The organism is Pseudomonas sp. SWI44, from assembly GCF_002947915.1.
GTDB classification, from domain to species: Bacteria; Pseudomonadota; Gammaproteobacteria; order Pseudomonadales; family Pseudomonadaceae; genus Aquipseudomonas; species Aquipseudomonas taiwanensis.
Genome location: NZ_CP026674.1, coordinates 1,575,291 through 1,630,414, shown reverse-complemented (window position 1 = coordinate 1,630,414; position 55,124 = coordinate 1,575,291). Strand labels below are relative to the sequence as shown.

The 55,124-nt window shown below is 62.5% G+C and carries 55 protein-coding genes (2 of these 55 cut by a window edge); 29 read left to right on the top strand and 26 right to left on the bottom strand.

All coding sequences use genetic code 11. The annotated features are described in order from the left end of the window. Together C4Q26_RS07840 and C4Q26_RS07835 are read right to left on the bottom strand one after the other, a co-directional pair. On the bottom strand, window positions 1–1,877 hold the 5' portion of the coding sequence (locus tag C4Q26_RS07840; RefSeq protein ID WP_104882951.1) for a methyl-accepting chemotaxis protein. Its footprint begins 43 nt before the window's first position; only the first 1,877 of its 1,920 coding nucleotides appear in the window; the start codon lies at window positions 1,875–1,877; its stop codon lies beyond the left edge, outside the window. 192 nt (window positions 1,878–2,069) lie between these two features. Further along, window positions 2,070–2,954: a neutral zinc metallopeptidase gene (locus C4Q26_RS07835; protein ID WP_023378691.1), complete on the bottom strand. Its 885-nt coding sequence runs from the start codon at window positions 2,952–2,954 to the stop codon at window positions 2,070–2,072. Between the two features lie 201 nt (window positions 2,955–3,155). Between C4Q26_RS07835 and pcaH the strand changes: the two genes are divergently transcribed. Next, on the top strand, window positions 3,156–3,875 hold the full coding sequence (gene pcaH / locus C4Q26_RS07830) for a protocatechuate 3,4-dioxygenase subunit beta (protein ID WP_023378692.1): 720 nt from the start codon (window positions 3,156–3,158) through the stop codon (window positions 3,873–3,875). A 10-nt stretch (window positions 3,876–3,885) separates the two neighbouring features. Further along, a complete protein-coding gene (pcaG, locus tag C4Q26_RS07825) occupies window positions 3,886–4,491 on the top strand; it encodes a protocatechuate 3,4-dioxygenase subunit alpha (protein WP_023378693.1) in 606 nt (201 codons plus the stop codon). A 102-nt stretch (window positions 4,492–4,593) separates the two neighbouring features. Here the strand turns inward: pcaG and trmA are convergent, their stop codons facing one another. The 3 genes from trmA to C4Q26_RS07810 form a co-directional block, all read right to left on the bottom strand. Then, entirely contained in the window at window positions 4,594–5,679 is a 1,086-nt protein-coding gene (trmA, locus tag C4Q26_RS07820; protein ID WP_104882950.1) for a tRNA (uridine(54)-C5)-methyltransferase TrmA, read from the bottom strand. Next, window positions 5,676–6,971 carry an NCS2 family permease gene (locus C4Q26_RS07815; protein ID WP_104882949.1) on the bottom strand — a complete coding sequence of 432 codons (1,296 nt, stop codon included), beginning with the start codon at window positions 6,969–6,971 and terminating at the stop codon, window positions 5,676–5,678. The genes trmA and C4Q26_RS07815 overlap by 4 nt, the downstream gene beginning before the upstream one ends. A gap of 213 nt (window positions 6,972–7,184) precedes the next feature. After that, a complete protein-coding gene (locus tag C4Q26_RS07810) occupies window positions 7,185–8,405 on the bottom strand; it encodes an MFS transporter (RefSeq protein ID WP_023378696.1) in 1,221 nt (406 codons plus the stop codon). 358 nt (window positions 8,406–8,763) lie between these two features. Here C4Q26_RS07810 and C4Q26_RS07805 point away from each other — a divergent pair, with 358 nt between their 5' ends. The 3 genes from C4Q26_RS07805 to C4Q26_RS07795 are packed head-to-tail and all read left to right on the top strand — an operon-like array spanning window position 8,764 to window position 11,376. Continuing rightward, window positions 8,764–10,200 (top strand): cytochrome ubiquinol oxidase subunit I, encoded by a 1,437-nt coding sequence (locus C4Q26_RS07805; RefSeq protein ID WP_023378697.1) that lies wholly within the window; start codon window positions 8,764–8,766, stop codon window positions 10,198–10,200. A gap of 3 nt (window positions 10,201–10,203) precedes the next feature. Next, window positions 10,204–11,211 carry a cytochrome d ubiquinol oxidase subunit II gene (cydB, locus tag C4Q26_RS07800; protein ID WP_023378698.1) on the top strand — a complete coding sequence of 336 codons (1,008 nt, stop codon included), beginning with the start codon at window positions 10,204–10,206 and terminating at the stop codon, window positions 11,209–11,211. Window positions 11,212–11,223: 12 nt separating this feature from the next. Further along, window positions 11,224–11,376, top strand: coding sequence for a DUF2474 domain-containing protein (locus C4Q26_RS07795; protein ID WP_023378699.1), 153 nt, complete (start codon window positions 11,224–11,226; stop codon window positions 11,374–11,376). Between the two features lie 62 nt (window positions 11,377–11,438). On the opposite strand, the gene C4Q26_RS07790 is transcribed toward C4Q26_RS07795, so the two are convergent. Continuing rightward, window positions 11,439–12,563, bottom strand: coding sequence for a methyltransferase (locus C4Q26_RS07790; RefSeq protein ID WP_023378700.1), 1,125 nt, complete (start codon window positions 12,561–12,563; stop codon window positions 11,439–11,441). A gap of 95 nt (window positions 12,564–12,658) precedes the next feature. Next, entirely contained in the window at window positions 12,659–13,366 is a 708-nt protein-coding gene (locus C4Q26_RS07785; protein ID WP_023378701.1) for an autoinducer binding domain-containing protein, read from the bottom strand. A 220-nt stretch (window positions 13,367–13,586) separates the two neighbouring features. On the opposite strand from C4Q26_RS07785, the gene C4Q26_RS07780 reads away from it, so the two are divergent. Beyond that, window positions 13,587–14,363 (top strand): ferredoxin--NADP reductase, encoded by a 777-nt coding sequence (locus tag C4Q26_RS07780; protein ID WP_104882948.1) that lies wholly within the window; start codon window positions 13,587–13,589, stop codon window positions 14,361–14,363. A 73-nt stretch (window positions 14,364–14,436) separates the two neighbouring features. On the opposite strand, the gene mscL is transcribed toward C4Q26_RS07780, so the two are convergent. Then, window positions 14,437–14,856: a large-conductance mechanosensitive channel protein MscL gene (mscL, locus tag C4Q26_RS07775; protein ID WP_023378703.1), complete on the bottom strand. Its 420-nt coding sequence runs from the start codon at window positions 14,854–14,856 to the stop codon at window positions 14,437–14,439. 176 nt (window positions 14,857–15,032) lie between these two features. Here mscL and radA point away from each other — a divergent pair, with 176 nt between their 5' ends. Beyond that, complete coding sequence (gene radA / locus C4Q26_RS07770; protein ID WP_023378705.1) at window positions 15,033–16,400, top strand: DNA repair protein RadA; 1,368 nt, start codon at window positions 15,033–15,035, stop codon at window positions 16,398–16,400. A gap of 131 nt (window positions 16,401–16,531) precedes the next feature. On the opposite strand, the gene C4Q26_RS07765 is transcribed toward radA, so the two are convergent. Both C4Q26_RS07765 and C4Q26_RS07760 read right to left on the bottom strand, forming a co-directional pair. Next, window positions 16,532–18,052: a nucleobase:cation symporter-2 family protein gene (locus tag C4Q26_RS07765; protein WP_023378707.1), complete on the bottom strand. Its 1,521-nt coding sequence runs from the start codon at window positions 18,050–18,052 to the stop codon at window positions 16,532–16,534. A 260-nt stretch (window positions 18,053–18,312) separates the two neighbouring features. Next, on the bottom strand, window positions 18,313–18,678 hold the full coding sequence (locus tag C4Q26_RS07760) for a PilZ domain-containing protein (protein ID WP_023378708.1): 366 nt from the start codon (window positions 18,676–18,678) through the stop codon (window positions 18,313–18,315). Window positions 18,679–18,844: 166 nt separating this feature from the next. Between C4Q26_RS07760 and C4Q26_RS07755 the strand changes: the two genes are divergently transcribed. From C4Q26_RS07755 to yjiA, 3 genes are all read left to right on the top strand, one after another. Further along, window positions 18,845–20,911, top strand: coding sequence for a carbon starvation CstA family protein (locus C4Q26_RS07755; protein WP_023378709.1), 2,067 nt, complete (start codon window positions 18,845–18,847; stop codon window positions 20,909–20,911). Between the two features lie 18 nt (window positions 20,912–20,929). Then, complete coding sequence (locus C4Q26_RS07750; protein WP_013974210.1) at window positions 20,930–21,127, top strand: YbdD/YjiX family protein; 198 nt, start codon at window positions 20,930–20,932, stop codon at window positions 21,125–21,127. 149 nt (window positions 21,128–21,276) lie between these two features. Further along, a complete protein-coding gene (gene yjiA, locus C4Q26_RS07745) occupies window positions 21,277–22,254 on the top strand; it encodes a GTPase (RefSeq protein WP_104882947.1) in 978 nt (325 codons plus the stop codon). Here the strand turns inward: yjiA and C4Q26_RS07740 are convergent. Next, window positions 22,214–23,701: a methylenetetrahydrofolate reductase C-terminal domain-containing protein gene (locus C4Q26_RS07740; protein WP_104882946.1), complete on the bottom strand. Its 1,488-nt coding sequence runs from the start codon at window positions 23,699–23,701 to the stop codon at window positions 22,214–22,216. The genes yjiA and C4Q26_RS07740 overlap by 41 nt on opposite strands. Window positions 23,702–23,956: 255 nt before the next feature. Between C4Q26_RS07740 and metE the strand changes: the two genes are divergently transcribed. After that, window positions 23,957–26,245, top strand: coding sequence for a 5-methyltetrahydropteroyltriglutamate--homocysteine S-methyltransferase (metE, locus tag C4Q26_RS07735; RefSeq protein ID WP_023378712.1), 2,289 nt, complete (start codon window positions 23,957–23,959; stop codon window positions 26,243–26,245). 73 nt (window positions 26,246–26,318) lie between these two features. Here the strand turns inward: metE and C4Q26_RS07730 are convergent, their stop codons facing one another. Continuing rightward, window positions 26,319–27,497 carry an acetyl-CoA C-acetyltransferase gene (locus C4Q26_RS07730; RefSeq protein WP_104882945.1) on the bottom strand — a complete coding sequence of 393 codons (1,179 nt, stop codon included), beginning with the start codon at window positions 27,495–27,497 and terminating at the stop codon, window positions 26,319–26,321. A gap of 314 nt (window positions 27,498–27,811) precedes the next feature. Here C4Q26_RS07730 and fabV point away from each other — a divergent pair, with 314 nt between their 5' ends. Both fabV and C4Q26_RS07720 read left to right on the top strand, forming a co-directional pair. After that, window positions 27,812–29,023 carry an enoyl-ACP reductase FabV gene (fabV, locus tag C4Q26_RS07725; RefSeq protein WP_023378714.1) on the top strand — a complete coding sequence of 404 codons (1,212 nt, stop codon included), beginning with the start codon at window positions 27,812–27,814 and terminating at the stop codon, window positions 29,021–29,023. A gap of 139 nt (window positions 29,024–29,162) precedes the next feature. Continuing rightward, window positions 29,163–30,074, top strand: coding sequence for an alpha/beta fold hydrolase (locus C4Q26_RS07720; RefSeq protein WP_023378715.1), 912 nt, complete (start codon window positions 29,163–29,165; stop codon window positions 30,072–30,074). Window positions 30,075–30,142: 68 nt separating this feature from the next. Here C4Q26_RS07720 and C4Q26_RS07715 read toward each other — a convergent pair whose 3' ends face one another. The 4 genes from C4Q26_RS07715 to C4Q26_RS07700 all read right to left on the bottom strand — a co-directional run bounded on the left by C4Q26_RS07715 (window position 30,143) and on the right by C4Q26_RS07700 (window position 32,113). Further along, window positions 30,143–30,484 carry a HopJ type III effector protein gene (locus C4Q26_RS07715; RefSeq protein WP_027908042.1) on the bottom strand — a complete coding sequence of 114 codons (342 nt, stop codon included), beginning with the start codon at window positions 30,482–30,484 and terminating at the stop codon, window positions 30,143–30,145. Beyond that, the gene (locus C4Q26_RS07710; RefSeq protein WP_023378717.1) at window positions 30,477–30,773 is read right to left on the bottom strand and encodes a DUF1244 domain-containing protein; all 297 of its coding nucleotides are present in this window, start codon (window positions 30,771–30,773) and stop codon (window positions 30,477–30,479) included. Before C4Q26_RS07710 ends, C4Q26_RS07715 begins: the two co-directional genes overlap by 8 nt. A gap of 9 nt (window positions 30,774–30,782) precedes the next feature. Beyond that, entirely contained in the window at window positions 30,783–31,475 is a 693-nt protein-coding gene (gene folM, locus C4Q26_RS07705; RefSeq protein WP_023378718.1) for a dihydromonapterin reductase, read from the bottom strand. 77 nt (window positions 31,476–31,552) lie between these two features. Then, window positions 31,553–32,113 carry a hypothetical protein gene (locus tag C4Q26_RS07700; protein ID WP_023378719.1) on the bottom strand — a complete coding sequence of 187 codons (561 nt, stop codon included), beginning with the start codon at window positions 32,111–32,113 and terminating at the stop codon, window positions 31,553–31,555. 218 nt (window positions 32,114–32,331) lie between these two features. Here C4Q26_RS07700 and C4Q26_RS07695 point away from each other — a divergent pair, with 218 nt between their 5' ends. Further along, entirely contained in the window at window positions 32,332–33,261 is a 930-nt protein-coding gene (locus tag C4Q26_RS07695) for a MerR family transcriptional regulator (RefSeq protein WP_104882943.1), read from the top strand. Here the strand turns inward: C4Q26_RS07695 and C4Q26_RS07690 are convergent. Both C4Q26_RS07690 and C4Q26_RS07685 read right to left on the bottom strand, forming a co-directional pair. Then, window positions 33,246–33,863, bottom strand: coding sequence for a hypothetical protein (locus C4Q26_RS07690; RefSeq protein WP_023378721.1), 618 nt, complete (start codon window positions 33,861–33,863; stop codon window positions 33,246–33,248). The two genes, C4Q26_RS07695 and C4Q26_RS07690, sit on opposite strands and share 16 nt — an antisense overlap. A gap of 56 nt (window positions 33,864–33,919) precedes the next feature. After that, a complete protein-coding gene (locus tag C4Q26_RS07685) occupies window positions 33,920–34,348 on the bottom strand; it encodes a PAS domain S-box protein (protein ID WP_023378722.1) in 429 nt (142 codons plus the stop codon). 105 nt (window positions 34,349–34,453) lie between these two features. Here C4Q26_RS07685 and C4Q26_RS07680 point away from each other — a divergent pair, with 105 nt between their 5' ends. Then, window positions 34,454–34,909 (top strand): flavodoxin, encoded by a 456-nt coding sequence (locus tag C4Q26_RS07680; protein ID WP_027908045.1) that lies wholly within the window; start codon window positions 34,454–34,456, stop codon window positions 34,907–34,909. Between the two features lie 75 nt (window positions 34,910–34,984). On the opposite strand, the gene C4Q26_RS07675 is transcribed toward C4Q26_RS07680, so the two are convergent. Further along, window positions 34,985–35,863, bottom strand: a complete 879-nt coding sequence (locus tag C4Q26_RS07675; protein ID WP_104882942.1) for a LysR family transcriptional regulator — start codon at window positions 35,861–35,863, stop codon at window positions 34,985–34,987. A gap of 96 nt (window positions 35,864–35,959) precedes the next feature. On the opposite strand from C4Q26_RS07675, the gene C4Q26_RS07670 reads away from it, so the two are divergent. The 4 genes from C4Q26_RS07670 to C4Q26_RS07655 all read left to right on the top strand — a co-directional run bounded on the left by C4Q26_RS07670 (window position 35,960) and on the right by C4Q26_RS07655 (window position 39,134). After that, a complete protein-coding gene (locus tag C4Q26_RS07670) occupies window positions 35,960–36,346 on the top strand; it encodes a CidA/LrgA family protein (protein ID WP_104882941.1) in 387 nt (128 codons plus the stop codon). Next, window positions 36,336–37,022, top strand: a complete 687-nt coding sequence (locus C4Q26_RS07665) for an LrgB family protein (RefSeq protein ID WP_027908047.1) — start codon at window positions 36,336–36,338, stop codon at window positions 37,020–37,022. Before C4Q26_RS07670 ends, C4Q26_RS07665 begins: the two co-directional genes overlap by 11 nt. A gap of 176 nt (window positions 37,023–37,198) precedes the next feature. After that, window positions 37,199–38,104 carry an alpha/beta fold hydrolase gene (locus tag C4Q26_RS07660; protein ID WP_104882940.1) on the top strand — a complete coding sequence of 302 codons (906 nt, stop codon included), beginning with the start codon at window positions 37,199–37,201 and terminating at the stop codon, window positions 38,102–38,104. 115 nt (window positions 38,105–38,219) lie between these two features. Further along, a complete protein-coding gene (locus C4Q26_RS07655; protein WP_104882159.1) occupies window positions 38,220–39,134 on the top strand; it encodes an SDR family oxidoreductase in 915 nt (304 codons plus the stop codon). Window positions 39,135–39,398: 264 nt separating this feature from the next. On the opposite strand, the gene C4Q26_RS07650 is transcribed toward C4Q26_RS07655, so the two are convergent. Beyond that, window positions 39,399–40,184, bottom strand: a complete 786-nt coding sequence (locus C4Q26_RS07650; RefSeq protein ID WP_104882939.1) for an IclR family transcriptional regulator — start codon at window positions 40,182–40,184, stop codon at window positions 39,399–39,401. Between the two features lie 165 nt (window positions 40,185–40,349). On the opposite strand from C4Q26_RS07650, the gene hmgA reads away from it, so the two are divergent. The 3 genes from hmgA to maiA are packed head-to-tail and all read left to right on the top strand — an operon-like array spanning window position 40,350 to window position 43,594. After that, complete coding sequence (gene hmgA / locus C4Q26_RS07645) at window positions 40,350–41,651, top strand: homogentisate 1,2-dioxygenase (protein ID WP_104882938.1); 1,302 nt, start codon at window positions 40,350–40,352, stop codon at window positions 41,649–41,651. A gap of 3 nt (window positions 41,652–41,654) precedes the next feature. Further along, window positions 41,655–42,947 carry a fumarylacetoacetase gene (gene fahA, locus C4Q26_RS07640; protein WP_104882937.1) on the top strand — a complete coding sequence of 431 codons (1,293 nt, stop codon included), beginning with the start codon at window positions 41,655–41,657 and terminating at the stop codon, window positions 42,945–42,947. A gap of 14 nt (window positions 42,948–42,961) precedes the next feature. Then, a complete protein-coding gene (maiA, locus tag C4Q26_RS07635) occupies window positions 42,962–43,594 on the top strand; it encodes a maleylacetoacetate isomerase (protein WP_104882936.1) in 633 nt (210 codons plus the stop codon). On the opposite strand, the gene C4Q26_RS07630 is transcribed toward maiA, so the two are convergent. Beyond that, window positions 43,588–44,394, bottom strand: coding sequence for a SirB1 family protein (locus C4Q26_RS07630; RefSeq protein ID WP_104882935.1), 807 nt, complete (start codon window positions 44,392–44,394; stop codon window positions 43,588–43,590). The genes maiA and C4Q26_RS07630 overlap by 7 nt on opposite strands. A gap of 124 nt (window positions 44,395–44,518) precedes the next feature. On the opposite strand from C4Q26_RS07630, the gene C4Q26_RS07625 reads away from it, so the two are divergent. After that, window positions 44,519–45,538: a Glu/Leu/Phe/Val dehydrogenase dimerization domain-containing protein gene (locus C4Q26_RS07625; RefSeq protein WP_023378735.1), complete on the top strand. Its 1,020-nt coding sequence runs from the start codon at window positions 44,519–44,521 to the stop codon at window positions 45,536–45,538. A gap of 42 nt (window positions 45,539–45,580) precedes the next feature. Here the strand turns inward: C4Q26_RS07625 and C4Q26_RS07620 are convergent, their stop codons facing one another. Continuing rightward, on the bottom strand, window positions 45,581–45,838 hold the full coding sequence (locus tag C4Q26_RS07620) for a YebG family protein (protein WP_023378736.1): 258 nt from the start codon (window positions 45,836–45,838) through the stop codon (window positions 45,581–45,583). 257 nt (window positions 45,839–46,095) lie between these two features. Between C4Q26_RS07620 and C4Q26_RS07615 the strand changes: the two genes are divergently transcribed. Together C4Q26_RS07615 and C4Q26_RS07610 are read left to right on the top strand one after the other, a co-directional pair. Beyond that, window positions 46,096–46,566, top strand: a complete 471-nt coding sequence (locus C4Q26_RS07615) for a phosphate-starvation-inducible protein PsiE (RefSeq protein WP_023378737.1) — start codon at window positions 46,096–46,098, stop codon at window positions 46,564–46,566. 114 nt (window positions 46,567–46,680) lie between these two features. Further along, window positions 46,681–46,983: a hypothetical protein gene (locus tag C4Q26_RS07610; protein WP_027908053.1), complete on the top strand. Its 303-nt coding sequence runs from the start codon at window positions 46,681–46,683 to the stop codon at window positions 46,981–46,983. 15 nt (window positions 46,984–46,998) lie between these two features. Here the strand turns inward: C4Q26_RS07610 and C4Q26_RS07605 are convergent, their stop codons facing one another. Then, window positions 46,999–47,301, bottom strand: a complete 303-nt coding sequence (locus C4Q26_RS07605) for a DUF3509 domain-containing protein (RefSeq protein ID WP_027908054.1) — start codon at window positions 47,299–47,301, stop codon at window positions 46,999–47,001. Window positions 47,302–47,426: 125 nt separating this feature from the next. Continuing rightward, a complete protein-coding gene (locus C4Q26_RS07600; RefSeq protein ID WP_023378740.1) occupies window positions 47,427–47,774 on the bottom strand; it encodes an HPF/RaiA family ribosome-associated protein in 348 nt (115 codons plus the stop codon). 335 nt (window positions 47,775–48,109) lie between these two features. Here C4Q26_RS07600 and C4Q26_RS07595 point away from each other — a divergent pair, with 335 nt between their 5' ends. The 3 genes from C4Q26_RS07595 (at window position 48,110) to C4Q26_RS07585 (ending at window position 52,195) form a co-directional block, all read left to right on the top strand. Beyond that, the gene (locus C4Q26_RS07595) at window positions 48,110–48,667 is read left to right on the top strand and encodes an RNA polymerase sigma factor (protein WP_023378741.1); all 558 of its coding nucleotides are present in this window, start codon (window positions 48,110–48,112) and stop codon (window positions 48,665–48,667) included. Beyond that, window positions 48,664–49,650, top strand: coding sequence for a FecR domain-containing protein (locus tag C4Q26_RS07590; protein ID WP_104882934.1), 987 nt, complete (start codon window positions 48,664–48,666; stop codon window positions 49,648–49,650). Before C4Q26_RS07595 ends, C4Q26_RS07590 begins: the two co-directional genes overlap by 4 nt. A 154-nt stretch (window positions 49,651–49,804) precedes the next feature. After that, the gene (locus C4Q26_RS07585; RefSeq protein ID WP_023378743.1) at window positions 49,805–52,195 is read left to right on the top strand and encodes a TonB-dependent siderophore receptor; all 2,391 of its coding nucleotides are present in this window, start codon (window positions 49,805–49,807) and stop codon (window positions 52,193–52,195) included. A 29-nt stretch (window positions 52,196–52,224) separates the two neighbouring features. On the opposite strand, the gene C4Q26_RS07580 is transcribed toward C4Q26_RS07585, so the two are convergent. Then, window positions 52,225–53,100 carry an AraC family transcriptional regulator gene (locus C4Q26_RS07580; RefSeq protein ID WP_027908057.1) on the bottom strand — a complete coding sequence of 292 codons (876 nt, stop codon included), beginning with the start codon at window positions 53,098–53,100 and terminating at the stop codon, window positions 52,225–52,227. A gap of 214 nt (window positions 53,101–53,314) precedes the next feature. On the opposite strand from C4Q26_RS07580, the gene C4Q26_RS07575 reads away from it, so the two are divergent. Next, a complete protein-coding gene (locus C4Q26_RS07575; RefSeq protein ID WP_023378745.1) occupies window positions 53,315–54,217 on the top strand; it encodes a DMT family transporter in 903 nt (300 codons plus the stop codon). Between the two features lie 92 nt (window positions 54,218–54,309). Here C4Q26_RS07575 and C4Q26_RS07570 read toward each other — a convergent pair whose 3' ends face one another. Next, window positions 54,310–55,124 carry the 3' portion of a D-glycerate dehydrogenase gene (locus C4Q26_RS07570; protein WP_023378746.1) on the bottom strand. It continues 160 nt past the right edge of the window, so only the last 815 of its 975 coding nucleotides appear in the window; its start codon lies beyond the right edge, outside the window; its stop codon occupies window positions 54,310–54,312.

The window sequence follows — 55,124 nt, the reverse complement described above, 5'->3', positions numbered from 1 at the left end:
AGGCGAGCCAGCTCCACGCTGGAGGCCGCCGTCTCGTCACTGGCCGCCGCGGTCTGCTCCGACACATCCCGGACATTGAGGATGCTACGGCTGATTTCCTCGGCCACGGCGCTCTGCTGCTCGGCCGCTGCCGCGATCTGCTGGTTCATCGACTGGATGTTCGACACCGTACTGGTGATGCTTTCCAGCGATGCACCGGCCTTGCGCGCCAGCTCGACGCTGCTGTCGGTCAGGGTGCGGCTACCTTGCATGGCGTTGGCCACCTGCTGGGTGCCACTTTGCAGGCTGGCCACCAGCTCTTCGATCTCTTCGGTGGATTTCTGCGTACGCTGGGCCAAACCGCGCACCTCGTCGGCGACCACCGCGAAACCACGGCCGGCCTCGCCAGCACGGGCCGCTTCGATGGCGGCGTTCAGGGCCAGCAGGTTGGTCTGCTCGGCGACCGACTTGATCACGTCCATGACGCTGCCTATCTTCTGGCTCTCCTGCTGCAGCAGGTTCATGGCCTCGGTAGAACGGTGTACTTCCTCGGCCAGGCGCTCGATCTGGCTGATCGCTTCACCGACCACGCGATCACCGTCCCGGGCTTCGCCGTCGGCACCGGTGGCGGCATGGGAAGCGTGTTCGGCATTGCGCGCCACTTCCTGAACCGTGGCGGCCATTTCATGCATGGCCGTGGCGACCTGGTCGGTTTCGACTTTCTGGCTGTTGGCGCCGGCGCTGGTCTGCTCGGTGACGGCCGAAAGCTCCTCGGCGGCGCTGGCGATTTGGGTAACCCCGTCGCGAATGCCGGAGATCAGTTCGCGCAGGGTGGTGCCCATGCGGGCGATGCCCTGCTGCAGCACACCGATTTCGTCGCGGCGGGTCACCCGCAGATCGTGGGTGAGGTCGCCGCCAGCGATCCGTTCCACCGCGTGCAAGGTTTCGCGCAGCGGGCGGGTGATCTGGCGGGTGATGATGACCGCCGCCAGCACACCTACCAGCAGTGCCAGCAGGGTGGCGATGGTCTGCAGGCTGCGGGCCTGGGTGCTTTCCGCGTCACGACGCTCAAGTTGGATCTTGTACAGCGCATCGCTGCGCTTGACGATGTCCGCGCCCTGTACGGTCATTTCCGCGCGTGCAGTGGTGATACCGGCGACGGCATCGCGGAACTGACGCACGGCATCCCGGTAGGCCTGCACCGACTGCTCGAACTGCTGCAGGCGGTTGGCGTCGCCAGGCAGTTGGCGCTTGAGGGTTTCGACTTCAGCCAGCGCCGCGTCGAGCTGGCGCAATGCGGCCTGTTCGTTGGCAGCAGTGTTGTCGGCAATGTAGCCGCGTACATCGATGCGCACCTGCAGCAATTGCTGGCGGGTCTTGCTGATCAGTTGGTACTGGGCCAGACGCACGCTGTCGGTCTCTGGGCGGGCCATGACCTCCTCGCTGAGGGTGTCCATGGCTTGGTCAGCCTTGATGGCCGAGCTGTTCATGGCTTCGCGGGCCGCCAGGGAGTTCTTGTAACCGGCGCGCATCTTGTTCAGCGACACCTTGTACTCGCTGATGGTCTGGCCCAGTTCATTGAGCAGCTTGACGTTCTCTGGGCTCTTGAAGGTATTGGCCAGGTATTGCTGCTGCTTGCTGAAGGCATCGAGCTTGGCCTGGGTATTGGCTGCCGCTGCGTCATCGCCGTTGGCGATCATGTATTGCAGGCGCGCGACTCGAAGGTCGGTCAGGTCTTTGTTGAGCTGACCGATGTCGCCCATCCAATTGCTACGGTCGATCAGGCTGCCCAGACTGGTCCAGCCAGTCAGGGCCAGCAGGCCGGTCAGGACAAGGACCAGGCCAAAGCCCAGGCCCAGCTTGAGGTTTACGCTGATGTTGGCGAACCAGGTGTTCATGCACGCTCTCCAGAAAAATGATTTCGCTCGCTTGATCTTCGATCGCTAGGCGTTGTTCTTCTGGGTGCCTGCTGATTCGTGCAGCAGTTATCGGCAAGAAAAACGGAAGCTGAAACGCTTTTTCAGCTGATTTGTAACCTTATGAAAACGTTTGCGTTTTCATAAGGCCGTGGGTGGACTTACCCGTGAATCTCAAAGATTCCGCGCACTGAAGGTATCGCAGCTGTTCACATCCCCCTGGGCGAAACCGGTCTTGAACCAACGCACCCGTTGTTGCGAAGTGCCATGGGTGAACGAATCGGGCACCACGCGCCCTTGGCCCTGCTGTTGCAGGCGGTCGTCACCGATGGCATTGGCGGCATTGAGCGCTTCTTCGACATCACCCGGCTCAAGCCAGTTGAGCCGCTGCTGCGCCTGATAAGCCCAGACGCCGGCCAGGCAGTCGGCCTGCAGTTCCTGGCGTACCAGCAGGCCATTGTCGCCCTCCATGCGCTGGCCGTTGCGCCGCGCGGCATCGACCTTGGCCGACACGCCGAGCAGGGTCTGCACGTGGTGACCGATCTCATGGGCGATGACATAGGCTTGGGCGAAGTCGCCTGCGGCAGCGAAACGGGTTTCCATTTCACGGAAGAAGGTCATGTCCAGGTACACCCGTTGGTCCGCCGGGCAGTAGAACGGGCCCACCGCCGCCGAGGCAAAGCCGCAGGCCGAGTTGACCTGGCCGCTGAACAGCACGAGCTTGGGGTCGCGGTATTGCTTGCCGGCCTGGGAGAACAGAGCCTTCCAGGTATCTTCGGTGTCGCCGAGGATCGAGGCGACGAACTCGGCCTGCTCGTCGTTGGCCGGCGGCGCCTTGCCGCCAGCCCCACTGGGGACTTGTTGCTGCTGTTCCATCTGCCCGGCGAGCTGGCCAAGGATCTGCAGAGGGTCCTGTCCGGTGAGCCAGCCAATGCCGACGATCAGTAGGATTGCACCCAGCCCCAGCCCCTTGCCGCCGCCAAAGCGCATGCCGCCGCCACCACCTTCGCCTCGGGCATCGACCACATTGTCGCTGCGTCGGCCTTTTCGCCATTCCATGAAGTGCGCTCCAGAGCGTGAAACATGAAGACATAGGTTAGTTCAGTGCAGCGCAACCTGTTAGCCCTGGGTAGAGATGCATAACCATTTGGTTATGTAATTGGCGCGTGTTTTCAATATTCATCCCGCGCGACTTATCTGAAACTGCAAGTCCGCCTGTCATCCACAGGCGTTCTGATAATTCCAAGAGAGGAAATCGGCATGCCCGCTCAGGACAACAGCCGCTTCGTGATCCGTGATCGCAACTGGCACCCCAAGGCCCTCACGCCCGACTACAAGACGTCCGTTGCCCGCTCTCCGCGCCAGGCTCTGGTCAGTATTCCGCAGTCGATCAGCGAAACCACCGGTCCGGACTTTTCCCACCTGGGCTTTGGCCCGCACGACCATGACCTGCTGCTGAACTTCAACAATGGTGGCCTGCCGATCGGCGAGCGCATCATCGTGTCCGGCCGCGTCGTCGACCAGTACGGCAAGCCTGTGCCGAACACCCTGGTCGAGATGTGGCAAGCCAACGCCGGTGGTCGCTACCGGCACAAGAACGACCGTTACCTGGCGCCGCTGGACCCGAACTTCGGTGGTGTCGGCCGCTGCCTGACCGACCGTGACGGCTACTACAGCTTCCGCACCATCAAGCCCGGTCCGTACCCATGGCGCAACGGCCCGAACGACTGGCGTCCGGCGCACATCCACTTCTCCATCAGCGGCCCGTCGATTGCCACCAAACTGATCACCCAGCTGTACTTCGAAGGTGATCCGTTGATTCCGATGTGCCCGATCGTCAAGTCGATCGCCAACCCCGAAGCCGTGCAGCAGTTGATCGCCAAGCTCGACATGAGCAACGCCAACCCCATGGACTGCCTGGCGTACCGCTTCGACATCGTGCTGCGTGGCCAGCGCAAGACCCACTTCGAGAACTGCTGAGGACCCCGACATGCCCATCGAACTGCTGCCGGAAACCCCTTCGCAAACCGCCGGCCCATACGTGCACATCGGCCTGGCCCTGGAAGCGGCCGGCAACCCGACCCGTGCTCAGGAAATCTGGAACTGCCTGGCCAAGCCAGACGCCCCAGGCGAACACATCCTGTTGATCGGCCATGTATATGACGGCAACGGCCACCTGGTGCGGGATTCGTTCCTGGAAGTGTGGCAGGCGGATGCCAACGGCCAGTACCAGGATGCCTTCAACCTGGAAAATGCCTTCAACAGCTTCGGTCGCACCGCCACCACCTTCGATGCGGGTGAGTGGACCTTGCAGACGGTCAAGCCGGGTGTCGTGAAGAACGCTGCGGGCGTGCCCATGGCGCCGCACATCAACATCAGCCTGTTTGCCCGAGGCATCAACATTCATCTGCACACGCGGGTGTATTTCGATGACGAGGCAGATGCCAACGCCAAGTGCCCGGTGCTCAACCTGATCGAGCAGCCGCAGCGCCGCGAGACGCTGATTGCCAAGCGTTGCGAGGTGGATGGGAAGACGGCGTACCGTTTCGATATCCGTATTCAGGGGGAAGGGGAGACAGTCTTCTTCGACTTCTGATTCAAGCCTGGGGCTGCCTTGCAGCCCCTTCGCGACCCAAGGCCGCTGCCACGGATATTGCGATAGCGCGATATTCGTGGCAGCGGCTTCGTCGTTGAGCCGTCAGCGCCGGACCAGCAACACCCCACTCTCCATGTGGTGGGTATAGGGGAACTGGTCGAACAACGCACAGCGCTCGATCTGGTGCGTGTCCTGCAACTGGGCAATGTTGGCCGCCAATGTTTCCGGATTGCACGAGATGTACAGGATCCGCTCGAAACGCCGGGTCAGCTCGCAGGTGTCCGGGTCCATGCCGGCCCGTGGCGGGTCGACGAACACCGTGCCGAACTCATAGCGCTTGAGGTCGATGCCTTCCAGGCGGCGGAACGGGCGAACGTCGTTCAAGGCCTGGGTCAGTTCCTCGGCCGACAGGCGCACCAAGCGCACGTTATCCACCGCGTTCTCGTCGAGGTTGCTCAGTGCGGCATTGACCGAGGTCTTGCTGATCTCGGTGGCCAGCACCTTATGCACGCGGGTGGCCAGCGGCAGGGTGAAGTTGCCGTTGCCGCAATACAGCTCCAGCAGGTCGTCGTCGCGCTCGCCAATGGCGTCGTAGGCCCAGTTCAGCATCTTCTGGTTCACCGCGCCATTGGGCTGGGTGAACGCACCTTCCGGCTGGCGGTAGCTGAACACGCGGCCCGCCACGTCGAGCTTTTCCACTGCATAGTCACGCCCGACCACCAGCCGCTTGCCCTTGGAACGACCGATGACGCTCACCCCAAGGTCGCTGGCCAGTTGGCGCGCAGCCACTTCCCACGCCTCGTCCAGCGGGCGGTGGTAGCACATCGTGACCATCGCATCGCCGGCCAGGGTGGTGAGGAACTCCACCTGGAACAGGCGGTTTCCCAGTGCCTCGCTGGCCTGCCAGGCCGCTTTCAGGCGCGGCATCAGCGCGTTGATGCGCTCGCTGGCGATGGGGAAATCGTCGATCAGGATCGCCTTGTGTTTCTCCCCGGGGGCGAACATCGCATAGTGACGCTGGCCGTCCTCGCGCCACAGGCGGAACTCGGCCCGCAGGCGGTAGTGTTCGCGGGGCGACTCGAAAACAACCGGCTCCGGCGCGCCGAAGGGCGCCAGCAGCTCTCGCAGCCGGGCTACCTTGGCGTCCAGCTGCGTGGCGTAGGAGGAGGGGTCGAAGACAGCACTCATGCGTTGAACCAGCCCAACTTGATGACGAACAGGATGGAGAGGATCACCAGTGCCGGGTTCAGGTCGCGGTGGCGGCCGGAGATCAGCTTGACGGCGGTCCAGGCGATGAAGCCGAAGGCAATGCCGTTGGCGATCGAGTAGGTCAGCGGCATGGCCAGGGCAGTGACCACCACGGGGGCCGCTTCGGTGACATCGTCCCAGTTTATTTCCGCCAGGCCCGAGGCCATCAGCACCGCGACGAACAGCAGCGCCGGGGCAGTGGCGAAGGCCGGTACGCTACCGGCCAGCGGGGCGAAGAACAGCGCCAGCAGGAACAGCACGGCAACCACGATGGCGGTCAGGCCTGTGCGGCCACCGGCACTCACGCCCGCAGCCGATTCGATGTAGCTGGTGGTGGTCGAGGTGCCCAACAGCGAGCCGGCCATGGCCGCGGTGCTGTCGGCGATCAGGGCGCGGCCCATCTTCGGCATGTGGCCGTCCTTGCCCATCAGGCCGGCGCGCTTGGCCACACCGATCAGGGTACCGGAGTTGTCGAACAGGTCGACGAACAGGAAGGCGAAGATCACGCTGACCAGGCCAATGTCCAGGGCGCCTTTGATGTCCAGCTGCAGGAAGGTCGGTGCCAGCGATGGCGGCATCGAGACCACACCACCGAACGGGGTCACACCCATCAGGATCGAGGCAAGCGTGACCGCCAGGATACCGATCAGGACCGCACCGCGGACCTTGAGCGACTCAAGGCCAACGATCAGGAAGAAGCCCAGAGTGGCGAGAATCGGAGCGGGTTGCTTTAGGTCCCCCAAACCCACCAGGGTGGCAGGGTTATCGACGACGATGCCGGCATTGTGCAAGGCGATCAGCGCCAGGAACAGGCCGATGCCGGCGGCGATCGCCGAGCGCAGCGGCAGCGGGATGCTGTTCACGATCCATTCGCGGATGCGGAAGATCGACAGCAGGAAGAAGCACACCGCCGAGATGAACACTGCACCCAGCGCCACCTGCCAGGTGTGCCCCATATGCAGGACCACGGTGTAGGTGAAGAACGCGTTCAGGCCCATGCCCGGTGCCAGGGCGATCGGGTAGTTGGCGACCAGGCCCATGGTCGTCGAGCCGATGGCCGCGGCCAGGCAGGTGGCGACGAAGATCGCCCCTTTGTCCATGCCGGTCTCGCCGAGGATACTCGGGTTGACGAACAGGATGTAGGCCATGGCCAGGAAGGTGGTGACGCCCGCGAGAATCTCGGTGCGCACATTGGTGTTGTGTGCTCTTAGTTGAAACAGCCTTTCCAGCATGCCCGCTCCCCAAGGCGCCCCCGGCGCCGTGAATGTATCGACCCCATCAGCAAAGCACACGTCGTGGCGAACGGTGGTTTATGTGGGGCGGAAAAAAGCCGCGCATCATACCAGCATGGGGGGCCGGGGAGTATGGCCGTCGGGAGGGCTGTTCGGCCCTATCGCCGGCCAAAGGTACCTCGGCGACGTGCAGGCACCGGTGCAGGCCACGCTTCAGCTGTTGTGAAGCCGATCCCGCTTGGCCAACGTCGGGAACAGTTTTATCCACACCCCAGTCACCACCAGCGTCCCCACGCCACCCAGCACGACCGCCGGCACCGTGCCGAACCAGTGCGCCGTGACTCCGGATTCGAACTCTCCGAGTTGGTTCGAGGCACCGATGAACAACCCGTTCACCGCGCTCACCCGCCCGCGCATTTCGTCCGGTGTCTCCAGCTGTACGAAGGCACCACGGATCACCATGCTGATCATGTCGGCCGCGCCCAGCACCACCAGTACCGCCAGCGAGAACCAGAAAGAGGTGGACAAGCCAAAGGCGATGGTCGCCACGCCGAACACGCCGACAGCGGTGAACATGGTCCGGCCCACTTTGCGCTCCACCGGGAAGCGTGCAAGCCATAGCGACATGAGCAGCGCTCCCACTGCAGGCGCCGAGCGCAGCAGACCAAGGCCCCAGGGGCCGGTGAGCAGGATGTCCTTGGCGAACACTGGCAGCAGCGCGGTGGCTCCGCCCAGCAGCACCGCGAACAAGTCGAGCGATATCGCCCCGAGAATATCGGGGCGGCTGCGGATGAAGCGGATCCCAGCCATCAGCGATTCCAGGCTGGCGCGGCCACGCTGAGTCACCTGCTGGCGGGATTCGAGGCTGAGCATTAGCAGGCAGGCGGTGGCATACAGGGCCACGGTTGGGCCGTATACCCAGATGCTGCCGAAGGCGTACAGGAACCCCCCCACGGCTGGAGCGATGATGGTCGCCGCCTGAGTCGCCGAGGCCGAGGCCGCCACCGCCCGCGGGAACAGTCCAGGCGGCACGACATTGGGCAGCAGGGCCTGGGTGGCCGGCATCTCGAACGAGCGGGTCGCCCCCAGGAGGAAGGCCAGCGCGAAGATCAGCTCGCGGGTGACGTTGTCGGTCAGGCTGCCCACGGCCAAGGCCAGTGCGATCAGCCCCTGGAGGCTTTGGCAGAGCGCGGCGACCTTGCGCCGGTCATAGCGGTCGGCGACATGCCCGGTGTGCAGCATGAACAGCACGCGGGGAGCGAACTCCACCAGACCGACCAGGCCCAGGTCGAGGACATTTCCGGTGAGCTGGTAGAGGTGCCAGCCGATGGCCACGGTGAGCATCTGGAAGCCGCTGGCGGTGAACACCCGGGCGAGCCAGAAGGCCAGGAACGGACGGTGGTGACGCAACAACTGCGGTGCGGAATCGGACATCGGAAACCTGTGGGCCTCGGCGCAGTAGAGGGGGCGGCAGGTTACCATCTGTTTGTAACAAGCGGTTACTGTTTGCCCAAATCGGCACTTTTTCACACCCTGGTAAAGTGGGTGGGGCAACCGGTCACGCGGCAATCCACCACACCGCCCAACGGTCCAATCGGGACTATGCTTCCAGAAAATTGTTGACTTGGATCAATCGTTGCGGTTGCAACGATACCGTCAGCGATTTTGGCCTTTTGGCCGGATTCCCTGCAGTCGAACAGAACAATTCCAACGCGCCGCACTCGACTACCGTGGGGGCAGTGGGTGATTGGGCCACACGCCCGGTCGCCGGATTATCTGAAGAGGAAGCACCATGTTCGGCTTAGAAGCCCTTGAGCTCGCCCGAATCCAGTTTGCCTTTACCGTGTCCTTTCACATCTTGTTCCCAGCCATCACCATCGGGCTGGCGAGCTACCTCGCGGTCCTCGAAGGCCTTTGGCTCAAGACCCACAACGATGTCTACCGCGACCTCTACCACTTCTGGTCGAAGATCTTCGCCGTCAACTTCGGCATGGGTGTGGTGTCCGGCCTGGTCATGGCCTATCAGTTCGGCACCAACTGGAGTCGATTCTCCGATTTTGCCGGTGCCGTTACCGGGCCATTGCTGACCTACGAGGTGCTCACGGCGTTCTTCCTCGAAGCCGGTTTCCTGGGTGTCATGCTGTTTGGCTGGAACCGTGTCGGTCGCGGCCTGCACTTCTTCGCCACGGTCATGGTGGCGCTCGGGACCCTGGTCTCGACCTTCTGGATCCTGGCGTCCAACAGCTGGATGCAAACACCCCAGGGCCACGAAATCATCGATGGCCGGGTGGTACCGGTGGACTGGCTGGCGGTGGTGTTCAACCCATCGTTCCCCTACCGCCTGATGCACATGGCCACCGCCGCCTTCGTCGCCACCGCCTTCTTCGTTGGCGCCTCGGCGGCCTGGCACCTGCTGCGCGGCCGGGATAACCCGGCGGTGCGCAAGATGCTGTCGATGGCCATGTGGATGGCCTTGATCGTGGCACCGGTGCAGGCAGTGATCGGTGACTTCCACGGCCTGAACACCCTCAAGCACCAGCCAGTGAAGATCGCCGCCATCGAAGGGCATTGGGAGAATGTGCCCGGCGAGCCGACCCCGCTGATTCTGTTCGGCATCCCTGACATGAAAGCCGAGACCACCCGCTTCAAGATCGAGATTCCCGCACTCGGCAGCCTGATCCTGACCCATAGCCTGGACAAGCAGGTTCCGGCGATGAAAGAGTTCCCGCCTGAGGACCGCCCCAACTCGACCATCGTGTTCTGGTCGTTCCGGGTCATGGTGGGCCTGGGCTTGCTGATGATCTTCGTCGGCCTGTGGAGCCTGTGGCTGCGCAAGCGCGGCACGCTGTACAGCAACCGCCCCTTCCTTTACCTCACCTTGTGGATGGGGCCATCCGGGCTGATCGCCATCCTTGCCGGTTGGTTCACCACTGAAATCGGCCGTCAGCCGTGGGTGGTGTATGGCTTGATGCGCACCTCCGAAGGGGTTTCCAACCATAGCTACTCCCAGCTTGGCTTCACCCTGGTGGCGTTCGTGGTGGTGTACTTCGCCCTGTTCGGTACCGGTCTTGGCTACATGATGCGCCTGGTACGCAAAGGGCCTAAGACAGGTGAGGGCGACGAGCACACGCCCGGGGGGCCTGGCCAGAAACGCACACCGGCGCGGCCGTTGTCCGCCGCCGATGATGGCAAAGAAGCCAACACCGTCAGCCTGAGCAAGGGGAACTGAGCCATGGGTATCGACCTTCCGCTGATCTGGGCGGTGATCATCATCTTCGGCGTCATGATGTATGTCGTGATGGATGGTTTCGACCTGGGAATCGGCATGCTCTTCCCCTTCGTCAAGGGCGAGCGTGACCGCGATGTGATGATGAATACCGTTGCGCCCGTATGGGACGGCAACGAGACTTGGCTGGTCCTGGGCGGGGCAGGACTGTTCGGTGCCTTCCCGATGGCCTATTCGGTGGTGCTCGAAGCGCTGTACCTGCCGCTGATCCTCATGCTGATCGGCCTGATCTTCCGGGGTGTGGCGTTCGAGTTTCGCTTCAAGGCCAAGGCCGACAAGCGCCACATCTGGGACAAGGCCTTCATCTGGGGTTCGCTGGTCGCGACGTTCTTCCAGGGCGTTGCGTTGGGCGCTTTCATCGAGGGCTTCAAGGTCGTCGATCGGCATTTTGCCGGTGGCACCCTCGACTGGTTGACCCCGTTCAGCCTGTTCAGCGGTCTGGGCCTGATCGTCGCCTACACACTGCTCGGCTGCACGTGGTTGATCATGAAGACCGAAGGGGCGCTGCAGCAGCAGATGCATGACCTGGCCAAGCCCTTGGCGCTGGTGCTGCTGGTGGTGATCGGTATCGTCAGCCTGTGGACGCCGATTGCCTATCCGCAAATCGCCGACCGCTGGTTCAGCATGCCCAACCTGGTCTGGTTCATGCCGGTGCCGATCCTGGTGCTGGTGACCTTCTACGGGTTGCTCAAGGCGGTGGCGCGCAATGCCCACTACACCCCTTTCCTGTTGACCCTGGTGCTGATTTTCCTCGGCTACAGCGGATTGGGTATCAGCCTGTGGCCGAACATCATCCCGCCGTCGATCTCGATCTGGGATGCCGCGGCACCGCCGCAGAGCCAGGGCTTCATGCTGGTGGGCACCTTGTTCATCCTGCCGTTCATCCTGGGGTATACCTTCTGGAGCTACTACGTGTTCCGCGGCAAGGTGACCCCTGACGACGGCTATCACTAGGAGGGCCGCACGATGACCGGTAAACATGGCCTGGAAGAGAAAAAGCCACTGTGGCAGCGACTGGGTTGGCTGGTGTTGATCTGGGCGTTGAGTGTCGCGGCACTGGGCGTGGCGGCTTACGTGATGCGCCTGTTCATGGGGGCGGCGGGTTTGACCACCCACTGAGCCTTTTGGCCTGATCGCCGGCAAGCCGGCTTGCCGGCGATCAAGCCCTGGACCTTAGCGACTCACTTGCGGGCTTTGAGAATCACGAACTTCGGTGTCGCCGCCACTTGCTCCACACCCCGGAACAGCCGCGACAGCTTGCTGTGGTAACCCAGGTGCCGGTTACCGACGATGTACAGCGCGCCGCCCACCACCAATGCCTCACGGGCCTGCTGGAACATGCGCCAGGCAAGAAAGTCGCCTACCACTTGCTGTTGGTGGAACGGCGGGTTGCACAGCACGACGTCCAGCGATTGTCTTTCCTGTCCTGCCAGCCCGTCGCCCGGCATGACGGTCACCGCGCGGTCGCCCAGCGCGGCTTGCCAGTTTTCCCGGGCCGATTGCACGGCCATGTACGATTCATCGACCAGCGTGTAAAGGGCGTCCGGGTTTTCCAGAGCGCTGGCGATCGCCAGCACGCCATTGCCGCAACCCAGGTCCGCCACGCGGGCCTGGCCCAGATGACGCGGCAGATGTGGGAGGAAGGCGCGGGTGCCGATATCCAGCCCTTCGCGGCAGAACACGTTGGCATGGTTGACCAGTTCGAGCGTCGGGGAGTCCAGGCGGTAGCGTGTCGGGTAGGGCGAGGTGGCGACTGTGCGCTCGGCGACCGTGGCCGTCAGCAGCCGTGCTTTTTTCTGAGCCAGTGACGCCTGTACCGGGCCGATGTACTTTTCCATCAGGTCGCCCGCAGCGCGCGGCAGGTGCTTGATCATGGCGCCGGCAATCACCTGGGCCCCGGGCGTCAGGTGACCTTGCAGACGGATCAGCTGCTCTTCGAGCAGGGCCAGGGTCTTGGGTACGCGCACCAGCACACGGTCGAAGGGGCCTTGCCAGTGTTCGCTGGCCGGGACGAAGGGCACGCTGTCATAGGCCTGGCCATTACGCGCAAGGTTCTTTTCCAGGGCCAGGCGGGCCAGGTGCGAGTCGCCGCTGCTGACCACCTGGAAGTGGCCGGCCAGACTGACGGCCAGGGCGCCGAAACTGTCATTGAGCACCAGTACCCGGCAGCCTGCGTCGTTCGCCTGAGCGTGCAAGTGCTCGAGCAGATACTCATCGGCGGCATCGAAAGCCTGCAGCGGGTCGTTGGCCTGCTCCGGCTGGCGGATCAGGTCGAGTTCGGCGTAGGGGGTGTTCAACAGGGGCATGGCGTCTGGCTCGGGTACGGATCTGCCCAAGGCGGATCGCCTCGGACTTTGCTGCGGATTCTACAGGGCTTTGCCGAAGGTCGCAGGAAAGGCTGTCAGATCCACCCGCGCAATGCGGCAATGGCAATGGCGCCTGCCTTGTTGGCGGCATTGGTCTTGGTGATGACGCTGCGGATGTGAAAGTTCACCGTGCTTTGCGACAGGGACAGGATGCAGGCAACGTCGGCGGCGGTCTTGCCGGCGGCCGACCACTTCAGCACTTCCAGTTCTCGCTCGCTCATCTTCGGTTGCGGGGGGCACAGTTCACTCAGGTGGTATTCGCCAATCACCGCGTGCAACGTTTGGCACAGCCACAGGACGCTCGCGCCTTTCTCATAGAGCTCTTGAATACCTATCGGGTTGCACGGTCTGGACACACTCAACTGGCTTTCGTTGTGCTGTAAATCGTGCACCGATTGGGTCCAGCCGTGACGCAGGCCGTGCAGGCAGGCGGCTTCACGAAACTGCGGCGCTTCACGATACAGCTCGTCCGACCAGAGCACCGGCATGGTTGAGTGGTGACTCATTTGCGCGGCCGCGTCTTGCTTGTGAAAGTCATCGCACTGACAGCGTGTGATCCATTCGTTCGGGTAGTTGCTATAGAGATAAAGCTTGGGCGTCTGCGTGGCGATCTGGATGCGAAGCTTCAGGCCGACGTATTCCATGCCGAGGTCCTGGGCCAGATGCACCGCCAGGTCGAACAAGCGAGAGGGGTCGCGCTCGGTGGCAAGCTCATGAAGATGCTCGGGCTTCCAGTGAAGCATCGGGTCACACTCCCTTAAGGCTCTTGAAGAATCCAATTCATTTGCACACAGCGATTGATTGTAGGAAAAGTCCGACTATTAAGTTGGGATTTTTTTGTTATAGCGATCAAGTTTTTCTGTGAATTTGACGTGATAATCCGACTTTGGCCCTACAATCCGACGGTTTTTATCCAGGCTGCTTTGCGCGACACTGGGGGCACGCCCACCATGGAAGCCCGTCATGACCGCCAGCGCCGAGAAGTTCACCCGTCAGACCCTGCTCGATGTTCAGCCGCTGACCCCCAGCCTGTTCAGCTTGCGCGTCACCCGTGACCCGGGCTTCCGTTTCCGCGCGGGTCAGTTCGCGCGGCTGGGCGTGACCAAGGCTGATGGCAGTGTGGTATGGCGTGCCTACTCCATGGTCAGCGCACCCCATGACGAATTTCTCGACTTCTTCTCCATCGTGGTAGCCGGCGGCGAATTCACCAGTGAGCTGAGCCGGCTGAAAGAGGGCGATTCACTGCTGATCGATCGCCAGGCTTTCGGCTATCTGACCCTGGACCGCTTCGTCGGTGGGCGTGATCTGTGGCTGTTGGCAACCGGCACAGGTATCGCGCCATTCATGTCGATCTTGCAGGACTTCGAGGCCTGGGAGCGCTTCGACAACATCAAGCTGGTGTATTCCGTGCGCGAGGCCAGGGAGCTGGCGTATGTGGATGAGATCGCCGGGTTGGAGCTGCGTGACTACCTGGCGGAGTACGCGGGCAAATTGCAGTTCATGCCAGTGGTCACCCGCGAAAGGCACCCAGGCGCGTTGAATGCGCGTATCACCACGCTGATCGAAAACGGCGAGCTGGAAAAAGCGGCGGGGCTGGAACTGTCGCCTGAACATTCGCGGATCATGCTGTGCGGTAACCCGCAAATGATCGACGAGACACGCAAGGTGCTCAAGGCACGGGATCTGCACTTGAGCCTGAGTAAGCGCCCGGGCCAGGTGGCGGTGGAAAACTACTGGTAAGCGTCTGAAACGGTGCCGGTTCCGTAGCGGCCGGCTGGTCGGCGATGGGGGGCGCAAGGCGCCCCCAGCCATGTCACGGCAAGCGATTCTGGTTCTGCGTCTTGAGTAGATCGCGAATCTCGGTGAGCAGCGTTTCCTCGGCGCTCGGCACTGGTGGAGCGGAGGGCGCCACGGCTTCTTCACGCTTCAGGCGGTTGATCGCCTTCACGCCCATGAAGATGGCGAAGGCAACGATCAGGAAGTCGATGACGGTCTGGATGAACTTGCCGTAGGCCAGCACCACCGCCGGGACATCGCCCTCTGCGGCCTTCAGGGTCACGGCGAGGTCGCTGAAGTCGACACCACCGATGATAAGGCCCAGTGGCGGCATGATCACATCGCCCACGAAGGACGAGACGATCTTGCCGAAGGCGGCGCCGATGATGATACCTACCGCCATATCGACGACATTTCCCTTGACCGCGAAGGCCTTGAACTCACTGAGCATGCCCATGCTGGACTCCTTGTAACAAATGGTTAGGTAAACGCAGTGTAAGCCAACAAATCGCTTTATGCGTTGCATTCAGGCTTACCGACTGCGGCTGCAACGAATAGTTTTGTCGCATCCCGAGGCGTTCGAGACACGTCCCGCTCGGCTATCATGGCGGTTTTTTCCAGGAGACCGAGTCCATGGCCAAGGCCAAGCGCTTGTATGGCTGCACCGAGTGCGGCGCGACCTTCCCCAAATGGGCCGGCCAATGCGGTGAGTGTGGGGCCTGGAACACCCTGGTCGAAACCATGATCGAAAGCGGCGGTGCAGCTGCACCGAGTGGCCGTACGGGATGGGCTGGGCAGCAGGCTCAGATCAAGACCCTGGCCGAAGTCAGCGTCGAGGAAATCCCGCGTTTCACCACCAGCAGCGCTGAGCTTGACCGCGTACTGGGTGGCGGTCTGGTGGACGGCTCGGTGGTGCTGATCGGGGGCGATCCGGGTATCGGCAAGTCGACCATCCTGCTGCAGACCCTGTGCAACATTGCCACGTCCATGCCTGCTCTATACGTCACGGGCGAAGAGTCCCAGCAACAGGTGGCCATGCGCTCGCGACGCTTGGGCTTGCCGCAGGACCAGCTCAAGGTGATGACCGAGACGTGCATCGAGACCATCATCGCCACTGCGCGCGTGGAAAAGCCTCGGGTGATGGTGATCGACTCGATCCAGACCATTTTTACCGAGCAATTGCAGTCGGCCCCCGGTGGCGTGGCTCAGGTGCGCGAGAGTGCGGCGTTGCTGGTGCGCTATGCCAAGCAGAGTGGAACCGCGATTTTCCTGGTCGGGCACGTCACCAAGGAAGGTTCGCTGGCTGGCCCACGGGTACTGGAGCACATGGTCGACACCGTGCTGTATTTCGAGGGTGAGTCCGATGGCCGACTGCGTTTGTTGCGGGCGGTGAAGAATCGCTTCGGCGCGGTCAACGAACTGGGCGTGTTCGGCATGACCGACCGTGGCCTGAAGGAAGTCTCCAACCCGTCGGCGATTTTCCTCAACCGCGCCCAGGAAGAAGTGCCGGGCAGTGTGGTCATGGCTACCTGGGAAGGCACCCGGCCGATGCTGGTGGAAGTGCAGGCATTGGTCGACGACAGCCACCTGGCCAACCCGCGCCGGGTCACCCTGGGCCTGGACCAGAACCGCCTGGCGATGTTGCTGGCAGTGTTGCATCGTCATGGCGGTATCCCTACGCACGATCAGGATGTGTTCCTTAACGTGGTGGGTGGGGTCAAGGTGCTGGAGACAGCCTCCGACCTGGCCTTGTTGGCGGCGGTGATGTCCAGCTTGCGCAATCGCCCGCTTGCCCATGGCTTGCTGGTATTCGGTGAAATCGGCCTGTCCGGCGAGGTTCGCCCGGTGCCCAGTGGCCAGGAACGCCTGAAAGAGGCGGCCAAGCATGGCTTCAAGCGCGCCATCGTGCCCAAGGGCAATGCGCCGAAGGAGGCGCCGGCAGGATTGCAGATAATTGCAGTGACACGCCTGGAACAGGCGCTGGACGCACTTTTCGAGTAGCGTTTAACCCGTTGCGGCCCTTTGGCGGGTACTGCGCTGCGTTGAGCACCTACGGCGAGGGGGCCAAGGCAGGCCAATGAAAAAGGGGCCGACGATGCGCATCGGCCCCCACCTTACCGCTCAGTCAGCGGTCAATGCTCGGCAACCGGCGTTCGTCTGGGAGCTGCGTTGCCATGCTCGTCGAGCTCCATCACGGGCACTTCAGTCCCCTCGGCATCGAATAGCTTGCCGTCCTTGAAGTAGTCGCCATCACGCAACGCCGAGATATCCGAGTACTGGATGGTGCGCTCATAGGCTGCGGCAAACACCGACTGCTGGTCCGAGTTACCCGCAGTGAAGTGGTTGAAGATCAGGTTGAGCAGAATCGCCATGATCGCCGCCGAGCTGATGCCCGAGTGGAAGATGGTCTCGAACCAGTTCGGGAAGTGATGGTAGAAGGTCGGTGCCGCGATCGGGATCATGCCAAAGCCCAGCGAAGCGGCGACGATGATCAGGTTCACGTTGTTCTTGTAATTGACCTTCGACAGGGTACGAATCCCGCTGGCCGCCACGGTGCCGAACAGCACGATGCCGGCACCGCCCAGTACAGGCGTGGGTACCGCGGCAATCACGCGTCCCATGATCGGCAGCAGCCCGAGTACCACCAGGATCACGCCACCGGTGGCCACCACATAACGGCTCTTGACCCCGGTCACCGCGACCAGGCCGACGTTCTGGGCGAAGGCGCTCTGGGTGAACGAGCCGAAGATCGGTGCCAGGATGCTCGATGCCATATCGGCGCGCAGGCCGTTACCCAGGCGCTTGGAATCGACCTTGGTGTCGATGATCTCGCCGACGGCGAGGATATCGGCCGAGGTTTCCACCAGGGTCACCATGATCACGATGCACATCGACAGGATCGCGGCGATGTGGAAGGTCGGCATGCCGAAGTGGAACGGGCTTGGGAAGGCGAACAGCGGGCCTTCGGTGACCTTGCTGAAATCGGTCATGCCCAGCGCCCAGGCAATCAGGGTACCGACCACCATGGCCAGCAGGATCGACAGGCGCGAGATGGTCGCGCTGCCCAGCTTGCTCAGCAGCAGGACGATGGCGAAGGTCAGCGCCGCCAGGCCAATGTTGGCCACACTGCCGAACTCCGGTGAGGCGCTGTTGCCCCCCATCACCCAGCGTGCGGCCACGGGCATCAGGGTCAGGCCGATGGTGGTGATGACGATACCGGTGACCAGTGGTGGAAAGAACTTGGTGATGCGCGAGAACACCGGGGTGATCAGGAAGCCGATGAACGACGCCGCCATGACCGCGCCTAGCACGCCTGGCAAACCGCCGCCTCCCTCACTGCTGAGAATCGCGCCCATGGTCGCCACGCCGGCGAACGACACCCCTTGCACCAGTGGCAACTGGCAACCGAAGAACGGCAGGCCAAGGGTTTGCAATAACGTGGCCAGCCCCCCGGCGAACAGCGACGCTGCGATCAGCAGGCCGATCTCGGCGGGGTTCAGGCCGGCAGCCTGCCCGAGGATCAGGGGGACCGCGACGATCCCGCCATACATGGTCAACACATGTTGCAGACCATAGGCCAGGTTGGCACCAAGACCGAGGTTTTCGTCCTCGGGGCGCTTGGCGGGAGACGTGCTAGGGGACGACGTAGTCATGGAGCAGGCTCTCTGTTTATTGTTGTGCGACTACTGTAGACATTTCCTACAAATCATTGCCACAACAATTGTATACAATTTTTTGATTGGAGCAGGAACACAGATGCCCGCAAGGGGCGTTTTGCGTGAATGCAGAATGCGTTCCAACTTGTGAAAAGCTGTATCAGAGGGGTGTGTACAAAGCGCCGGTAACCCGGAAGAAAGCTGTCTGGGTAGACAAGAAACGTGATGTGGGAACTACGTTAGCTAGCTAAGAGATTTCATTCTTCGATGAGTTGGCGCAGTTCGCGCATCATTTCGGTGCTGTCGGCCACGTTCAATTCCACAAGACGGTGCAAATGCGTCATGGACTCGATGTCGATGTATAGGCAAGTGAAGCCGAGGCGGTGAGGTTCCTCATGGCGCAGTTCCACCTGCATCTTCACGCGGTTCTGTGGGTCGAGTTCGATGATCGCGTCGAAATCCTGGGTCAGGTCGGCATCCCAGGGTTGAGGGCATTCGACCAGCAAGCCCTTGAGCGACAGATCGAGCAGTTTCACCGGCCAGCGGCGATTGCCCTGGCGCAGTTCGGTGGGGGCATCGAAGGGGATGCGCTGAAAGCGGCGGCGTTCGTCGTGTGCGCTCATGTGAAAGCCCTCGTGGGTTCTTCCTGACTATAGTTATTGCTGTAGATGAACCAGGTACTCGAATCTGGCCGCAGAGGCTCTAGGCCAAAGCAGGTATGGCAATGCGCGATGACACGCCCTAGACTCGATGGGCGGTCTTTTCCAATCCACCAGCTGGAAGCAAACCATGAACAACAATAATAGCCTGCTACGCCACATTCCGTGGTTGGCGCTGGCAGTCATAGGCGCCTGTGCGCTGGGTGTGGTCGCCCTGCGCCGCGGCGAGGCGATCAACGCCTTGTGGATCGTGGTCGCGGCAGTGGCCATCTACCTGGTCGCCTATCGTTACTACAGCCTTTTCATCGCCACCAAGGTGATGCAACTCGACCCTCGGCGGGCAACCCCGGCGGTACTCAACAACGATGGTCTGGACTATGTCCCGACCAACAAGCACATCCTCTTCGGTCACCACTTCGCTGCCATCGCAGGCGCTGGCCCCTTGGTCGGTCCGGTTCTGGCCGCGCAGATGGGCTACCTGCCCGGCACGCTCTGGCTGATTGCCGGTGTGGTGCTGGCCGGTGCGGTGCAGGACTTCATGGTCCTGTTCCTGTCTACCCGCCGCAATGGCCGCTCGCTGGGCGACATGGTGCGCGAGGAAATGGGGCGTATCCCAGGGACCATCGCCCTGTTCGGCTGCTTCCTGATCATGATCATCATCCTGGCGGTGTTGGCGCTGATCGTGGTCAAGGCCCTGGCCGAGAGCCCATGGGGTATGTTCACGGTCATGGCGACGATCCCGATCGCGATGTTCATGGGCATCTACATGCGCTACATCCGTCCGGGCCACATCGGCGAGATTTCGGTCATCGGCGTGGTCTTGCTGCTGGCGTCGATCTGGCTGGGGGGCCAGATCGCCGCGGATCCAGTCTGGGGCCCGGCGTTCACCTTTACCGGCGTGCAGATCACCTGGATGCTGGTGGGCTACGGCTTCGTCGCTGCCGTGCTGCCGGTATGGCTGGTGCTGGCGCCGCGTGACTACCTGTCGACCTTCCTCAAGATCGGTACCATCGTTGGCCTGGCCATCGGTATCCTGATCATCGCCCCTGAGCTGAAGATGCCGGCGCTGACCCAGTTCACCGACGGCACTGGCCCGGTGTGGAAGGGCACCCTGTTCCCGTTCCTGTTCATCACCATCGCCTGCGGTGCGGTGTCCGGCTTCCACGCGCTGATCTCCTCGGGGACCACGCCCAAGCTGCTGGATAACGAAACCAATGCCCGTTACATCGGCTACGGCGGCATGCTGATGGAATCGTTCGTCGCCATCATGGCCATGGTTGCCGCGTCGGTGATCGAGCCGGGCGTGTACTTCGCCATGAACAGCCCGGCCGCAGTGGTCGGTGCCGACGTCGCTTCGGTGGCGCAAACGGTCAGCAGCTGGGGCTTCATGATTACCCCAGAGCAGTTGGAAGCCACTGCCCGCGACATTGGCGAACACACCATCCTGGCCCGTGCCGGTGGTGCGCCGACCTTGGCGGTGGGTATCGCGCAGATCCTGCACCAGGTGCTGCCGGGTGAGAACACCATGGCCTTCTGGTACCACTTCGCGATTCTGTTCGAGGCCCTGTTCATCCTGACCGCGGTGGATGCCGGTACCCGTGCTGGCCGCTTCATGCTGCAGGACCTGCTGGGCAGCTTCGTGCCCGCCCTCAAGCGCACCGAGTCGTGGACCGCCAACCTGATCGGTACCGCAGGATGCGTGGCGCTGTGGGGTTACCTGCTGTACCAGGGCGTGATCGATCCGCTGGGTGGCATCAACACCCTGTGGCCGCTGTTCGGTATCTCCAACCAGATGCTGGCCGGTATCGCCTTGATGCTCGGCACTGTGGTACTGATCAAGATGAAGCGCCAGCGCTATGTCTGGGTCACCCTGCTGCCAGCGGTGTGGCTGCTGATCTGCACCACCACGGCGGGCCTGATCAAGCTGTTCGACCCGAACCCCGCGGTCGGTTTCCTGGCCCTGGCCAAGAAATACAGCACCGCACTGGACGCCGGCCAGGTACTGGCCCCGGCCAAGGACATCGGTCAGATGCAGCATGTGATCTTCAATGCCTACACCAACGCCGGCCTGACCGTGCTGTTCTTGTTGGTGGTGTTCAGCGTGCTGTTCTTCGCCATCAAGGTTGGCTTCGCCGCCCTGGGTCGCAAGGAGCGCACCGACAAGGAAACCCCGTTCCAGGCGCTGCCTGACGCGTAACCCAAGAGGAATACCGAGATGTTCAACGACCTGGGTCGACTGGGGAAGTACCTGGGGCAGGCAGCCCGCCTGATGGTCGGCATGCCCGACTACGACAACTATGTCGAGCACATGCAGACCAAGCACCCGGACAAGCCGGTGATGACGTACGAGGAGTTCTTCCGGGAACGCCAGGAAGCGCGTTACGGTGGCAAGTCCGGACCCAAGTGCTGTTGAACATCGACCTCTGCTAGCTTGTCCCGGCCTCATCGCCGGCAAGCTGGCTGCTACAGGAACCCAACAGGCCTCAGGGCGCGTTCGGTTGTAGTAGTAGCCAGCTCGCTGGAGATGGGGCCGCTGTCTTTTCCGCCAAGGAGATTTTCTGCGTGCAGACGCCTATTCCCGTTACTGTTCTCACCGGCTTCCTCGGGGCTGGCAAGACCACGCTGCTCAAGCACATGCTCAAGACCGAGCACGGCCTGAAAATCGCCGTGATCGAAAACGAATTCAGCGAGGCCGGCATCGACAGCCAGTTGCTGGGTGACGAGCCGGTTCAGGTGATGACCCTAGCCAATGGCTGCGTGTGCTGCAGCATCCATGGTGACCTGACCCGCGCGCTCTACCTGCTGCTCGAACGCCTGGATGCTGGCGAAATTGCCTTCGATCGCCTGGTGATCGAGTGCACCGGCCTGGCCGATCCGGCACCCGTGGCCCAGACCTTCTTCGTCGATGAGGAGCTGCGTGATCGCTACATCCTCGACGGCATCATCACCCTGGTCGACGCCGCCCATGCCGACGTGCACCTGACCCAGACCATTGCCCAGGCACAGGTCGGTTTTGCCGACCGCCTGTTGTTGAGCAAGACCGACCTGGTCGAACCGGCAACCGTGGAGGCACTGCGCGAGCGCCTGGCGCGTATCAATGGCCGGGCGGCCATTCGTGTGGTGGAGCACGGCCGTATCGATCTTGCCGAGCTTCTGGATGTTCGCGGTTTCAACCTCAATCCGGACTTGGGCACGAACCTCAAGCCATCCTTGCGCCCGGTACTCAAGCCGGCCACGCCGGACCGCATCAGCACCCTGGTGTTGCGTACCGAAACGGCGCTGGACATCGACCGCCTCAGCGCCTTCATGAACGAGCTGCTGGAAAACCACGGCAAGCAATTGCTGCGCTACAAGGGCGTGTTGAACATTGCCGGGGAGGACCGCAAGCTGGTGTTCCAGGGCGTGCTCAAGCTCTATGGCTTCGACTGGGATGCCGAATGGGCCGAGGATGAAGTGCGTGAAAGCGTGATGGTGTTCATCGCCGACGAGCTGCCCGAAGTCAAGATTCGGGCTGGGTTCGAGGCGCTGGCCGAGGGTTGAGCCGGGTGGGCGCCTGGGCCTCGAACCACTGTGGCCATGAGCTGCGGTGGCGTGTCTGGACTTCGATGCACGGGATCAGCCGCTCGCTGAGCACCGCGGTCTGCCGCACCGCCTTGGCGGTGCGATACTTGACGCTGTGGATGCATTCGCGGTCGCCGAACTCGCAGCGATTCAGCGCGGTGCCGCCGCAGGGCCCGTTGGCCAGCCCCTTGGGGCAGGTTTCCGGACAGATATAGAGCGTGTCTTCGAGGCGGCAGTGGCCGCATGTGTCGCAACCCACCAACGGGCGCTTCACGCCACGTTCCAGCGTGTGCAGCACACGGGCGCCAAGGCGTGTTGTCCACAGCGGTTGTCGCACCGCCCAGCCAAAGGCCTTGCTCAGCCAATTGCGGCGGCTGAACAGCAGTCGGTGCATCCCGTGCATCACGTGATAGCGCAGCTTCTCTCTACCCGAGGCAGCGACCCGCGACTCACCCTGGCGCCAACCGGCCTGAGGAGGATGGAACACTACCGCAGGCAGCCCCGGCATCTGCCAGCTGGCCTGCCAGGCGGGTGCCCATTGCTGCAACGAGTGGATTTGCCCTTGCCAGTGCTCGATCCGTGCCTCCAGGGCCAGCAGTTGCTTGAGCGCGTGAATACCTGACAGGTGCACGCCGGCGTAGCCCATCAACCGGGTGCCAATGATCTGCAGCGCCAGCCGATCGATGCTGCGGGCCTGGGCGAAGGCCTTGGACTGTGCGGCTTCCGCTTCAAGGATGTCGCGCATGGAGGGCGTGACGGTGACGCCGGCCACATGGTCGAGCATCGCTGCGCGCCCATGGGTGAGGCTCATCAGGCAGGCTAGCATCGGCTTGGGCGTGGCCTGGCGGCTCATCCAGCGGATGGCTTCCTGATGTTTGTCAGCGTCGAAGCCCAGTTGAAGGGTGAAGAAATCGGCGCCTGCTGCCAGTTTTTTCTCGGCCTTGAAGTACTGGGCACCGCCTTCTTCCTCGCGGTACTTGAATGGATTGAGCGCGGCACCGAGCAGCCAATGGGGGCAGGCTTGTCGCGCGATCTGCAAGGCTGCTACCGATTCCAGGTAACGTATCGAACGTTGTCCGGGTTCATGGCCTGGCAGGCGGTCGCCAGTGAGCAGCAGCAATTGATCGAGGCCGGCGGCGTCCATGCGTTGCAACTGGGCAAGCAGATGATGGCGCTCGCGGTCCTTGCCAGAAAAATGCGGCAAGGCAGGCAGCGGTTTGCCGAAAGAGGCGAGGGCGTCCAGGGGTGACATGTCCAGCGGGCTGCCGACTCGGTCGCCGATGGCCACGGTCATCGGCCAGCCACACAGATGCGCACGGTCCATGATCGCTTCCATGGCGGCGAAGCGTTCCGCGGAGGGCTTGGGGACGAACTCCATGACGCAGACGAAGGTATTCTCGCGAAGCGCCGTTTTCAGCAGGCTCATGGGGGTACCTGGTTGGGGCAGGGGAGCATTGTGCGGCAGGTTGTGAAGAGGGTCATGTCTGATAGCGTATGGAATTGCTTTGAAAGAGACATTCATCCTCATGCCGCGGGTGTAATCCGCTTTGTCGGCAAAAAAGAAGCGCGAACCCAATCATGAGTAAATCTTGTGTTCATCTCAAATTTAATGAGTTTGTCTCAAGATTACCCGTGCCTGACAATTCCCTCATTCATTTTCTGCATTCTGAGGGACAAGAACATGGCACTGGCACACAACCTCGGCTTTCCGCGTATCGGCCGCGATCGCGAGCTGAAAAAGGCCCAGGAAGCTTTCTGGAAGGGCGAGCTTGACGAAGCCGGACTGCGAGAGGTCGGCCGTGCGCTGCGTGCCAGTCACTGGCAGTTGCAAAAGGACGCGGGTATCGACTTGCTGCCAGTGGGCGATTTTGCCTGGTATGACCAGGTACTGACCCACTCCCTGACGTTTGGCGTGATCCCTGAGCGATTCCGTGGCCAGGACGGCGCCAGACCTACCCTGCAGACGCTGTTCGCCATGGCACGTGGCGTCAGTGCCAACTGCTGTGGCGGTGCTCACGCTCAGGAAATGACCAAGTGGTTCGACACCAACTACCACTACCTGGTCCCGGAGTTCACCGCAGACCAGCTGTTCAGCCTGAGCTGGGAACAGCTGTTCGAGGAAGTAGACGAAGCCAAGGCGCTGGGGCATGGGGTCAAGCCGGTGGTGATCGGCCCCTTGACCTACCTGTGGCTAGGCAAGACCAAGGGATCGGACTTCGACAAGCTCGACTTGCTCGATCGCCTGCTGCCGCTCTACGACCAGATCCTCAATCGTTTGGCTATCCAAGGCGTGGAGTGGGTGCAGATCGATGAGCCGATTCTGGCCCTGGACCTGCCACAAGATTGGAAAAACGCGTTCGAGCGTGCCTACAACATCCTTCAGCGTGCACCGCTGAAGAAGCTGGTCGCCACTTATTTTGGCGGCCTTGAAGACAACCTGGGCCTGGCTGCCAACCTGCCCGTCGATGGTTTGCACATCGACCTGGTACGTGCGCCGGAACAGTACCCGACCATCCTCGACCGTCTGCCGGCCTACAAGGTGTTGTCGCTGGGGCTGGTCAACGGTCGGAACGTCTGGCGCTGCGACCTGGAAAAAGCCCTGCAAGTGGCGCGTAATGCCCATGACCGCCTGGGTGATCGCCTGTGGGTCGCACCGTCCTGCTCGCTGCTGCACAGCCCAGTGGATCTGGCCCGTGAAGACCAGCTCGATACCGAGCTCAAAAGCTGGTTGGCTTTCGCTGTACAGAAGTGCGAAGAGGTGGCGGTGCTGGCCCAGGCGCTCAATCAGCCGCAAGCGGCCGAAGTGGCGGTGGCCCTGGAGCGTAGCCGAGCGGTGCAGGCCAGCCGCGCTGCTTCGCCGCGTATCCACAAGCCCGCGGTGCAGGCGCGTCTGGCGGCCATCAGGCCCGCCGACAGCCAGCGCCAATCGGCCTTCGAACAGCGTATTGTCAAGCAACGCGCAGGCCTGGCCCTACCAGCGTTTCCGACCACCACCATTGGCTCGTTCCCGCAGACCTCGGCTATTCGCCTGGCGCGCCAGTCGTTCAAGCAGGGCAAACTGACCGAGGCCGACTATGTCGAAGCCATGCACAGCGAGATCCGTCACGCTGTCGAGATCCAGGAAAGCCTGGGCCTGGATGTGCTGGTGCACGGTGAAGCCGAGCGCAATGACATGGTCGAATACTTTGCTGAACAACTCGATGGCTATGTGTTCACCCGTTTCGGCTGGGTCCAGAGCTACGGTTCACGCTGCGTGAAGCCTGCGGTGATCTACGGTGACCTGAGCCGTCCCAAGCCCATGACCGTGGGTTGGATCAGCTACGCCCAGAGCCTCACCAGCAAGGTGATGAAGGGCATGCTGACCGGGCCGGTGACCATGCTGATGTGGTCGTTCCCACGCGAGGATGTGAGCCGGGAAACCCAGGCCCGCCAGCTGGCGCTGGCGATTCGCGACGAAGTGGTCGACCTGGAAGCAGCGGGCATCAGGATCGTACAGATCGACGAAGCAGCGTTCCGCGAGGGCTTGCCTCTGCGCCGCAGTGCATGGGCGGCGTACCTGGAATGGGCGACCGAGGCCTTCCGACTGTGTGCGTCGGGCGTGCGTGACGAAACCCAGATCCACACCCACATGTGCTACAGCGAGTTCAATGACGTGATCGAGTCGATCGCCGCCATGGACGCGGATGTGATCACCATCGAGACCTCGCGTTCGGACATGGAGTTGCTGGAAGCCTTCGAGCAGTTCGACTACCCCAACGAGATCGGTCCAGGCGTATACGACATCCACTCGCCGCGAGTGCCCAGTCGTGAAGAGATGGTCAAGTTGCTGCGCAAGGCGGCTCAGCGTATTCCAGCCGCGCGCTTGTGGGTGAATCCGGATTGCGGGCTGAAGACCCGTGGCTGGCCGGAAACCGAAGCGGCGTTGGTCAACATGGTCGCTGCGGCACGCGAGCTGCGCGCCACGGCGTGATGACCTTATCGCCGGCAAGCTGGCTCCTACAGGTGCGACGTAGGCGGCAGGCGTGCCGGCGATGAGCCACGAATCAGCGCTCGATGGCCAGGGCAACGCCCTGCCCACCACCAATGCACAGGGTAGCCAGCCCTTTCTTCGCATCGCGTTTGATCATTTCGTGCAGCAGCGTCACCAGTACGCGGCATCCGGAAGCCCCGATCGGGTGGCCCAGGGCAATGGCTCCACCATTGACATTGACCTTGTCGGTATCCCATTCCAGCGCCTTGCCCACGGCCAGGGCTTGTGCTGCGAAGGCTTCGTTCGCTTCGATCAGGTCCAGGTCGGCCAGCTGCCAGCCGGCCTTGTCCAGGCAACGCTGGCTGGCGGATACCGGGCCGATGCCCATGATCGCCGGGTCTACCCCCGCGCTGGCGTAGGCGGCAATCCTCGCCAGCACCGGCAAGCCCAGGGCTTGGGCCTTGCTGGAGCTCATCAGCAGCACGGCCGCAGCGCCGTCGTTGAGGCTGGAGGCATTGCCTGCGGTCACGCTGCCATCCTTCTTGAATGCCGGGCGCAGTTTGGCCAGGGATTGTGCAGTCGTGTCGGGGCGAGGTTGCTCGTCACGGTCGAAGACCTTGGGGTCGCCTTTTTTCTGCGCCAGCACGATCGGGGTGATCTCGTCCTTGAAGCGCCCGGACTCGATGGCAGCCACGGCCTTGCGTTGGGACTCGGCGGCAAAGGCATCCTGCTGCTCACGGCTCAGGCCGTACTTGTCCACCAGGTTCTCGGCGGTGATGCCCATGTGGTAGTCGTTGAACGCGTCCCACAGGCCGTCGGTGATCATGCTGTCGACCAGTTGGCCATGGCCCATGCGCTGGCCGGTGCGGGCCGACGGCATGACATAAGGCGACAAGCTCATGTTCTCCTGGCCGCCGGCAATCACCACCTCGGCGTCGCCGCAGCGAATAGCCTGGGCCGCCAGGTGCAGGGCCTTGAGGCCCGAGCCGCAAACCTTGTTCAGGGTCAGCGCTGGCACACTGTAGGGCAGGCCGGCCTTGATCGCCGCTTGGCGGGCAGGGTTCTGGCCGGCTCCCGCGGTGAGTACCTGGCCAAGGATCACTTCGTCGACCTGGGCCGGGTCCAGTCGGGTTTGCTCCAGCAGATGCTTGATCACGGCCGCGCCGAGCTCTACGGCAGGCACGTTGGCCAAGGCACCCTGGAAGCTGCCGATGGCGGTGCGGGTTGCGGCGACGATCACCACGTCGTTCATTTTGTTGTTCTCCGGGCAAGGGGGCGCCGCGCGGGCGCATTACCGCCAGCATCGGTCGGTTGGGTTCATTTGTTAAGTTTGTTTTTCTTTGGCATTGATATGAAAAACAAATGAGTGCCTGGCCTCGCCGCTCTTCGTGCGGATACTTCAACCTGGTGTCACCGGATGGGCGCCAGAACGCCTCGCGCGGTTTGAATCCCCCCAATCACCCCGTAATATGTGTCGGATAACCGGTGGGGGTAGTCTCACCCTCTAGATCAATCGGAATCGCCCGTGGCGGCGCTTCCTGGCATAAACCTGACGAGGTACAGACATTGGCCATCATTCATCCTAAGGTCCGCGGTTTCATCTGCACCACGACCCACCCGAAGGGCTGCGAGCTCAACGTCCGTGACCAGATCGAAGCCACCCGCAAGCTGGGCGTGCGCGAGGATGGTCCGAAGAAGGTCCTGGTCATTGGTGCCTCCAGTGGCTACGGCCTGGCTGCTCGCATCACCGCAGCCTTTGGCTTCAAGGCCGATACCCTGGGTGTGTTCTTCGAAAAACCGGGCACCGAGACCAAGGCGGGTACCGCCGGCTGGTACAACGCCGCTGCCTTCGACAAGTTCGCCAAAGCCGAAGGCCTGTACAGCAAGTCGATCAACGGTGATGCCTTCTCGGACGAAGCCCGCGCCAAGGTCATCGAACTGATCAAGAACGAAATGGGCGGCCAGGTCGACTTGGTGATCTACTCGCTGGCTTCGCCTGTGCGTAAGCTGCCACAGACCGGTGAGCTGGTTCGTTCCTCGCTCAAGCCGATCGGTCAGCCGTACAAGTCGACCGCTATCGACACCAACAAGGACACCATCATCGAGGCCAGCATCGAGCCGGCCACCGAGCAGGAAATCGCCGATACCGTCACCGTCATGGGTGGCCAGGACTGGCAACTGTGGATCGACGCCCTGGCAGGCGCCAACGTGCTCGCCGAAGGCGCACGCACCGTTGCCTTCAGCTACATCGGCACCGAAATCACCTGGCCGATCTACTGGCATGGTGCCCTGGGCAAGGCCAAGCAGGACCTGGACGAAACCGCCCTGCGCCTGGACAAGAAACTGGCCGGTGAGATCAAGGGCGGCGCCAACGTGGCAGTGCTCAAATCGGTGGTCACCCAGGCCAGCTCGGCCATTCCGGTGATGCCGCTGTACCTGTCGATGGTGTTCAAGATCATGCAGGAAAAGGGCGTCCACGAGGGCACCCAGGACCAGCTGGACCGTATGTTCCGCGACCGCATGTACCGTGCCGATGGCCAGCCGGCCGACGTCGATGAAAAGGGCCGTCTGCGCCTGGACGATTGGGAGCTGCGCGACGACGTACAGGACGCCTGCAAGGCGCTGTGGCCGCAAGTGACCACCGAGAACCTGTTCGAGCTGACCGACTATGCCGGTTACAAGAAGCAGTTCCTCAACCTGTTCGGTTTCGAGCGTGCTGACGTCAACTACGACGAAGATGTGGCTACCGACGTGAAGTTCGACTGCATCGAGCTGTAATCGGGTCCGGCCCGTACTGCCCCTGATCGCCGACAAGTCGGCTCCTGCAAATCCTGTAGGGGTCGGCGTGCCGGCGATAGGGCCGGTACAGACATGCCATTTTTTGCTAGCGTTGGCGCACAACAACAGGACGCGCGCCATGAGCAGCCTTACCCAGCCCGCCACTGCTTTTCGTCACGCCACCGCCGACGGCTACAGCCTCGGAGGTTTCCTCTGGCGTCACGCCGAACCCGACGCCCAGCGTCCCCTGGTGATCATCAACGCCGCCACTTCGGTGCGTTGCCGCTACTACTCGCGTTTTGCCGACTACCTGTTCGCCCACGGCTGGGATGTGCTGACCTACGACTACCGTGGCATCGGCGAGTCACGCCCGAATTCGCTACGCGGGTTCAAGGCGTCCTGGAGTGACTGGGGGCAGTTGGATTTCGAAGCCATGCTGACCTATGCCGCACAGCAGTTTCCAGGGCAGCCCGTGGATGTGGTCGGGCACAGCTTCGGCGGTTGCGCAGTAGGACTGGCGCCGTCGGCCGGGCAGGTGCGGCGAGTGGTGATGGTAGGGGCGCAATTCGCCTATTGGCGTGACTATGCGGCGGACCAGCGTTGGCGGCTGTTGGGTAAATGGCATGTGGTGATGCCGTTGCTGACGCGGGTTTTCGGGTATTTCCCCGGCAAGCGTCTGGGCTGGATGGAAGATACACCGGCGGGGGTGGTACAGGACTGGACGGCGCGCACTCCACGTTACGAGCAGCGCCCCAGCGGGAGGCAGCTGCAAGGCTTGCCCTTTGCCCAGGTGCGCGCTGCGACGCTGGCGATCAGCCTGACCGACGACCCGTTTGGCACGGTGGCGGCGACAGAGCGCCTGCTGGGGTACTTGAAGCATGCACAGCGGTTGCACCTGCGCCTGGCGCCTGTGGATATCTCAGTCCGAGAGATCGGCCATTTCGCATTCTTCCACGACCGCTTCCGCGAGCCGCTGTGGCCGATTGCGCTTGCCTGGTTGCAGCGGGGGGAGGTTTCGGCCGAGTGGGCGGGGCAGATCTTTTCGGCCTGATTGCCGGCAAGCCGGCCCCTGCAGCGGTCTTGCAGGACCCGGCTTGCCGGCGATGAATCACGCGGGGCTCACGCCAGGCGCGAGAGTGGCTGCTCGGCGAACTTCACGCCAGCCAAACCCTGCTTGATCAGTGCACGGATATTGCCGTGGTCGCTGCCTTCAGGGGTCGCCAGCACGCTGCGGTAGTGCTCGCCGAATGCCAGCAGTGCTTCCTCATCGCTCAGGCCTTCTAGCAGGGCCAGGCCCAAGGTCTTGCACGAGCCTTCGTTCTGGCCGGCGGCGTTCTCGACACCGCCGTTGTTGAAGGCCTGCGGCTGGTAGCTGTAGTGGGCGGCAATGAACGCCAGGGTGTCGGCAAAGACGTGTTCGCCGCTGGTCAGGCTGGCGCGCAGGGAATTCAGATCAGTCACGAGGTTTTCCTTTTTCAAACGCCGCTTGCTGCTCGGCGCTGGCTTCTTTCTGGTATTGGGCTTTCCACTCGGCGTAGGGCATGCCGTACACCGCTTCGCGCGCATCATCCATGCTCAGTTCGACCTGGCGCTCGTCGGCGGCGGCCTTGTACCACTTCGACAGGCAGTTTCGGCAGAAGCCGGAGAGGTTCATCAGGTCGATGTTCTGAACATCGGTGCGTTTTTGCAGGTGTTCGACCAGGCGCCGGAATGCGGCGGCCTCGAGTTCGAGTTGCTGTTGAGGCGTCATGGGGTTCTCTCAGGTCATGCGATTCTTCAGGTGACGGCCGCCATTGATGACCACCTGGCTGCCGGTGCTGTACTGGCTGGCAAGCAGGTATTTGACCGTCTCGATCAGTGGGCCGGCGCCGGGTTCGAATTCCAGCAGGGCCTTTTTCAGCGTCTGCTGGCGGTACGCTTCATCGCCGCCTTCCTTGAGGATCAACAGGCCCGGGAGGATACCGTTGACATGCACCTTGGGCGCATATTTTTCGGCGAATGACAGCACCATGTTCTGCAATGCGGCCTTGGTGGCGGCATAGCCGATGTGGCTCTTGCTGCCGCGCGAGGAGGTCTCGTCGCAGATGTGAATGATATCGGCCTTGTCCACCTTGGACAGCAGGTCGCCCAGTGCCAGGTTCAGGTGGTAGGGCGCTTCGACGTGAAGGCGGAACATGGTCTCGAGGTTGTCGAGGCCGTCATCCAGCCACAGCGAAGCGTTGTGGATGATCGCTCGCAATCCGTCGTAATGACTGTGCAGGAAGTCGATCAATGCCTGGCGATCGGCCTGCTGGCAGAGGTCGGCCTTGAACGGGACGATATTCGGGTGCGCAGGTTGCGGCTGGAGGCTGCGGCTGGCACTGATCACCGTATGGCCGGCCTGTGCCAGTTCGAGGGCCAGAGCCAGCCCGACACGCTGGCTGGCTCCGGTAACGAGGATTGGGCTGTTCATGTTCGGGCGGTCAACTTGTCTGTCCTTTCATTGCTGACCAGCATACCCGAACTGTTTCCCTCTTGCGTGGCCTGGCCTCAACGGCTGCGTAGCGCCGCGCCGGTGTGTGGCGTGGCATTAAGCCAGTTGGCCAGCAGGCGGGTGGAGAGAGGAATGAAGACATAGACCATCACGGGGGTCAGCATCAGTGTGCTGAGCATCACCCGGGGTACCAGGTCCAAGGCCGCCAGCCAATGGCCGAACAGCAGATTGAACAGCAGCGAAACCGGGAAGAAGGCGAGCCAGATAGCAACGGCTTGCTTCCAACGCGGCGGTTTTTGCACCATATTAGTGCCGAACCAGTCGTCAATGCCGGTTACGCGCCTCTCTTTGGGGCGCTCGAACAGGCCGTTGCCCCGCTGCAACCAGGCTCGGCGCGAGGCGGAATGTTCCCAAGCGTGCAGGGTGGGTTCGTCGCTGAAGCGGAAGATGATCTGAAATTCATCGCCATCGTGGGGCGGTGCGAGGATGCCCGAACCAAGATAGCCGGGAAAATCGGTGGCCAGTTGCTCGCCTTCGTGTAGCCAGGCCAGCAAGTCCTGGTAGCGGCCATGGGCGGCGCGACGTGACACCATCAGGGTGACGGGTGGCGTAGACATCGTGTATCTCCTGACGACGGGGCTGGCGGGTAGCTGGCCCCTTGGCTGTGTCGCCCGGGGTGGTGGGCGACGCAGGCGAACATGCAAGAATCGGGCACGGATTATCGCGACTGTTGAGCGCCAGGCAAGTCTCAGGCGGCGAACGGTCACAGACCGATAATCTATTCTGTCGTAGTAGTATGCGCGTTCAATCAAAGCGCACAGGGTGCTTAGTGCAGATGAACAAAACGGCAATGGAGGCCGGCCTGGAACACCAGGACCTGTTTCCAATCCGCGAAGTTTCCCGCCTCACGGGCGTCAACCCGGTGACCCTGCGTGCCTGGGAAAGGCGCTACGGGCTGATCCAACCGACCCGAACCGACAGTGGCCATCGTCTTTATTCCCAAGCCGATATCGACGACATTCGCCTGATCCTGGGCTGGCTCGAGCGTGGTGTCGCGGTGAGCAAGGTCGGTGGCATTCTTGCCCGAGCCCAGGCCGTGGCGCGCGAAGCCCGTCCCGCCGTCACAGCCAATGCCCAGGGGCCGTGCCAGGCCCGGTTACGCGAGGCCTTGCGCACCTTCGACAGCGCGATTCTGGGGCAGTTGTTCGACCAGGCATTGGCCCATGGCACCCTACAGAACGCTTTCACGGAGCTGTTTCTGCCGGTCTGGCACGATCTGGCGGCAGGGCATGGGATGTTTGGGCAGACCAGCGAATGGCTGTTCCTTGATCAGTTCTTGCGAGGACGCGTGCTGTCGCTGCTGCAGTCTTCGCGCAAGAGCGGTACTCAGCGAGTGCTGATGGCGGCTCTGCCCGGGCCTTGCCAAGAGCTGGAGTTGCTGGTGGCCGGCCTGCTCTTGAGCAGTGATGACGTGGCGGTGACCTTGCTGGCCCCAGGGCAACCGCTTGAAGAACTCACGCTGGTCTGCGAGCGGTTGCGTCCCGCTGCCTTGGTGATGTTCTCCAATCACCAATTGACGCTGGACCTTGGCAAACGTTTGGTGCGCCTGGTGGTGGGGCTGGAGTGCCCACTACTCTTGGCTGGAGAAGCCGCGGAGCTGGCCCAGGACAGTCTGGCAGGAAGCCCGGTGGCGTGTCTGGGCGCTGAGGCGGGGTTGATGCGGCGGCGCTTGCGGCAGTTTCTGGCCGGTCAGCTCGATACCTGAGCGTACAGTTCAGGGTGGGCCTGGCGATGTGCCTGGAGAATGTACTCGCGCAGCCGCTCGATTTCTTCAGCCGGGCTTTGGCTCAGGTCATAGGCAGCCAGATCTGGACCAATGCGCCGGCCCAGAGTCCCCTGCAACTCGATCGGTGTGATTCCACCTGGGGCGAAATACAGCTCGAAATGCGCTGGGGCATGCTTGAGGTCACGAACTTCCAGCAGCGCCCCTTTGAAGGAGATTTCGCGCACCCACAGTCCGCTGACCTTGTCGTGAGCATCGAGCAACGCGCTCGGCTGGTCCAGCGTCAGGCGCCAGGGACGCAGCATCGGGCCGTCCTCGTAGATTTCCGGTGAGCCCAGTTGCAGGTGCAGGGCGTGGAACTCGTCTTCGACCAGTTGCAGCGGGAAGCTGATCTGCTGGTTGTTGAATTGGGCCTGCAACGTCACCTGCTCATTGGCCACAAGGCGGGTGAGCAAGGTCTGGATGCGGCGGTCGCCATTGACCAGCAGGCTCGACATGGGGTCGGCCAGGTTCAGCTGCGGCGTGTGCTGCATGCCCTGTATGAAGTCCAGCTCGTCCTGGGTCAGGAGCGCGTTTGCTTGCATGATCGAACTCGGAGGCGATTTCTTCAACGGGATGGACAATGCTCCTGGGGCTTGGTTCAGGTACGTTCGTCGGAATTCAGGCGGGCATTGAGTTCGGCCAGCTCGCGCTCCAGCTCGACCTGCCGGCTGACATCCTTCTGGATGCCGATGAAATAGGTTCGTTGCTCGGCGTCGTTCTTGACCGGTGTGATGGACAACTCGTTCCAGAAAGCCGTGCCGTCCTTGCGGTAGTTGCGTAGCACTTCTCGGCACGGGCGGCCTTCGGCGAGGGCTTTGCGGATGCGCGCACGGCCGAGTTGATCGCGATCGTCGGCCTGCAGGAAACGGCAGTCCTGGTAGAGAATCTCGTCCCGGCTGTATCCGGTCAGGCGTTCGAACGCCGCGTTCACGTAGATCAGGATGGTGTCTTCGCCCTCCTGTTCGGCAACCACGATACCGTCGTTGGACGCATCGACCATGGATTGCAGCAATTGCGCGTTGATCATGTCCGGGCCATCAATTGAAAAGGAGGACTATGGTAGAGGCGGCCTTTTGCCAGCGCCGGATGTTAGTATCCTACGTTTTCACTCAGTTTCGGAATCCTCTCCCCGATGAAAGTCGCCATTATTTCCGGGTCGGTGTATGGCACCGCCGAAGAAGTCGCCCGTCACGCCGAGTCCTTGCTCAAGGCAGCAGGTTTCGACGCCTGGCACGCTGCGCGGGCTACGTTGCAGGATTTGCAGGGCTTCGCGCCAGAGGCCTTGCTGGCGGTCACCTCGACCACCGGCATGGGTGAGCTGCCGGACAACCTCATGCCGCTGTACTGCACCATTCGTGACACCTTGCCCGCTGCCTGGCGTGGCCTGCCGGGCGCGGTGATCGCCCTGGGCGACTCCAGCTACGGTGATACCTTCTGCGGTGGCGGCGAGCAAATGCGCGAGCTGTTCGCCGAACTGGGCGTGCGTGAAGTGCAGCCGATGCTGCGTCTGGATGCGAGCGAGACGGTAACCCCGGAGGCCGATGCCGAGCCTTGGCTGGCCGAGCTGGCCCAGGCGCTCAAAGGCTGATTCCAGCGGCTCCTGCCAGGTCCGCTGCGGACCTCGCAGGAGCCGGCTTGGCGGCGATGAGGTCGGTCAAGACGCTCAAGGCGCCTGCCGCACCAATTGCAACCATGCCTGCGCCGCCCGCGACAGATAGGCCCCGCGCAGCCAGATAAAGGCGATGTCCCAGCGCAGCTCCGTGGGCGCGCGCAGTGCCAGGCGCACCACTCCGGGGCGCTCCAGCGCTTTTGCCACCACCCGGGGCAGCAGCACCACGCCTTGGCCCGCCGCCACCAGCGCAGCCAGAAAGTCAGCCTGGCCGCTGCGTCCACCTTCCTTCGGCGTGAATCCCTGCTGCTGACAAGCCTTGAGCAAGCGGTCGTTCAGTACGAAGCTGCGCTGGTACAGCAGAAACGGTGTCTCGGCCAACTGATGTAGATCGATCTGGCCCAGGCCCGCCAATGCATGCCCAGCCGGCAACAGCACATCCAAAGGCTCGTTACAGAACGGTTGGTACGCGAAGGCCGGGTCACTGGGCGTCAGGCTGCCGCCAAGTTCCAGTTCGCCGGTTCTCACCGCTTGTTCCATGCTGTGGCTGCCGCCTTCGAGCAGTTGGATCGAGATATTCGGGTAGCGCCGTCGATACTCGGCGAACAGCCCCGCGAACAAGGCATCGCTGCCTAACAGCGGCAGGCCAAGGCGCAGTTCACCCCGGCCCATCTGGTTCAGGTCGTCGAGTTCTTCGAGTAGCGCCTGGCGTTGGCGCAGCAAGGCTTCGCCACGCTCAAGGACGATGCGCCCGGCAGCGGTCAGGTGCAGCTGCGAAGCCTGGCGCTCCAGCAGGGGCTGGCCTACATCTTGCTCAAGTTGAGCGACCTGTTTGCTGACCGCGGACTGGCTGATGTGCAGGGTGTGCGCGGCTTGCGTGAACCCCCCGCGGTTGACCACTTCGATGAAGCTACGCAGTTGTTTGAATTCCATGGCCTGAATTCCAAAATGGAATGCCGTGCAGTCTAACAATTCGCTTCTGGCCTAGGCAGGCAAATTTTAAGATGAGGGCCTGTCGAGGACTCCCCCATGAAACCCGCGTTACTGAAAAAGATCCTGCGTCTGCTTGGCGAGCTGGCGGCGCTGTTGGCGTTGTTCCTGCTCGGCGGCCAATTGGCCGCCTGGTTGGGCTGGCCCATCCCGGGCGGTGTGATGGGGCTTGCGCTGCTGTTGCTGCTGTTTGCCAGCGGCGTGATCAAACCCGCCACCTTGCAACTGGGCGCCGGCTGGCTGATGGCTGAGATGCTGCTGTTCTTCATTCCGGCACTGATGAGCCTGCTCGACTACGGCGCCTTGGTGCGCCACGAAGGCTGGCGAATATTGCTGGTGATCGCCGTGAGCACACTGATGGTGATGGTGGTCACTGCCGTGACCGTCGAGTGGGTGTGTCGCTGGAGGCTGCGCCATGAGTCTTGAGCCCATGCCGCTATTCTGGTTGGCCCTGACCCTGGCCGCCTACCTGGGCAGCCGCTGGCTGTACCGGCGTAGCGGTCGCTACCTGCTGTCGCCGTTGATACTGGTGCCAACGCTGCTGTTGGCGGTCGCCATTCCGCTGCACACGGCCTACGCCGAGTACGCACGCAACACCCATTGGCTGATGAGTGTCCTTGGGCCGGTGACCGTGGCATTCGCGGTACCTATCTGGCAGCAGCGGGCCCTGTTGGCCCGGCACTGGCCAGCATTGTTGATCGGCATGGTGGCTGGCAGCGCGGCTTCCATTGCCAGCTCCTGGGGGCTGGCGCACCTGTTGGCGCTGGACAATGCGATCAGCCTGTCGCTGGTGCCTCGCTCGATCACCACGCCCTTCGCCATGCCGCTGGCCCACGACCTGGGTGGCGTCCCGGAGCTGACGGCCGTGTTCGTGATGTTCACCGGCGTGCTGGGGGCGATGTTCGGGGGTGTGCTGCTGCGTTGGTTGCCCTTGCGCACGCCTTTGGCCAGAGGGGCCCTGTTCGGGGTTGGGGCTCATGGCGCTGGGGTCAGTCGGGCGCAGGAAGTGGGCCGCGAAGAAGGTTCCGTGGCCGGCCTGGTCATGGTCCTGACGGGGCTGCTGAACCTGTTTGCGGCGCCGCTTCTGGCCATGCTGTTGTGACCGTTCGTGCCACTGACTCGCTGAGTCATCAAGCTGGCTGTCAACGCAAGTTTCTCTGCTTCGGCGGCTGGCTAGACTGAGGTTCGATGTAGAGAGCACATGTAAGTGCCGAGGTGACATGCAATGACCGCAGCCTTGCCCTATTCCACCAACCCTTATCCGACGGGACGATTCTGATGCCTTTGGCCGAGATTCCATTGTGCGTCTGGCGTACCCGGGGACAGCATTTCTCATTCCGGAGCCAGAGCATCCGCTACTGGACCGCAGGGCAAGGAGAGCCCCTGCTACTGTTGCACGGATTTCCCACCGCGAGTTGGGATTGGCACTACCTGTGGGCGCCGCTGGCTCAGCGCTTCCGGGTCATTGCCTGCGACATGCTGGGTTTTGGCGACTCTGCCAAACCGCTCAAACACACCTACAGCTTGATGGAGCAAGCCGACTTGCAGCAGGCTTTGCTTGCCCATCTGCAGGTCGACCAGCCGGTGCACCTGCTGGCGCATGGCTATGGTGGCAGCGTCGCCCAGGAGTTGCTGGCGCGACACCACGAACAGCGCGCGGAAATCGCCAGTTGCGTGTTCCTCAACAGCGGATTGTTCCCCGAGCGCTGCCAGGTGTTGCTGATTCAAAAGCTCCTGCTCAGCCGGCTGGGTTGGCTGGTGGGCCGTTCGTTCGGGCGGGACGACCTGGTGCGCAGCGTCACCCAGATCTATGGCCCATGCACACATCCCAGCGAGAGCGCGCTGGACGATTGCTGGAGTCTGATCGCGGCCAACCGGGGTACACGCATTCTGCACAAGCTGGTGGGCTATGTACCCGAACGCAGGCTGCACCGCGAGCGCTGGGTCGCGGCAATGCAGCGCGCAGGGGTGCCGATGCGCTTGATCAACGGTGTGGTCGACCCGATCTCGGGCATCCGCATGGTCGAGCGCTACCGGGAACTGGTACCCGAGCCGGACACCGTGCAGCTACAAGGCATTGGCCATTACCCGCATACCGAGGCACCCGTGCAGGTGCTGCGTCACTACCTGACGTTTCGCGAACAGCCGCTGAGTTTCCTGCCGCTGAAGGTCGCCTGGTCCTGACCAGGCGATCATCGCCCTGCGTTATCGCCCGGCATTCAGCCTGAGTGAGCTTGATTGTTCGCCCTGCGGGGCTGGCGGACACTCGCTGCATCCAACCTGACCAGGAGCCACGAACATGAGCGAGCCGGTGCAACTGCAAGACCGAGTGGTGATCGTCACGGGAGCCGGGGGTGGCTTGGGCCGCGCCCATGCATTGTTGTTTGCCGAGCGTGGCGCCAAAGTCGTGGTCAACGATCTGGGCGGCTCGACCCACGGTGAAGGTGCCAGTGCTTCGGCGGCTGATCGCGTGGTGGCCGAGATCCGCGCTGCAGGGGGAACGGCGGTGGCCAACCATGACTCGGTCGCCGACGGCGCCCGTATCGTCGAGCAGGCCCTGGACAGCTTTGGTCGGGTCGATGTACTGGTGAACAATGCCGGCATCCTGCGTGACAAGACGTTCCACAAGATGGAAGACAGCGACTGGGATCAGGTCTATCAGGTGCATGTCGAAGGCGCCTACAAAGTGACCCATGCAGCCTGGCCGCACCTGCGCGCGCAGAACTGGGGACGCGTGATCTTCACCGCCTCGACGTCCGGCATCTACGGCAATTTCGGCCAGGCCAACTACGGGATGGCCAAGCTCGGCCTCTACGGCCTGACCCGTACACTGGCCATCGAAGGACGCAAGCATGGCGTTCTGGTCAATGCCATAGCGCCGACGGGGGGGACCCGAATGACCGAGGGGTTGATTCCGCCGCAAGTGTTCGACCGGCTCAAACCTGAACTGATCAGCCCGCTGGTGGTGTACCTGGGTAGCGAGCAGTGCCAGGACACAGGTCAGCTATTCGAGGTCGGCGGTGGCTGGATTGGCAAAGTGCGCTGGGAGCGTAGTCTGGGCGTCGGCTTTGACCCACGGGAAGGTTTCACCCCCGAGCAGGTGGCGCAAAGCTGGGAACAAATCGGCGATTTCCAGGGTGCGGTACACCCAGAGGACAGCCTGCAGGCATTGCAGCAGATGATGGCGAACCTGCAGAAATATCCGCTGGGTTGATTGTGGCAAGCCAAAAAAAAGACCGCTGCAAAGGCAGCGGCCAATCGAGACGTATGATCAAGGAGCTTCAAAATCAACGTCGGTGAACCCTGTTCGGCGCGAAAGGCGGGGGGAGAGCCCTTCGTGCCAGCCAGTGAGACAAGAATAAGCGCTTGATCCTGGGGGAAAAATAGTCGCTGGTGACATTCACCTTTACGTTTCGGGTAAAAGTGCCCGTAGCGCAATTCCTGTCTCTTTTCAGGTTTTCACCTCCGCCCTGCAGGCTCACTCAACCCTCGGCGAATAGCCCATCCGCCAACTGACCTCTTGAGCCGCCGCCAACAGCTGCCGTGCCGCCGGGCCAGATTCGTCGGCATGGAAGATCGAGGTTGGCCCCACCACGGTCATCACGGCGGCAATCTGGCCCATGGCATTGAATACGGGTGCCGACAGCGCATCGACCCCCGGCATCAGCAGGCCATGCACATGGTGCAGGCCGCGCGCGCGGATACCGGCCAGCACGGGTCCATAATCCGCAGGCGTTTGCCCCAGCGAAGCCAGCTCGCGGTCACGCAATTCTCGCGTTTCGCGTTCGGGCAGGTAGGCGGCGAAGACCAGCCCGGTCGAGGAACTCAGCAACGGCAATACCGAGCCGATCTGGGTCACCACGGTCACCGCACGCACCGCCGGCTCGATGCTCACCACGGTCGCTCCCTGGTTGCCCCACACCGCGATGAAGCAGCTTTCGTTGAGTTCGTCGCGCAACTGCGACAGCGGCAAGGCCGAGATTTTCAGCACATCGATGCTACCTAACGCGGCTAGCCCCACCCGCAAGGCCTCGCGTCCCAACCCATAGTGGTTGGTGGCTGCATCCTGCTCAGCGAAGCCGCTGGCGATCAGCGCCTGCAAATAGCGGTGCACCTTGCTTGCGGGCATCTGCACATGCTCGGCCAGACGCGACAACGACGTGGAAGGGGAGAGCTCGGCCAGGGCCTTGAGGATGTCGGTGCCGACTTCTGCCGAGCGGACCTTCTGCTTGCCGTTGTCGGCGGGGGGGCTGGCTTTGGCCATGGACTGGGGCTTCCGAAGTCTTCGAGTGGCGTCTTTATAGCTTGACGCCTTTCGGGGAGCAAATTACGTTATACGTAATCTGATTACGATAAAAACAATGCAGACGCGCTGCCTTCTCCCGCAGCCAGCTGCCAACAACGGCTCTGCACGAGCCCGGAGGCATCGATGAACAGTGACACGTCCCCCGACCTTCACTACTTGAGCGGCTTTGGCAACGAGTTTGCCAGTGAAGCGTTGCCTGGCGCATTGCCGGTGGGGCAGAACTCGCCGCAGAAAGCCCCTTACGGCCTGTACGCCGAACTGCTTTCCGGCACCGCCTTCACCATGGCCCGCAGCGAACTGCGTCGCACTTGGTTGTATCGCATTCGTCCCTCGGCACTGCACCCGCGCTTCGAGCGCCTCGAGCGCCAGCCACTGAACGGCCCGCTTGGTGCGAGCACTCCCAACCGCCTGCGTTGGAACCCACAGCCAATCCCCACCGAGGCCACCGATTTCATCGAAGGCTGGCTGCCAATGGTGGCCAACGCGTCGGCGGACAAACCCGCTGGCGTCAGCATCTATATCTACAGCGCCAACCGTTCCATGGAACGGGTGTTCTTCAATGCCGACGGCGAACTGCTGCTGGTGCCGGAGCAGGGACGGTTGCGCATCGCCACCGAGCTTGGGGTCATGGAAGTCGAGCCGCTGGAAATCGCGGTGATCCCGCGGGGCATGAAGTTCCGTGTCGAACTCCTCGACGGCCACGCCCGTGGTTACCTGGCAGAGAACCATGGGGCGCCGCTGCGCATTCCGGAGCTGGGGCCAATCGGTAGCAATGGCCTGGCCAACCCGCGTGATTTCTTGACGCCGGTCGCCCATTACGAAGAGTCCACCGGGCCGGTACAACTGGTGCAGAAGTTCCTCGGCGAGCACTGGGCCTGCGAGCTGCAGCACTCGCCGTTGGATGTGGTCGCCTGGCACGGCAGTCATGTGCCCTACAAGTATGACCTGCGCCGTTTCAATACCTTGGGCACGGTCAGCTTCGACCACCCGGACCCATCCATTTTCACCGTGCTGACATCACCGACCAGCGTCCACGGCATGGCCAACATGGACTTCGTGATCTTCCCGCCACGCTGGATGGTGGCCGAGAACACCTTCCGACCCCCATGGTTCCACCGCAACCTGATGAATGAGTTCATGGGCCTGATCCAAGGCGCCTACGACGCCAAGGCCGAAGGTTTCCTGCCTGGCGGCGCTTCGCTGCATGGCGTGATGAGCGCCCACGGGCCGGATGCCGAAACCTGCGAGAAAGCCATCGCCGCAGACCTTGCGCCGCACAAGATCGACAACACCATGGCTTTCATGTTCGAGACCAGCCAGGTGCTGCGCCCAAGCCGCCATGCCCTCGAATGCCCCCAATTGCAGGCCGACTACGATAGTTGCTGGGCAACCCTGCCGAGCACCTTCAACCCGAACCGGAGATAACCGATGAACCAGACCGCCATTGCCCGCAGCTGGGTAGAGCACGCCAACGGGCATAGCGACTTCCCGTTGCAGAACATGCCATTGGGAATCTTCAGTCGTCCTGGTGAGGCACAGCGATGTGGCGTCGCCATTGGCGATGCCATCCTCGACCTGGAGGCGGTACTGGCCGCCGGCCTGTTCGAAGGGCAGGCCAAGACTGCGGTCGAGGCTACTCGGGGTGGGCAACTGAATGCCTTCTTCGCGCTGGGCCGCAGCGCCCGTGTCGCCCTGCGCGAGCGCCTGTTGGTGCTGCTGGGGGAGCACAGCGAGCATCAGGCTGCCCTCAAGGCCGCGCTGTATCCGGCCGGTGACTGCCAGCTGCACCTGCCAGCCAAAGTCGGCGATTACACCGATTTCTACGTCGGTATCGAGCACGCCAAAAATGTCGGCAAACTGTTCCGTCCCGACAACCCGTTGCTGCCCAACTACAAGTATGTGCCGATCGGCTATCACGGCCGGGCATCGACCCTGCGCCCCTCCGGTACCGAGGTGCGTCGTCCCAAGGGCCAGACGCTGCCGGCCGGGCAGAGCGAGCCGACCTTCGGCCCCTGCGCGCGGTTGGACTACGAGCTGGAGCTGGGCATCTGGATTGGCCAGGGCAATGACCTGGGCCAGGCGATCCCAGTGGGGGATGCCGCCGAGCACGTGGCCGGCTACTGCCTGCTCAACGACTGGTCGGCGCGTGATATCCAGGCCTGGGAGTACCAGCCGCTTGGCCCGTTCCTGTCCAAGAGCTTCATCACCAGCATTTCGCCCTGGGTGGTGACCGCCGAGGCGTTGGAGCCTTTCCGTTGCGCCCAGCCAGCACGCCCTGAAGGCGACCCGCAACCGCTCTCGTACCTGCTGGACAAACGTGACCAGGCCAATGGCGCACTGGACATCGAGTTGGAGGTGCTGCTGCTCACCGAAGGCCTGCGCGAGCAAGGCCTGCCGGCCCACCGCCTGACCTTGAGCAACACCCGCAGCATGTACTGGACCGTGGCGCAGATGGTGGCTCATCACAGCGTCAACGGCTGCCAGCTACAACCGGGCGACTTGTTTGGCTCCGGGACGCTGTCCGGGGCCACGCCTGGCTCCTACGGCAGCCTGCTGGAGATCACCGAAGGTGGCAAGCAGCCGGTAGCCCTGGCCAGTGGCGAAGTGCGCAAGTTTCTCGAAGACGGCGACGAAATCATCCTGCGTGCCCGCTGCACGCGCGAGGGCTTCGCCAGCATCGGTTTCGGTGAATGCCGCGGCAAGATCGTAGCGGCCAATTGAGCGAGGGTCGGCACATGGAGCTGTATACCTACTACCGTTCCACCTCTTCCTTTCGGGTGCGTATCGCCCTGGCGCTCAAGGGCCTGGACTACCTGGCCCTGCCGGTGAACCTGCTCAAGGGTGAGCAGCTCGGTGCAGGTTATGCCGCCATCAACCCACAGGGCCGTGTGCCGGCCCTGCGCACCGATGGCGGTGATGTGCTGGTGCAGTCCCCTGCGATCATCGAGTACCTCGAAGAGGCGTATCCACAGCCTGCACTGCTGCCTGCGGGTACCGAGGACAGGGCCAGGGTGCGAGCTGTAGCGGCGATCATCGCCTGCGATGTCCATCCATTGCACAACGTCAGCGTGCTCAACCAGCTGCGGCAGCTGGGGCATGACGAGTCGCAGGTCAACCAGTGGATCGGCCACTGGATTGGCCAGGGGTTGGCGGCGATCGAACAACTGATCGGTGACGAGGGCTTCTGTTTCGGCGCTTCGCCAGGGTTGGCGGATGTGTACTTGATTCCACAGCTGTACGCGGCCGAGCGGTTCACTGTCGACCTGGGTGCCTACCCGCGTATCCGCCGAGTCGCGGCCCTTGCGCAGCGACACCCCGCCTTCGTGACGGCTCACCCATCCCGCCAGCCGGACACACCGGCTCAGTGAATCGACCGGTTTACCGCCGGTAGCTGGCCGATGCGCTCGGTCAGCTTCAGGCGCTGGATCGGATCGTCGGTCAGCAGCAAGGCATGCTCCAGGTCGAAGCGTTCGGCCTGGGGGCAATCCAGATGCTGGTAAAGCGAGGCCCGGGCCGTGTAGTCACTGGCCTGGACTGGCCCCAGTTGCATGACCCGCTCAGCATCGATCAACGCGGCCAGGTGGTTATCGTTGCTGATGTGCAATTGACGCAGGTTGCGCGACAGTCGCTGCAGCATCTGCGTCGGGCTTGCCACCCGCAGATGTTCGGCGGTCAGTGGCACATGCGGGCCGAACTGGCGGGCCAGCAGTTCGCGGCAATCCGCCGGGTACAGGCGCCGGCCGCCGCAGGGGTCGAGCAGGTGATCGGCACCGGGAACGCGCAGCAGGAAGTGCCCGGGAAAACCAACGCCCTCAAGGGGGATGGACAGCCGTTGCGCAAGCTCCAGGGCCAGTATGGCAAGGGTCAACGGTTGCCCGCGACGACGTTGCAGCACCTTGTCCATCAAGGCTGCCTGTGGGCGTAGCGGGTGGTATTCGTCCTGCTGGAAGCCAAGGGCATTGAGCTGACGCAACAGTGGCTGGGCCAGTTCACACAACGGCAGCATCGGCAGGTTGGCGCTGATCTCACGCTGCAGGTTGTGCACCGTGACAAGGCACGCGGCCGGGTCGACATTTCGGTCGTGCTCGGCGGCGATCCAGAGGGCGGCTTCCAGCAGGGCGACCGGCTGGCGCTCCAGGCAGGTCTGGCAGGCTTGACGTGGGTTCATCGCGCTTCTCCACATACGCTTAACTATTAGCTTTGACGCCCTCGTTCGTCCAGTGGTCCGCCAAAGTGCCTTGGATGGGCTGCCTGCCTATACTCAAAGGAGCACCTCTTGGGGGAGCCAGTTGATGTTCGCGCTGATGCAAAGCACCCGCACCCAGTCAATGCACCTGTGGATCGACCCGACCACAGGGTTGAAGGCTGTGGTGGCGATTCACAGCGAACACCTGGGGCCGGCCATGGGGGGCTGTCGCTACCTGCCGTACGCCGATGACGAAAGCGCCATGACCGATGCCATTCGCCTGGCTCAAGGCATGAGCTACAAAGCGGCGCTGGCTGGTTTGTCGTTCGGTGGCGGCAAAGCGGTGATCATGCGCAACCCGCATGTGGAAAACCGAGCGGCGTTGTTCGAGGCCTTTGGCCGTTTTGTCGACACCTTGCAAGGTCGCTTCATAACCGCCGTGGACAGTGGCACCTCGACCCTGGACATGGACTGCATAGCCCAGAGCACGCCCCACGTCACCAGCACCACCGCCTCGGGTGACCCATCGCCGCATGCTGCGATGGGCGTGTTCGCCGGTATTCGCGCCACGTCCCAGGCTCGCCTGGGCAGTGGCAATCTGGAGGGCTTGCGGGTAGCGGTCCAGGGGTTGGGCAATGTGGGCTATGCCTTGGCCGAGCAACTGCATGCGGCCGGTGCGGAGTTGCTGGTGAGTGACCTGGACCCTGGCCGCGTGCGCCTGGCGGTTGAGCAGTTCAACGCCCACCCGGTGACCAACGACGCCTTGATCAGCACCCCCTGCGACATCTTCGCTCCGTGCGGCGTGGGGCCGGTTCTCACCGGCCAGAGCGTGATGCAGCTGCGCTGCGCGGCGGTAGCGGGATCGGCGAACAACCAGCTCACCACATTGCAGGTGGCGGACCAGTTGGAGGCCCGCGGAATTCTTTATGCGCCCGACTACGTCATCAATGCTGGCGGGTTGATCTATGTGGCCCTCAAGCACCGTGGTGAAGACCTGACCACCATCACCGCGCATCTTGCGCGGATCCCCTCGCGCTTGACCGAGGTATTCGCCCACGCCCAGGCAGAAAAGCGCTCGCCAGCGCGGGTGGCGCAGATGCTGGCGGAACGGCTGTTGTACGGTTGAGAGGCGAAGGCTCATGCTCCTTCGCCTGCTGCGCGCCAGCCGCTATTCGCTCGGCTGAACCAGTTCGCCCAGGGCCGACGCGTTGCTCTTGAACGCAGTAGCGAACACTGCGCGGTTCTTGGCCATGAAGATGCCTGCGTCTTCGGCCTGTTTTTCACTCAGGTTGGCGACATTCTTCAGCAACACTTCGGTGAGCGCCTCGGCGAGTTCGAGCATTTGGTCATGCGCATCGGCGAGTTTGCGGTCCACGAAAAGGGTCTCCAGGTCTCGAGAGCTGCGGTAAAGGGTTTCAACAGCCATTGTTTGGCCTCTTCAGCGAAGGAGAAGGGAAGGTGCTAGGTGATATCTGTATATTCATACAGTATCGACGCTAATGCAATCCTGCATGCTGGCGAACTGGCATTTTTATAGCCCAGTTTGGCGTCGGCGGCCTCTCTCAGGTGTCTTGCGGCGTTCGGTCGCCTTCCAAGAGAGGGGGCCTGGCCCTTTAACTGCATGGCACAAGCGTCACAGGCGTGATGCATCATCCTTCATGTCGTATCGGGGAATGGACAATCGTGAACATCAAATGGGCTGAAAAACTGCGCAAGGGCCTGCACGGCTCGGCCGACTCGCTGGGCAATCTGTGCGTCGAGGCGTTCCACTACTTGGCGCTGTTCGGCATCGGCGCTATCACCGCCTATGCGGCAGTGATGACCTTCCTGGACATGCTGGGCAAAGGCGGCATCAGCGTGGATGACATCCTGCTGCTGTTCATCTACCTGGAGCTCGGGGCGATGGTGGGGATCTACTTCAAGACCAACCACATGCCGATCCGCTTCTTGCTGTATGTCGCCATCACCGCGTTGACCCGCCTGCTGATCGGTGACGTATCGCACCACAAGGCGCCGGACGAAGGGCTGCTGTACCTGTGCGGCGGTATCCTGTTGCTGGCGTTCTCGATTCTGGTGGTGCGCTACGCGTCGTACCGCTACCCGTCGACCAAGGTGCTGGACGCTAACGGCAAAGAATTGGAAGAGGGCAAATGAGGGGCTAGATAGTTAGCGCGGGTGTTAACGCCCCCGGCGGTTCAATGATGTCCGGCGTCGAGTCCTTGATCGCGACACAGGGTCGCGAGCTGCGTACGCCGAATGGAGAACCCCATGACGATTGAAGCTGAAAGCGTCCGCGCTTACCTGACCGAGGCCTTCCTGCCGCTGGGAATCGACCTGGATACGGTGTATGTCACCGAAATTGCCGATGTGATCGATTGCGATGTGGTCGTCTCGCGCAACCTGGTCGATGAAGTCTTGCACCATCTGCGTCGGGGTGAGGAGCCTACCTACGATCAGGGGTTGTTTGGCCTGTTCCACCAACCTGCCACTTTCGACCTTCGTTACCGTGTGCGCGGCCTGCATTTGCTGGACCTCGAAAAAGAGATCGGCAACATGCTGGGTCTTGGCTGACAGCCCACCCCTGCTTCAGTTAGCGACGCCCACGGCGGAGAAATTGCGCGGTTCGGGACGTGGGTCGCGGGTTAGCGCAGCAAGCACCTGCAACGGGTTCTGTCCCAACTCGATGGCCAGGCCCAGGCGAATGCTGTCGATGACACGCTGCAAGCGCACCGGGTCGTTGCGCTGGGCCTGGCTGATCAGGCGCTTGACGACCATGCCGCTATCGTCCGAAAGCGTCAGCATGATACTGCCGTCCAGGCGTTCGATGCTCAGGTTGACCCGGTAGTCGGGGGCGAAGGCGGCGCTGATCTGCTCGAAAGGGTTGTTCATGGTCAGGCTCTGCACGTGATGATTGCAGAAGTTGACCGGCAATCGCTGGCTTGGTTCAGGCGCGATGGCCGACGGAAACGAAAACGCCCGGCGCAAGGCCGGGCGTTGTTGTACATAGGGCTTGATCAGGCGTCAGGATCACTCAGTTCCAGTGCCCCGCGCTTGCTGCGTAATTTGCCGTAGAAGTGCTCCAGCGCATTGTTCAGCTTGCTGGCGGCGCCATCGACGGCCTGGTCCAGCGAGGTGGCGGTGTGGGTCACGGAAATCGGCTGATGGCCTTTCGGGCGAGCCTCCATCTGGCAGCGTTTGTCATGCGGTCCGGGCTTGGCGCCGTTCTCGTCGCGCAGGTGCACCTCGATGCGGGTGAGGTCGTCCTCGTAACGTTCGAGAGTGCTCTGCAGTGTGCTGCGGACCCACTCATTGAGCCGGATGTTGCCTTCGATATGGTTGCTGCTGTTGACCTGGATTTGCATGATTCAATCCTTATTCAGCTTGCTCGCATGGAGGCGTGCCTAGGCCATTGAGGCCCTTGGAATTTCTTCGCCTCTTGACCCTAAGGTCAGGCAACGGCGCGACGATTACAACCCCTTTTTGAAAATAAATTTCCTGTTGCAATTAGCCTGTTGCGGCTACTGCGCAAACAGACTTGCGGCAGTCAGGTCAGGAAAACCGCATTCCCGGCCTTTGCTTATGAGAATTGAAATCATTATTATTGAATGCGGCCTGGCCAGCTATGGCGGCAACTTCACGGCTATCTCAATGACCTGTTTCTGCCGCCCGGGGCGGGTGGCGCTGGCCCTATGAACCCATGAACGAATCAGACTCCGACAGCACAGGCGGGCGTGCACGTTTTCTGCAGGTATTCCTGGCCCAGCGCGCCCGCATGGAAGCGCTGGTCAGCCGGCGGATCGGTTGCCGCGCAACAGCCGCGGACCTGGTCCAGGAACTGTTCCTGCGCTTCTGGCGTCGGCCCGAGGTCAAGGTCGAGGCGCTCGACACTTATCTGCTGCGCTGCGCTGGCAACCTGGCCATCGACCATCTGCGCAGCGAAGGCAGCCGCGAGCGCGTTGCCGAAGCCTCGCTGCCGTTGGACGAAACGCCTGTCGCCCAGGCACCAGAGCAGGCGCTGGAGGTCGAGCACGACCTGCAATGCATCGAAGCTGCGCTGCGGGCGCTGCCCGAACGCACACGGCAGATCTTTCTGCTCAACCGCATTCATGGCTGCAAGTACGGTGAGATCGCCCAAGCCATGCAACTGTCCCAGAGCGCCGTTGAAAAGCATATGATGCGCGCCCTTGAAGCGTGCAAGGCGAGCGTCGCCGAGCCCGTGTCGTCCACACGCAGGCCAGGGAGCGCCCGTCGATGAGCCGCCGTCCGAATTCGATTTCCGCCGCCCAGTCCCAGGCAGCGTTGCACTGGCTCAGCCGCATCAATGAACGGCCAGAGGAAGCGAACGGCGCGGCGTTCAAGCGCTGGCTGCTGGCCGACCCCGCACACCGTGATGCCTATGCCGATGCCCAGGAACTCTGGCGGCTGAGCGCCGCACCGGCTGCCCGACTGGCGCAGGAGGAGCGTGCAGGCTTGCAGCAGTACCTGGACGCGATGGTAGCGACCCCGCGCAGGCGCCGCTGGTCGCGAATGGCAGGGCCCCTGGCTGCAGCGGCATGCCTGGTGTTGGCCTTGGGCACTGCCGGTGGTTGGCATCCAGGCAACTGGCTGCAAGACCTGCAGGCCGACTACAGCAGCACCGGGCGAGTGCGCCAGGTCAGCCTCGCCGACCAGTCGCAGGTCGTGCTGGATGCCGACAGTGCGATTGCCGTCGACTTCAGTCAGGGGGAGCGTCGCGTACGGCTGTTGCGCGGGGCCGCGTACTTCCAGGTGACCCACACCGGCGAGCCGTTCCTGGTAGAGGCGGCAGGTGGTGAAGTGCGCGTGCTGGGAACCCAGTTCGAAGTGCGCGAGCAGGGCGCCGGTGCCCAGGTCACCGTGCGCAGCGGTCGCGTGGCGGTGACGCCGGCTCAGGGCCGGGCTGCTCGTGAGTTGACTGCCAATCAGCAACTGGTCTATGCCGAGGGACGGCCAGGCGAGACCTTGAGTGTGGACAGCGAAACCCGCTTGGCTTGGCGCCAGGGCTGGCTCAATTACTACCAGGTGCCGTTGGCGCAAGTGGTCGAGGATCTGGGGCGTTATTACCCAGGCCGTATCCTGCTGCTCGATGAGCAGTTGGCTCAACGCAAGGTCAGTGGCAGTTTCCCGGTCCAGGACCCTTTGTTGGCGCTGGACTCACTGGGCAAGGTGCTGGGCTTCTCGCGTCAGACGGTCCTTGGGCGTCTGACTGTTGTTCGGTAAGTGTGCAAGCCCAGGGAGGAGCCGGCCTGCCGGCGATGCGGCCGACACAGGTAAAAAATGTTCAAAACAAGGTGAGGTAACGGAACCTGGCGTACGTGTAATGAGTGGAAGTGCGATTCATTCGCAGTAATAACCCTCTCACAGGTCAGCGTCCATGAAGTTCACCCCGCGTTGCATTCCTCTCTGCTTCGGCCTCGCGGCGCTTGGCGCCGTGCCCGTCGCCCCGCTGGTGCAGGCCGCCGAGCAGGTTCAGTTGTATGCCTTCGCTCAGCCCAGCCAACCTTTGGCTCAGGCAATCAACGCTTTCAGTCGCGCCACTGGCCAGAGCGTGGTTTATACCCTTGAACTGCCTGTCATTCAGGCGCCGGCACTCAACGGCAGCTTCAGTGCCGAGCAGGCATTGCAGCAGTTGCTAGGTAATTCCGGCCTGACCTGGCGGCGTGTCGATGCCCGTACCTTGACCCTCGAACCTATGGACACCTCGGGCGCGCTGAACCTGCAAGCCACCACGGTGACCTCGCAGATGGACACCCACAGCTACCAGCCACCAGCGGTAGCATCAATCATGCGTGGGCAAGGACCGACGCAGGACATACCCCAGGCTATCAACGTGGTTCCGGCGCAGGTCATTCGCGACCAGGCCCCACGCAACCTCGACGATGCGCTGACCAACGTCAGCGGCATCACCCAGGGCAACAATTTCGGCGGCACCGCCGACACCGTGATGAAGCGCGGCTTTGGCGACAACCGTGACGGTTCGATCATGCGCGATGGCATGCCCATCGTGCAGGGCCGAAGCCTCAATGCCAGCGCCGAGCGGATCGAGGTGCTCAAAGGTCCGGCCTCGCTGCTGTATGGAATCCAGGACCCAGGTGGCGTCATCAACGTGGTCAGCAAGCGGCCACAATTGGAGCAGTACAACGCGCTGACCGTTCGAGGCTCCACCTATGGGAGCGGCAAGAACGGCAGCGGTGGCGGGTTCGACAGCACCGGCGCGTTGGGTGACAGTCAATTCGCCTACCGCCTGATCGTCGATCATGAAGACGAAGACTACTGGCGCAATTACGGCGTGCATCGCGAGTCTTTGGTCGCGCCGTCGCTGGCCTGGCTGGGCGAAGACACCCAAGTGGTACTGGCCTACGAGCACCGCGAGTTTCTCTACCCCTTCGACCGCGGCACCGCCTTCGGCAGCGATGGCCATCCGTTGAACATCCCGGCCACCCGGCGCCTGGACGAGCCGTTCAACGACATGCAAGGGCGCTCTGATCTCTACCGTCTGGAGGTCGACCACCAGCTGGCCGATGACTGGAAACTGCACGTCGGCTACAGCTTCAACCGCGAGACCTACGATGCCAGCCAAGTTCGCGTGACCGGCGTGAACGAAGCCAATGGCACCCTCAAACGCAGCATCGATGGCACCCACAACGCCATGAGCCGCGACCAGTTCGTCACGGTCAGCCTCAACGGCAATGTCGAACTGGCGGGCATGCAGCATGACCTGTTGCTCGGTGCCGACCACGAGGACCGCAAGATCTTTCGCGGCGACCTGATTCGCCAGAGCAGCCAGTCGACCTTCAGCTACCTCAACCCAGTCTATGGCCAGGAAGTGGAGGGCAGCACCGTGCGGGCCAGCGACAGCGACCAGACCGACAAGCTGCGTACCGATGCGCTGTTCTTCCAGGACGCGCTGCACCTGGACGACCATTGGATCCTGGTGGCCGGCGCGCGTTTCCAGCAGTACGACCAGTACGCCGGACGCGGTCGCCCGTTCAAGGCCAACACCGACACCAGCGGCCAGGCCTGGGTGCCGCATGCAGGCATCGTGTACAAAGTGGACGAGCAATTGTCGTTCTACGGCAGCTACAGCGAGTCGTTCAAGCCTAACTCGAGCATTGCCCCGTTGACCGGCGGGCTGGTACTGGACTCGTCCATTGCGCCGGAGGAGGGCAAGTCCTGGGAGATTGGCGCCAAGCTCGATGTGCCTGGCAAGCTCACCGGTACCCTGGCGCTGTTCGACATCACCAAGCGCAACGTGCTGGTGGCCAACTTCGATACCAGCAGTGGCGAAACCGTGTACAGCAACGCCGGCGAAGTCGGTTCGCGAGGCGTCGAACTCGATCTCACCGGCCAGTTGAGCGAGCGCTGGAGCCTGATCGGCAGCTATGCCTACACCGATGCAGAAGTCACCAAGGACCCGGAGCTCAAGGGCAATCGCCTGCAGAACGTGGCCAAGCACAGCGGCTCGTTGTCGGCGGTGTACGACTTCGGCAGTCTGTTCGGCGGCGACAACCTGCGCCTGGGGACAGGAGTGCGTTATGTGGGGGAGCGGGCAGGCAACGCGACCAACACCTTCGACTTGCCGTCCTACACCGTGGCCGATGCGTTCGCCAGTTACGAAACCAAGCTGGACGAGCACAAGGTACGCCTTCAGTTGAACGTGAAGAACCTGTTCGACAAGGTGTACTACAGCTCGGCCGTGAATCAGTACTTTGTCGCGATAGGCGATGCGCGGCAGGTGAGCTTGTCCAGCACGCTTGAGTTCTAGGAATGTGGGGCTGCAGTGCGGCCCCGATTTCACGTGTCGAAAGCCAAGCGGTATTCGCCGGGTGTTGCACCGAACGCCTGCTTGAACCGATTACTGAAATGGCTGGCACTGGCAAAACCGCACGACAAGGCAATCTCCCCGAGCGCCATCTCGCCCCGCCGCAACAGCTGGCAAGCCCGGTTCAGGCGCCGGGCCAGCAGGTACTGGTGCGGCGGTAGCCCGAAGCTGGTGCGGAACATGCGTGCAAAGTGATATTCGGAAAGGTTGCAGTACAGCGCCAGCTCGCCCAGGGTAATCGGCTGGTCCAGATGCGCTTCGATGTAGTCGGCCAGTTGCCGGCGCGCACTGGGCGCCAGCCCACCTTTCAAGCGCAACCCTTCGCGCAGGCCAACCTGACCGAGCACTGCATGGTCGACGATCTCATGGGCCAGGCTGCTGGCCAGCAGTCGTTCGCTGGGTTCGTCCCAGTTCAGGGTGATCAACTGGCGAAAGCGCCCGGCCTGCTGCGGGTCGTCCAGGAACGTCGCTTCCCGTAACTGCAGTTCGCGAGGTTCGCGGTCGAGCAGACGTATGCAGCCAAGGGCGAACTGCGTTTCGCTGACGTACAGGTGCGCCAGGCGTATCGAGCCATTGACCACCCAGTTCGACTCGTGGCCGGCGGGCATGATGCACAGCTTGTTCGGCGCGCCTTTGTCGTCCGGGCGCTGGCGCCGGAAAGTCCCTGTGCCGTCGGCGATGTAGCACGACAGCGTGTGGTGGCTCGGCGCCTGGTAGTCGCGGGCATCGTCGCGGTTGCTCCACAGCGCCGCTGCCAGCCCATCGCCCAGGTGCGCGCTCAGCTCCAGCCTGGCGTTGGGCGAGGCGTGCATGGCGTTGAAGACTTGCAGCTGGGACAGTGGGGTCATGGGCGTTTCCTCTGGCAGCCATCGTACTGCGGTTGCAAGGCCGTGGCAGCTACCGGCGAAGCAAAAGCGCAAGTTTGTGCAAGCGCCAAAGGTCGACAGAAACAACACTGGTGTCTCATCCCCGGCAATACCGGGCTTCTCCAGGAGCCAGCTTGCCGGCGATAGGCCGCCAAGCGGCCTTAGCAAGCATGGACGAATACCCAAGGAGCCACCCATGAACCTGTCCTTGTATTTACTCACTGTGCTCATCTGGGGCACCACCTGGATCGCTCTCAAACTGCAGTTGGGCGTGGTCGCCATCCCGGTATCGATCGTCTACCGTTTCGCCTTGGCCGGCCTGATCCTGTTCGCCATCCTGCTGTTCACGCGCCGGCTGCAGCCGATGAACCGGCGTGGCCATCTGGTTTGCCTGGCGCAGGGTTTGTGCCTGTTCTGCGTCAACTTCATGTGCTTTCTCACGGCCAGCCAATGGGTCGCCAGTGGCCTGATTGCGGTGGTGTTCTCCACCGCCACCCTGTGGAATGCGCTTAATGCACGGATCTTCTTTGGCCAGAAAATCGCCACTAATGTGCTGGCTGGCGGGGCGACGGGCTTACTCGGCCTGGGCCTTCTGTTCTGGCCTGAACTGTCCAGCCACACGGCCAGCCGCGAGACCTTGTATGGACTGGGCCTGGCCCTATTGGGCACCCTGTGCTTCTCGGCCGGCAACATGCTTTCCAGCCTGCAGCAGAAAGCGGGGCTCAAACCCATGACCACCAACGCCTGGGGCATGGTCTATGGCGCGTCGATGCTGGCGCTGTATTGCCTGGTCAGCGGTATTCCCTTCGCGATGGAATGGAACCTGCGCTACATCGGTTCGTTGCTGTACCTGGTGATTCCAGGTTCGGTGATCGGCTTCACCGCCTACCTGACCCTGGTAGGTCGCATGGGGCCTGAGCGAGCGGCCTATTGCACGGTGCTGTTCCCGCTGGTGGCATTGAATGTGTCGGCGTTCGCGGAGGGGTATCAGTGGACGGCACCCGCCCTGTTGGGGCTGGTGGCGGTGATGGCGGGGAATGTGCTGGTGTTTCGTAAGCCCAAGGCACGTGACGTGGCTGGGGCGGTGGCAGTCAGGTAGCGCCCATCGCCGGCAGGCCGACTCCTACGGAGGACAGCGCGGTAGGAGCCGGCTTGCCGGCGACAAGGCTGGAAGAACTCAACAACGATACATCAATGCTTCCAGACCTGCGGGTTCACCAAGTCCCGTGGACGCTCACCCAGCAGCGCCGCGCGCAGGTTGTCGATCGCTCGGTTGGCCATGGCTTCACGGGTCTCGGCGGTGGCCGAGCCAACGTGTGGCAGGGTCAGGGCGTTTGGCAGCTTGAACAGCGGCGAGTCGCTCAGCGGTTCTTTCTCGTACACATCCAGGCCGGCGCCGCGAATGGTTCCGGCTTGCAGCGCCTCGACCAGCGCTGCCTCGTCCACCACCGGGCCACGGGCGATGTTGATCAGGAACGCACTTGGTTTCATCAGTTTGAGCTCCCGTGCACTGATCAGCTTGCGGGTGGCATCGGACAGCGGCACCACGATGCAGACGAAATCGGATTCGGCCAGCAGTTGATCCAGGCTGCGGAACTGAGCGCCGAGTTCCTGCTCCAGCGCGGTCTTTCGGCTGTTGCCGGCATACAGAATCGACATGTTGAAGCCGAAGCGACCACGACGGGCCACGGCCGCGCCGATGTTGCCCAGACCGACGATACCCAGCGTCTTGCCGTGCACATCGGTGCCGAAGTGGGCCGGGCCGACGGTGGCCTGCCACTGGCCAGCCTTGGTCCAGGCGTCGAGTTCGGCGGTGCGGCGGGCGCAGCCCATGATCAGCGAGAAACCCAGGTCGGCGGTGCTTTCGGTCAGCACATCCGGGGTATTGGTCAGGGCGATGCCGCGCTCGTTGAAGTAATCCAGGTCATAGTTGTCGTAGCCGACCGACACGCTGGAGACCACTTCCAGCTTGGCCGCGCCTTCAAGCTGGGCGCGGCCAAGCTTGC

Coding starts and splice junctions, on each gene's coding strand:
- C4Q26_RS07835 (WP_023378691.1), bottom strand. CDS start 2,954: ATGGAATGGCGAAAAGGCCGACGCAGCGACAATGTGGTCGATGCCCGA.
- pcaH (WP_023378692.1), top strand. CDS start 3,156: ATGCCCGCTCAGGACAACAGCCGCTTCGTGATCCGTGATCGCAACTGG.
- pcaG (WP_023378693.1), top strand. CDS start 3,886: ATGCCCATCGAACTGCTGCCGGAAACCCCTTCGCAAACCGCCGGCCCA.
- trmA (WP_104882950.1), bottom strand. CDS start 5,679: ATGAGTGCTGTCTTCGACCCCTCCTCCTACGCCACGCAGCTGGACGCC.
- C4Q26_RS07815 (WP_104882949.1), bottom strand. CDS start 6,971: ATGCTGGAAAGGCTGTTTCAACTAAGAGCACACAACACCAATGTGCGC.
- C4Q26_RS07810 (WP_023378696.1), bottom strand. CDS start 8,405: ATGTCCGATTCCGCACCGCAGTTGTTGCGTCACCACCGTCCGTTCCTG.
- C4Q26_RS07805 (WP_023378697.1), top strand. CDS start 8,764: ATGTTCGGCTTAGAAGCCCTTGAGCTCGCCCGAATCCAGTTTGCCTTT.
- cydB (WP_023378698.1), top strand. CDS start 10,204: ATGGGTATCGACCTTCCGCTGATCTGGGCGGTGATCATCATCTTCGGC.
- C4Q26_RS07795 (WP_023378699.1), top strand. CDS start 11,224: ATGACCGGTAAACATGGCCTGGAAGAGAAAAAGCCACTGTGGCAGCGA.
- C4Q26_RS07790 (WP_023378700.1), bottom strand. CDS start 12,563: ATGCCCCTGTTGAACACCCCCTACGCCGAACTCGACCTGATCCGCCAG.
- C4Q26_RS07785 (WP_023378701.1), bottom strand. CDS start 13,366: ATGCTTCACTGGAAGCCCGAGCATCTTCATGAGCTTGCCACCGAGCGC.
- C4Q26_RS07780 (WP_104882948.1), top strand. CDS start 13,587: ATGACCGCCAGCGCCGAGAAGTTCACCCGTCAGACCCTGCTCGATGTT.
- mscL (WP_023378703.1), bottom strand. CDS start 14,856: ATGGGCATGCTCAGTGAGTTCAAGGCCTTCGCGGTCAAGGGAAATGTC.
- radA (WP_023378705.1), top strand. CDS start 15,033: ATGGCCAAGGCCAAGCGCTTGTATGGCTGCACCGAGTGCGGCGCGACC.
- C4Q26_RS07765 (WP_023378707.1), bottom strand. CDS start 18,052: ATGACTACGTCGTCCCCTAGCACGTCTCCCGCCAAGCGCCCCGAGGAC.
- C4Q26_RS07760 (WP_023378708.1), bottom strand. CDS start 18,678: ATGAGCGCACACGACGAACGCCGCCGCTTTCAGCGCATCCCCTTCGAT.
- C4Q26_RS07755 (WP_023378709.1), top strand. CDS start 18,845: ATGAACAACAATAATAGCCTGCTACGCCACATTCCGTGGTTGGCGCTG.
- C4Q26_RS07750 (WP_013974210.1), top strand. CDS start 20,930: ATGTTCAACGACCTGGGTCGACTGGGGAAGTACCTGGGGCAGGCAGCC.
- C4Q26_RS07740 (WP_104882946.1), bottom strand. CDS start 23,701: ATGAGCCTGCTGAAAACGGCGCTTCGCGAGAATACCTTCGTCTGCGTC.
- metE (WP_023378712.1), top strand. CDS start 23,957: ATGGCACTGGCACACAACCTCGGCTTTCCGCGTATCGGCCGCGATCGC.
- C4Q26_RS07730 (WP_104882945.1), bottom strand. CDS start 27,497: ATGAACGACGTGGTGATCGTCGCCGCAACCCGCACCGCCATCGGCAGC.
- C4Q26_RS07720 (WP_023378715.1), top strand. CDS start 29,163: ATGAGCAGCCTTACCCAGCCCGCCACTGCTTTTCGTCACGCCACCGCC.
- C4Q26_RS07710 (WP_023378717.1), bottom strand. CDS start 30,773: ATGACGCCTCAACAGCAACTCGAACTCGAGGCCGCCGCATTCCGGCGC.
- folM (WP_023378718.1), bottom strand. CDS start 31,475: ATGAACAGCCCAATCCTCGTTACCGGAGCCAGCCAGCGTGTCGGGCTG.
- C4Q26_RS07700 (WP_023378719.1), bottom strand. CDS start 32,113: ATGTCTACGCCACCCGTCACCCTGATGGTGTCACGTCGCGCCGCCCAT.
- C4Q26_RS07695 (WP_104882943.1), top strand. CDS start 32,332: ATGAACAAAACGGCAATGGAGGCCGGCCTGGAACACCAGGACCTGTTT.
- C4Q26_RS07690 (WP_023378721.1), bottom strand. CDS start 33,863: ATGCAAGCAAACGCGCTCCTGACCCAGGACGAGCTGGACTTCATACAG.
- C4Q26_RS07685 (WP_023378722.1), bottom strand. CDS start 34,348: ATGATCAACGCGCAATTGCTGCAATCCATGGTCGATGCGTCCAACGAC.
- C4Q26_RS07680 (WP_027908045.1), top strand. CDS start 34,454: ATGAAAGTCGCCATTATTTCCGGGTCGGTGTATGGCACCGCCGAAGAA.
- C4Q26_RS07675 (WP_104882942.1), bottom strand. CDS start 35,863: ATGGAATTCAAACAACTGCGTAGCTTCATCGAAGTGGTCAACCGCGGG.
- C4Q26_RS07670 (WP_104882941.1), top strand. CDS start 35,960: ATGAAACCCGCGTTACTGAAAAAGATCCTGCGTCTGCTTGGCGAGCTG.
- C4Q26_RS07665 (WP_027908047.1), top strand. CDS start 36,336: ATGAGTCTTGAGCCCATGCCGCTATTCTGGTTGGCCCTGACCCTGGCC.
- C4Q26_RS07660 (WP_104882940.1), top strand. CDS start 37,199: ATGCCTTTGGCCGAGATTCCATTGTGCGTCTGGCGTACCCGGGGACAG.
- C4Q26_RS07655 (WP_104882159.1), top strand. CDS start 38,220: ATGAGCGAGCCGGTGCAACTGCAAGACCGAGTGGTGATCGTCACGGGA.
- C4Q26_RS07650 (WP_104882939.1), bottom strand. CDS start 40,184: ATGGCCAAAGCCAGCCCCCCCGCCGACAACGGCAAGCAGAAGGTCCGC.
- hmgA (WP_104882938.1), top strand. CDS start 40,350: ATGAACAGTGACACGTCCCCCGACCTTCACTACTTGAGCGGCTTTGGC.
- fahA (WP_104882937.1), top strand. CDS start 41,655: ATGAACCAGACCGCCATTGCCCGCAGCTGGGTAGAGCACGCCAACGGG.
- maiA (WP_104882936.1), top strand. CDS start 42,962: ATGGAGCTGTATACCTACTACCGTTCCACCTCTTCCTTTCGGGTGCGT.
- C4Q26_RS07630 (WP_104882935.1), bottom strand. CDS start 44,394: ATGAACCCACGTCAAGCCTGCCAGACCTGCCTGGAGCGCCAGCCGGTC.
- C4Q26_RS07625 (WP_023378735.1), top strand. CDS start 44,519: ATGTTCGCGCTGATGCAAAGCACCCGCACCCAGTCAATGCACCTGTGG.
- C4Q26_RS07620 (WP_023378736.1), bottom strand. CDS start 45,838: ATGGCTGTTGAAACCCTTTACCGCAGCTCTCGAGACCTGGAGACCCTT.
- C4Q26_RS07610 (WP_027908053.1), top strand. CDS start 46,681: ATGACGATTGAAGCTGAAAGCGTCCGCGCTTACCTGACCGAGGCCTTC.
- C4Q26_RS07605 (WP_027908054.1), bottom strand. CDS start 47,301: ATGAACAACCCTTTCGAGCAGATCAGCGCCGCCTTCGCCCCCGACTAC.
- C4Q26_RS07600 (WP_023378740.1), bottom strand. CDS start 47,774: ATGCAAATCCAGGTCAACAGCAGCAACCATATCGAAGGCAACATCCGG.
- C4Q26_RS07595 (WP_023378741.1), top strand. CDS start 48,110: ATGAACGAATCAGACTCCGACAGCACAGGCGGGCGTGCACGTTTTCTG.
- C4Q26_RS07590 (WP_104882934.1), top strand. CDS start 48,664: ATGAGCCGCCGTCCGAATTCGATTTCCGCCGCCCAGTCCCAGGCAGCG.
- C4Q26_RS07585 (WP_023378743.1), top strand. CDS start 49,805: ATGAAGTTCACCCCGCGTTGCATTCCTCTCTGCTTCGGCCTCGCGGCG.
- C4Q26_RS07580 (WP_027908057.1), bottom strand. CDS start 53,100: ATGACCCCACTGTCCCAGCTGCAAGTCTTCAACGCCATGCACGCCTCG.
- C4Q26_RS07575 (WP_023378745.1), top strand. CDS start 53,315: ATGAACCTGTCCTTGTATTTACTCACTGTGCTCATCTGGGGCACCACC.